The sequence below is a fragment of the Methylomonas sp. MED-D genome (assembly GCF_050276835.1).
Taxonomy (GTDB): Bacteria; Pseudomonadota; Gammaproteobacteria; order Methylococcales; family Methylomonadaceae; genus Methylomonas; species Methylomonas koyamae_A.
Window position 1 is genome coordinate 1,486,886 of sequence record NZ_CP189965.1, and the last position, 57,671, is coordinate 1,544,556.

Sequence of the window (57,671 nt, forward strand, 5' to 3'; positions counted from 1 at the left end):
TTCTGCATGATTAACGGTAAGTCGATTAGAGCATTATGTATACCGCTCAATACCGAGATAGACGCGATATTCGTAAAAGATGGCGAAGAATGGGAAACGTTACAGCGCTATCGATGCATTGCGCCGGCCGATTTATGGGGTGAATCGGTCATTGTCGGCCTGCAAAAAAGCTCGCGCTTCTCTTCGATGCTCGGGACGGTGCTCAACATCGACGGTGATGATGAATTTGTTGTTTTTCTCGCTAGTCCTAAATTAGCCGCTGAACTAAAAAAGATTAAGGATCGCAATGCTTGAACTCTACCTATTCGCCGGCATCGCCGCCGCGATCCTGGGCCTGATCGGCTTGGTCAAATTCAAAGCCGCTCAAGCTAAAGCTGCTCAAGTGCAAGCCCAATCCGCCGAGCAGCGCGCCGCCGCCGCTGAAACCGTTGTCGAACAGCATCAACAGCTGGACGAAGACTTGCAACAACTCCACCAGGAGCATCGCCGTGAAACCATCATCGAACGCTCGCAACTTGATCGGCGCTTGGATTTTGATAACGACTGGTCTAACGGCGTGCTCGGCTCCGGCGCCGGTGACAATTACCAAAATCATCCCGCTCACCCGACCGACCCGGCCGGTTCTGCCGGCCATCACAGCCCCAGAGCTGACCTGTCTGACGGATGACGCCTACGCCAAGCTCGCCGAGCGCAACCGCTTGCAGCGCCAGTACGCCGAAGAGCTGGAAACCATCATCGACAGCACCCGCTTGAAAGATGACAACCCGTAGCGTCCAAGGCCTGGACAAAGTCGCCGCCGCCATGCGCCAACTGCCGGACAAACTGGCCGAGCAACTCACCCGCAGCGTGTTGCGCCAGGGCGCTAACGACATGGCCCGCAAGATACGCGCCGCCGCGCCGGTCGATACCGGCCGCCTGCGCCGGGCCATCCGGGTGCGCACGTCCAAGATTCACCGCTTGCGCAAGAACGGCCATGTCGGCGTGTATGTCACGGTCTATCCCGGCAAGAATCGTAAAGACCTCAAAGGCGCATGGTATGGCCGGTTTGTCGAAAATGGCTACAACCGGGGCAGCAAAGCCGTGACCGGCGGCCAAGCCGTCCGGCTGGGCGTGGTCAGTCGCCAGCAATTGGCCGCTAAAAAGCGCGAAGTCGCGCTCAAGCGCCGCTTTGGCAAAGCCAAGCAAGGCATCCGCTATCGCGCCGGCGGCCGGCGTGTGGAGGGACAACACTTTGTCCGCGATACCTTCAACGCCAATGCCGAGCAAGCCGCCGCGCGGATTGTCGCGGCCGGCGAGGTCGCGGCGCTGGCCGTCGCTAAACGCTTAGGACTCGAGGTGAAATAATGCAAGGCGTGACTATCGATTTTACGGCCAATATGGTCAAGCTCCAGGGCCAGATTGATAAGAGCCTGGAAAAGCTGGATAGCTTCCGCGCCCGCGCCGAAACTGTCAGCGCCCGGGTGGAGAAATCCCTGTCCGCGGTCGGCGTGGGGTTGTCGGTCACTGGGCTGGCGGCGTTTGTGAAAAGCGGGATTGATGCGGTTGACGCGCTCAACGACCTCAGCGACCGCACTAACATCGCCATTAAAGACCTGGCCGGCTTCAGTTACGCCGCCAAGCTGGGCGATACCGACGTCGAATCGATGGCCAAGTCGATCAATAAGCTGTCGGTAAACATCGGCAAAAACGGCGAGGACTTTAAGAAACTGGGCATTGATTCCAAAGACCCCCTGGAAAACTTCCTGAAATTATCGGATGTTTACCGCGCCATCGAAGACCCGCAAACCAAGGCCGCGTTCGGCGCGGCGGCGCTGGGCAAGGCTTACGCGGAAATGGCGCCGCTGCTGGAGCGCGGCAGCGCCGACTTGCGGCAATTGATCGACGTGGGTCGGTCGATGAGCGGCGTCACCGAAGAGCAGGCCAAGGCGGCGGGGGAGTTTAACGATAAATTGGATGAGTTGTCTAACCGCTCGTTGGGGTTTCGCTCGGCATTCGCAATCGGTGTATTAGAGCCGCTGGTAGCCATCGGCGAGGCGATCGATGCGGACATTAAAAAATCCGGCGTGCTGATCGGTACCCTGGCCGGCATTGCCGACGGCTACAAGAATTTTGCGTTATCCGGTACCGGCGGCGGTTTGTCCAAAGAACTGGACGACATCAATCGCAAGATTGCCGAGCAAAAAGAACTGCTGTCCAATGTGCGGCGCGGCGATGTGTACGGCGGCGCGGCGCGGGAAATTGCAGAGCAGAAGCAGCTTAATCAGTTAATCGAGCAGCGCGGCCAGATAGAGCGGTCGTTGAGCGAGCAGCGCCGGTCTAGTTCTCAAGAATCTAACGATACTAAGGTTTCGTTGGAAAATGTGCAATACATAATTGACAAAAACAACGAATTAGAAACCGCGAGAAAAAAAGCGGCAAAAGCTGCAGAATTGGCGGCAAAAAAAGAGGTTGAGCGAGCTGCTGAAATCGCCAAGACAATTGAAAATCTACAATTCGAGATCGTGATTAGTGGGGAGCTGGAGAGCCAGCAAAGGCGGCTGATGGAATGGCACTCTCTTAGTGCAAAAGCCACGCAAAATGAATCGGAGCATATAGCTGAACTAGTATGGAAAAAGCACGACTTAATCGAGGCAAATCAGCGGCAAATGGCTTCTTGGAATCAGCTGGTTTCAGATGCCAATGCTTATTTTGATCTGAGTAAGTCTGTAGATAATTTTAGCCGTCTTAATTCCATTTCTTTAGACCAATTCAATTCAATAATTGAAAAAATTCGGGAGGTTGGGCGGGAAACTGATCTCAGTGAAAAACAAGTGTCTTATCTACTGGACAAGGCCGGCAGAGCCTATAACGAAGTCGGCGAGAATGGCAAGACTGCGTTTGATACGATCGATCAATATGCCGTCCGAGCTGCTGGCAACATGGAATCCGCCTTTGCCGATTTCGTGGTCGATGCGGATGGCAGTTTCGGCGACCTGGAAAGTAGCTTTTTAAAGACCGTTGCGCGGATGCTGGCCGAGGCCGGCAGTGCGCAATTGCTGGAAACCCTGCTAGGCAAGACCGGCGCTAACGGCAAGATCGACTATTCCAGTGGCTTGATCGGTACCGGGTTCACCGCGCTGGCCAGCTTTTTCCACGACGGCGGCATCGTCGGCGCCGGCGGGCGGGCCATGGCGGTCAATCCGGCGGTGTTCGCCGGGGCGCCGCGCTTGCATGGCGGCGCGTATATCAAACCGGACGAAGTGCCGGCCATCCTGCAAAAAGGCGAGCTGGTGCTGAGTCGCCGGCAAGTCGCCGGCATGGCCGGCGGCGGTAGCGGCGGCGACATTCAAATCAATACCAGCGTCACCGTCACCAACAGCGGCAGCAATATGGACGCCGCACGCGGCCAAGCCCTGGGCAACGCCATTGAAGCCAAGTTTCGGGAGTTGATAGTGGACGAAAAACGACCCGGAGGCTTGCTGGCATGACCGCGTTACCATTTCCGGATAAAGTCTCGATCGCATCCAGCGCGGACATCAAAGACAGCGTCGTCAGCGTCAAATACGGCGACAATTACGAGCAAGTCGCCAACGACGGCATCAACGCCGAGTATGAGCTGTGGACCATCATCTGGCCCTATCTCGATGATACCGAGTTCGACGCGGCCATGGCCACGCTGCAGACGGTCGGCTGCCATACGCCGATGACCTGGCAATCGCCGATCGACGGCACGACCAAGTATTACCGGATGCAGCCCAACACCCGCCAGCCGCGCGCTATCGTGTCCGGCGCCTGGTCGCTGTCCATCCAGATTAAAGAGGTCGCGTATTCGGCATGAGCCTAGCCTACGACATCCACACGCTGGACCCTGGCGCCAAGGTCGATCAGTTCATTGTCGACCTCAACCCGATAGGCGTCGGCCAAACCTATTACTTTTACCCCGGCTTGGGTTTAGACAGCGCCCCGGTCGAATATCTGGGCCAGACCTATCTGCCGTGGATCGTGCAAGTTACCGGGCTGGATAAGCGCGGCACCGGCGCCGCCCCGCGCCCCAGCGCTACCATCGCCAACATCGACGGCTTTGTGACTGATCTATGCCGGCAATATCAAGACCTGGTCGGCGCGGTGGTGATCCGCCGCCGCAATCTGGCGCAATACGTGCTAGCCAATGTCGCCAATTACCGAGACGAGAAGTATTTCATCGAGCAGCGCGCGTCCGAGTTGCGCGAAGCCGTCAAGTTCGTGCTAGCCAGCCCGCTGGACTTTAACGACTTTCAATTGCCGGCCATGATCGCCGTAGCGACTTCCTGCCCGCACCGCTACAAATCCACCGCCAACGGCTCCGGCTGCTCTTGGCCGGGGACCGACTCCAGCAAATGGTTCGACCGCGACGGCAACCCGGTCGGCAGCGCCGGCCTGGACGTCTGCGGCAAGCGCTTGAGTGATTGCAAATTGCGCTTCGGCGCCAACAATCCCCTGGATTTCGGCGCCGAGCCGGCGCTGGGGCGGAGTGGGGCGTGATTTAAACCTGCACCAGCCTCAGGAAAAAGGCTGATTTTTTTTGGAGTAGTTATGCATTATAGAAACGGTCGAGAAGCGCAAAATGGCGATAAAATTGTAAAGTTACAGGAAGGGAAGATTATTGCATTCGGCGTTCTGCATAGTGCAGTTCCCGGAAATGATTACTGCAACGGAAACATTGCGGTAATCCAATCATCGACAGAAATGGCTTGTATGTGTGATTGTCTGCATGTTGATGATGTTGCAGGAATTCTGGCAAGCAATGGGCTGGATATTCGCCCGTATGGGAAATAGCCCTGAGTGAACGACACCATCCTGACTCAAATCCTCGCCCACGCCGCCCGCGCCTTCCCGCGCGAAGCCTGCGGCCTGTTGCTGCGCGACGGCGGCGGGGTGCGGGTGTTGGAGTGCGACAACCGGGCTGCCGATCCGGAGCGCTCGTTTCTGATCGATCCGGCCGTCTACGCCGTACACGCGCACAGGATTGAGGCGGTTTATCACAGCCACCCCAACCGCGATCCGGCCCCCAGCGCCGCCGACATCGCCAGCGCCGAGCGCTGCGCGGTGCGGTTTGTAATCGTATCTTACCCGTCCGGCCAGGTCGCGCAATACACGCCCACGGGCTTGCCGCCGGCACCGTACGAAGGCCGGGCCTTTGTCTACGGCGTGATGGACTGCCTCAGCCTGGTCGCCGACTGGTACCGCTTCGAGCGCGGGATCGTACTCAACGACGGCGAGCGCAAAACCTGGGGCTGGTGGGATGATCCGGCCAACGCCAACGCCTTCATCAACGGCTTTCTCGCTCAGGGCTTCGCGCGGGTCGATAGCCCGCAACCCGGCGACGTGGTCATCATGCAACTGCGCGGCGCCTGCCCGCAGCACGCCGCGATCTACCTAGGCGACAACCGCATCCTTCACCACGCCAGCCCGGACGCGCCGAGTCGCGTGGAAATGTATGGGCAGTTTTGGCGGCATAAAACCGTCAATTTCTTGCGCTACGGTGCTCCGGAGTGCAGAACCTAGGTTTTGCCTTTAGTCAGTCCGGGCCGCGCGATTCAGCGCGCCGCGCACCCAGTTCGAAAGTTTTTCGCCCGCCGCCGCATGCACCCAGGCGGCTTTCTCGGCCGGCGTTACCCGGATTTGTAGGGTGCTGGTTGCCGGCTGGTCGCCGGTTTGGGCGTTGGTGTTGCCCGGTTTGGCGCCGGGCTTTGATTTTTTTAACTGAGCCATTCTTTTACGATCCCGATCAAATATTCGCTAGTAATCTCTTCAAACTCTTTTGCTATTTTTGCGTTTTGATGAAAGCTTATAGCAATTTCTTCGGCAATAGCCGGGTCAGCTTGCTTGTCATCACGAATAGCAATCTGGAACTGTAAAGCATCTCGCATTAAAGACAAATCACAGCAAATTTCGTCCGGAAAGTCTTTCGAAGCCTGAACAAATGCATTTTTATAAGCATCCCATAGCTTGTAAATATCTTGATCTTTTAAGTTGTAAATAAAGCGATGGAAAGCTAAAAACCCCGTTCTTTGCCCAAGCATTGACTTCTCATGCTGCGTTGGCATTACGCTTAGGTATGCAGGGTTCATGATTGCAACCTTGCCAACTGAAAGCAGATATTTTGTTTTTTCGATGTGGTTCATTTCATGATCTCAAAGAGTTAATGAAAGCTTGCTTATATTCTTCAACGCTGTTGTATTTTTTACTAAAGTCATCAGCATTAACAGTGAAAACTAGCTCTTTGGATTCAATATCGATATATGCATCATACGGCTGAGCAACGACTGATCTTGATACAACGTAGTGATGATCTTCACTAAAATAAGCTCTTCGGCCTTTTTTATCCCAGATGTTGCCGCCTTTTTTCTCTATAATTTTTGCTAGCCTTTCAATATCTGTGTCTTGATTAAATTGGTATTTAACAATCATTGATTCAGTGTTCATGATGCTTCTCCTTCAAGTTCCCGGTTCCGCCGGGTCGGTCGTTGTCTCTCAACGTGGGTATAGTCTCTCACACTTATATTTGTTTGTCAATACAAACAAATAAATATTTTTACAATTCTTTCATCTAAGCGCTTGCGCTGAGCGGAGTCGAAGCATGAAAACCATCCACCTCCTAGGTGACCTCGCCACCTTCAAACCCACCTGGACCCTAGACGTACGAACCCCAGCCGAAGCGCTGCGGGCGATCGCCGTGCAGCGCCCCGGCTTCCTGGCCGCTTGCGATGCCGGCGATTATGTCGCGCTGCTGGTCGATCCGGACGATGCCGCCAAGTCGCGGCAAGTGACCGACGTGAACGCGGCCGATCCGTGGGGCGATGAAATTCTGATGGTGGTGCCGAGGGTAGGCGGGGAATTGCCGGTTGCCGCCGTCGCGGCGGTGGTATCTACCGTCACCGGCATCACCGTTGCCAATTTCACGTTGATTGCGGCCGTAGTCAACATGGCTCTCTCGATCGGCATCAGCGCCCTGGCTAACGTGCTGACCGGCCCCAAAACCAAGGCCAGCGGCCGCGACTTGGAAAGCTATCAAAACAAACCCAGCTACATCGCCAACGGCGCGGTCAACGTGGTTCGCGCCGGCAATCCTTACCCGCTGCCGGTCGGCCGCTTTCGCTGCGGTACGGTGGTACTCAGTTCAAACGTGTACGTCGAAGACATCCCGGTCAATTCATGAGCAAACCTATTTCGATGGTCGGCGGCGCAATGGGCGGCGGTGGCGGCGGTGGTTCTTCGCGCGCGCCGGTCATTGCCCGCGATACCGCTCGCAGCGAATCCAAACTCGAAATCGTCGAGGCCTTCGGCTGGGGCGAAATCGAAGGCTTCCCGGCCGGCGAAGACCCGCTCAAATACGTATATCTCGACGGGACGGTCGTTAGGAATGCCGACGGCAGCTACAATCATCAGGGCGTGACGTTTGACTGGCGTCCGGGTACTCAAGACCAAACTTACATCCCCGGCACCATCGGCGATGCGGTTGGCACCCCGGAATCGGTGGGCGTCTCGGTAGTGCATGCTACGCCGATTGTCCGCTCGATTACCGATCCGGCCGTGGATGCGGTGCGAATCATCCTGATCTTTGAGGCGCTGTATAAAACCGACACCAGCACCGGCGACCGCAAGGGCGTCACGGTGGACGTGCAGATCGAGGTCAAGCCAGCCGGCGGCAGCTGGCATGTGATCGATCTGCAAGGGCGCGGCACCGTCAAAGACAAGACCGAGTCGCCCTACCAGCGCGGCTTTGACATCAATCTACGTGAGGTGGACAGCTCTGCCACTAGCTGGGACATCCGCGTTAGCCGCAACAGCGCTGATCCGGCGTCGAATGAGCAATCGGCGTTTTCGTGGGATTTGCTCGTCAAGTTGACCTACGCCAAGCTGCGCCGGCCGAACGTCGCTTACTGCCGGATCGCCTTCGACACCAAATATTTCAGCCAAATCCCGTCCCGCTCTTACGACTTGCTCGGCTGGAAGTGCCTAGTCCCGCCGGCCAGCGTCTATAACCCCGTCGCGCGCACCTACACCGGCGCGGACTGGGACGGCACGCTGATCAAAGCGTGGTGCAACAATCCGGCCTGGTTTCTATATACCCTGCTGGTCACCGCCGGCCACGGCCTGGGCGAGCATATCGACGCGGCGTATCAGGATAAGTGGCAAATCTACGCGCTGGCCCAGCGCTGCGATACCTTGGTCGACAACGGCTTCGGTGCGACTGAGCATCTGTACAGCATTGATTACCAATTTATGGCGCAAACCCCGGCGCTGGATATGCTGCAGCAAATCGCCGGTATTTTCGACAGCCAGGCATTGTGGAACGGCACGGCGGTGTATCTGGCCCAAGATGCGCCCAAGACTGCCCGCACTCTGTACTTACCCGCCAACGTGCGCGGAGGCCGCTTCGAGTACGCCGGCACCGGCCGGCAAACCCGCTACACCGCCGCGCTGATTCAATGGAACGACCCGGCCGACGAGTACCGGCTGGCGACCGAATACGTGGAAGATCGCGACGGCCTGGATCGCTACGGCTACCGGCCCAAGACCGAAACCGCCATCGGCTGTGTTTCGCGCGGCCAGGCCCACCGCCACGGCAAGCGCTTGCTCAGCACGGCACGCCGAGAAACCGATACCGTCACGTTTTCGGTCGGTCTAACCGGCCTGCTGGATTCGGTGGGCGACGTGTTCCGCATCGCCGATCCGCTGCGCGACGGCGGTCAGCGCTACGGCGGCCGCATCCTGGCCGGCGCCACCGCCACGGTGATTCCGCTGGATGCACCGGTCACGCTGGCCGACGGCGTGGTCTACCGGCTGGCGGTGATCGGCAACGACGGCACAGTCTGGGACGAAAGCATCGCTACCGCTGCCGGCACTCACAGCACTATCACGCTGTCCGCCCCATTCGCCGAGGCGCCCAGCCCGATGCTGGAATGGATCGTTTACGATCCGGCCGCCGCCGGTAAGCTGTGGCGGCTGCTGTCGATCGCGGAAAACGACGACCCGAGCAACGGCGACGGCTTTTACACGATTTCCGCGACTCAATACGACCCGGACAAATTCGCCGAAATCGCCGCCATCGGCGAGCTGGCGCCGGTGCCTACTAGCCCCTACATCGTCAGCGCGGTGGTGCCGCCGTCGGGGCTGTCCGCTAGCGAAGGCACGTATGTTGGATTGGAAGGGGTCCGCCGCTATCTGGACATCCACTGGTCCGCCAGTACCGACAAGCTGTTGCGCGGCTACCGGTTGGCGGTGCGCCGCGACGGCGTGCCGCTGCTGGATAGCGAGGTCTACGGCCAGGGCTACCGGATCGACAACCCATTGCCCGGCGTTTATGACATCACTATCGCCGCGGTCAATCTGCCGGGTAAATCCTCGGTATCGATTTCAATCAGCCATACCCTCGGCGAGCTGTACGCGATCGAGGCGGTCAGCATCACCAGTTTGCAAATGCCCAGCGGGACCGGCGAGTTTACCGGGCGCTCGGCGCAGTTTGCGTGGAACACCGACGCCGCGACGGTGCTGGGCAATACGGCCTATGCCAGCGGCCAGGGCGGATCGTCGCCGTGGTTCCGCGATTTCGAAGTCCGGGTGTATACCACCGGCGGCGCGCTGTTGCGGACCGACTACGTCACCGAGTATCTGTACACCTACACTTACGACCGCAACGTCGAAGACGGCGGCCCGCGGCGGTCGTTCAAGGTTAACGTCCGTGCCCGCGACTACTTCGGCCGCTACAGCAACGCCGCCGAGCTGACCGCCAGCAATCCGGAGCCAACCGATTTCAGCGGCGTCAGCCTGGAGGCGGGTCTCGGCCAGGTGTTCGTCAAATTCACCGAGCCCAGCGATCCGGATTACGAAACCACCAACGTCTACGCCAGCCAAAGCGCGCATTTCACGCCGGGGCCGAGTAACCTGGTCGCGCCGGGCGTTGGCCGCCTGTCGGCCTTTCCGGCCGCTGCCACTGGCTCTTGGTACGTCAAGCTGCAGGGCGTGGACGCCTTTGGCGCGGCTTCCACATATTCCACCGAGTTTTCGGTGGTAGTGTCGGCGCTGGATGTCACCAGCCTAGTCGACGACGTGCTGGCCGATCCCGGCCGGGCCGGCGATATCATCGTCGAAGCCACTCGCTTTCTGGTGGTACCGCCGTCGGCGACCTCGCCGGCCGTGGCAATGTTCGGAACGGGTTACGTTAACGGCGTCTTTACCGTCGGCGTGCGCGGCGATCTGGCGATCGACGGCAGCATCTACGGCCGGTCGATTGCCGCCGGCACGATTACCGCCGACAAGCTGACCGTCGCGCAATTGTCGGCCATCGTTGCCGATTTGGGCACGGTGACGGCTGGCACCTTGAAAACCTCAAACGGCACTGGGCATCGGGTGGAAATATCCGACAGCGGTCTGTTCCCGCTCTGGTACGGCTCCGGCGCAAAAACCGCAGGCAACGGCCTGTTTTATCTCGACACATCCGGCAACCCGGTATTCAAAGGCCAATTGTCCGGCGCCACCGGCACGTTTTCCGGCGCGCTGAGCAGCGGTACTATCAATTGCGGCAGTGGGCAATTCACCGTCGACGGCTCCGGTAATGCGGTGTCGCATTCGCTGACGGTGTATGACGCCCTCGGCAATATCGTGTTTCAGTCGAGCGCCGGCGGGATCGATTCGGCGAAGGTGCTTAACCAAGCCGGCGACAATTTATTGCCGAATCCGGATTTATACGGCGCGCTAGACGGCGGATTGACCTGCGCCGATTGGACGATCAGCGTTAGCGGGGTGCCGGCGATTGTCGGGTTTTCGGTGGGTGCCGGTTATGGCCCGCTCTGGGATTCCGCGGCGCCGGTGCTGCGCGTTTATCTTAATAGCGCAGACGACGTGGTTAATCTGGCCAGCGCCGGCAAAATTGCGATCGACCCGGCTCAGCCGGTGAACTTGTCGGCCTGGCTGGTTAAAGACGATGGCAGCGGCGCTATTCTGATCCGCTGCTATTGCTACGACAGTAGCGGAACATTAATCGACGCGACTGATGTTACGGTGTCGCCCACGTCGTCCTGGTCGCGAATATCGGCAATATTCGGGCCGGGCGGGGCGGCGTATCGCGCCGGTACTCGATCTGTTTCGTTCGGGCTACGGCTGACGACGGCGTCCGGGCTGGTGGCTCGCGCGACGCGGTTCACGTTGAACGTCGGCATCAATCCGTGCGTCGGTGTAGGTCCGTACAACCAAACCACCGTCAGCAATGTCAACCGCATCACCGCCGGCAATCGCTCGACTTACATCGCCAGCGCGGCTATCGGCAACGCCGAGATGGACCGGGCCACGGCGAATAAGCTGCAAGTGGTCGAGGCCGACATCGTCGATCTCAACGTCACGACGATTAAAATCGAAAACGAAGCGGTGATCGTGCCGCGCTACGGATTCGGCGATGACCTGGTCACGCTGAGCGTGACGCTGCCGATTGGCACCACGGTGAATTTGATCGCCACTTGCCAAGCGACAGTTTGGGATTTGGATTCCAGCCAAACGCTCTATCTGTTCCTGGACTCTACCAGCGGCACCGAGCTGGCGAAAAACAAATTTGAGGCCTACGCCGGCGGGCGGTTCTCGACGACTATCGCCGTAACGACGCAATACGTCACGACTGCCGCGACGACCACCTTTGTAGCATATGCCAACGGCGGCAGCCGGACAAAGGACACAACTCTACTATTGATCGGGACCAAACGATGACGGATTTACTCTACTCCCGGCCCTATGCGGTCTACGAAATAACCAGTGGTAGTATCGTCCAGACCGGCACCGCTCTTGAAACCGAGCTGGATATGCAGGCTATCGGCTGGGGCGAGGCTTACGCCGTTTATGCCGGCGAGGCCGATCGGGCGATGCAATACATCCTCGCTGGCGAGCCGGTATCTAGGCCAGCGCAAGCCACGGCCATCGACAAAACCATCATCAACGCCGACGGCGTGGACGTGGCGACGATAACCGGCGCGCCAACGGATGCGATATTTACCGCTGTCAATCTAACCACTGGTGACGGTGCCAGCGGGTCGATCGGCGAAACCGACGGCTTTAGTTCAGCCGTGGCCGGCACTATCGTTCTCACCATTTCCAAATGGCCCTATCTCGACTGGTCCGTCGCCGTGGAGGCTATCTAATGCCGTTGGTATTAACCAAGCCCCTGGCCGATCTGAAAGCCGCCGCCGGCGCCGAGGTAGACCGCCTGGCCGGCGAGATTCGCGCCCGATACATCACCGTTTCGCCGGGTCAAGAGGTGACTTACGCGCTCAAGCGCGCCGAAGCCGCCGCCTACATTGCTGCCGCTTACCCAGCGGACGCCACGGCGTATCCCTGGATCGCCGCCGAGGCCACCGCCACCGGCAAAACCCCAGCCCAAGCCGCCGACCGGATTGCCGAGAAGGCCGCCGAGTGGGTCGCGATCGGCTCGCAAATTGAAGGCGCGCGGCAAGCCGCTAAAGCCGCCATCTCGGCCGCCAGCAGCGCCGCCGACATCTGGGCAGCCAAAGCCGCATTCGTGGCGGCGGTCGAAGGGCTGTAGCGGGTGGGCTATCACCTGCGGCCCATCGGCGATCGGCCGCACGTGCTGTATTTTTATCCGCCGGGCAAATCGTTTGAAGCGGGTGACGACTACGACGGCACGGTCGTTATTGAGTGGCCGGCAACTGATACCGCCCGCCTGCTCGCCGCCAGCGGCCGACGTGGTGCAGCCGGACTAGCGGAAGCCGTCGAGGTATGCAAAAGCCTCGGCGCCCGCCGCATCCTCGCCGACCGGGCCAATGGTCACGCCATGCCGCCGCCGTGGCGGCTGGTTGAGGTTGGTCGGGTTTTCAGTGAGTGGGAGCTGGTTATTGAGTAGGCGAGGTTTAACATCCGACGCAATACGCTTCGCTATTGCGCCCTACGCGGGCTATGCGGGCTGGCTAGTTATGCCTCGCGGCGAGCCGCTTGAATTCGTCCAACACATCGCGGCCCGTGGCGATCAGACTCAGCGCAGGCCGCAATTCTTTGCGTAGCGCGGCAATTTCATCGCGCAAGCTGGCAATCTCTGCTGCGAGTTCATATGGCTGCCGCTCAGGCCCGAGCATTCGCCGAATTATCTCGGTCTGGTGCTGGGTCGGCTGCGGAGCTTCTTTCGTGTTCGGCATCTTCAATTCTCCGTGTTGGGTCATGTCATAACCATGGCCATGGCCATAGGGCGCAATAGGCGAAGCCGATTGCGCCGGATGGCTTTGTTATGCACCGCCAAGGGTGCAACTATTTTGCAACTCTGCCTATTTGTTCATCCGCATAATCAGGCGCTTTTACACGCTATATTGTAATTAATGCAGAATGCAAGCGATTGATTTTATTAAAAATCCTGTAATTCTCTAGGATTCATAACCCCGAGGTTCCAGGTTCGATTCCCGGTGTCGCCACCATTTCTCGATTCAGAGAAACTCAAGGAAGATCAGAAACCCGCAAGCTGTAAGGCTTGGCGGGTTTTTTATTGCGTTATCGGAAAATTACCGGCCAGTCCCAGAACTGCACCAATGGCGCGGACGGTGTATGCGCTGTTGCTAATGGGCAGATATATAAGCTCCTGTAATCTCTACCCTTGGCGCTTAAACGGTGACGATGCCGCGCACCAAGATCATTCACTGTAAGTTTGAGCGTTAACCTGAAGGAAGCGATCAAAACCGACGTCAGTTCGAAAGGGCCTTACGCCATGTCGCGGACACCAATTACGCAGATGGCAATGAATAACGCGTGGTTAATGTCGGAGGGATTAGTGTCGATCAAAGACCAGTGGGTACGTTGTCATTACCGTGTTTCATCTACTTGCACAGCGGACCCGCATAGGTCGTGTGGGGAGGATCCGAGAGAAACTCGCCCTGACTCGTTTGGGCATGGAATTACCAGCTTTCATACCAATACCACCATCGTCCATAAATATGTTTATAAGAATCTTCGCCCAGCTTCAGTGGTGGATTATTTGGTGAATTAGCAAAACCAGCTTTATCCATAACCGAATGTGAAGATGTAATCATTCTTACCGTTCCATCAGCCAGTAAATCTGTGACCGTCACCGTGTATAAGCCGACTTGACGCGGCGGGTGCTGAAACTCAAAAGCAAGATCAACTTTTCCGGCACGAACATGCTCCGCATAGTTTGTAAGAGCCTGTTCGCTTGCCATAAATCGAATATAAGAAAAAACGCCAAAATTCGATAAAACCAAAGACACTATTAGCGTGGCTGGTTCTAATGCCCAATAAATCCAAGTATATTTTGTGCTGATATTTTTATTTTTAGCCTGGTATTGGCGGGACCGATAAATCATTAATCGCACGAACCAAACCATCCACCATATACCGGCAATTGGTAAAGCAATAAGAAAAAAAATATTAAAGCCCGCATTGCTAAATGCAACAGCGCAAAGTGCAAACCAAAGTATGCAGGCTATGGCGGTTTTCTTTGAAGTACTCAAGTCTTTATCCATTTTAGCGCATGCCTAACGAATGAAATGGACTTTCCTAACCCTGCTAGAGGGAAATATGTTAGATCGAAGGTAAGTAACTCGTTCAATCAACAAACAACTCGCTAGGGAACCTCTGATTAATTCAGTTTTTCAAAACATTATAATACATAAGTCGTTGATATAATTGGTTATAGAATTCTAGGTTGCGGATTAATCAGAGGTTCCCTAGATGAAAGTCGGCTACACTGCGGATAAAACTTCGGACCTCGCGAAATTGATTGAACTGACCCCAGTGGGTATTGGGGTCCCAGATCAGCGGTTGGCCGATGTTGTTGTAGAGGATACCGTCTATGGGGATGTTAGTTTGGATTCCAATTTTTTGATTTTGGTAGGCTTGATATGTATCTATTAACTCCGGCGTATAGGCTGAATCGATATGCTGGTTGATTTGATATTCCAAGCGGAGTTGCAGGCGTTGGGCTTCGAAGAAAGCTGGTGAGTCACCACCACCCGCATCGAGATAGGAACTTATTTTCTGGTTAATGATTTTTAAATTTTGGTCTAACCGATTGTATTCATCTGTCCATTGTTGCATGGTGGTTTGGCTTGCCATTTCTAGCTCCTTATATAAATATTTAATCAGTCAGTTTGGTTTCGCACCATTGTTCCGGATCATATTGTTCCGATACCTTTACGCCTTTTTGCTGTGCTCGTCGGATCGCTCTATTTAGAGTTGCTGTCTCAATTGAAGCCTCCCCGGTATCAACTTGTTTTGCTAGCGCAAGCCAACATTTAGCTTTGCCGATGTCCAACGGGTAGCCTTGTGCCATCCGTCTGCATATCCATTCATCAGATACAACCGTGCCCTTTCCACGCCCATCTTTGCGGCCAACAGTTTTAGTTCTCGACCCTTGCTGTCATTCTTGGGTACAGTTTGCCAATAAGGTGCTTGCACGGAACCCAGGTCTATATGGATTGTTAACAACCCACTCAATATATTGGTGCAATAAGGCTGCCCAGCATTCGCCGCCTGCACGACATAACGCTCGTAATTCCGCATATCCAACCCCCAGCGGGCAATCACCAAGGCCGCCAGACATTGCGCCGAGGGGTCGCCGGCATCGGCCAGCCTGCGCAAATGGTGGTAAGCCGAGCGCTCCCACGGCATCAGCCAATGCCGGCGGGAATTGACGGTGGGGCCGATATTCAACAGTTGATACGCCAGATCGGCTACTTCGAAGCCTTGCTTGGCCATGTCCAGGATCAGTTGCCGGCGCCTTTCGACCGTGTAATGCGGCGGCCTTGAACCGTTGACCGCCAGTTCGTTGAACAACTGCAAATCCATGCGTTGCCGATCGGCTTCCGCTAGCGGCGGATACTCGCGCGGTGAATGGTAAGGCGGCGTGTAGATGTACCAACCCAGTACCGACAGGGCCATAACGCTAAGAACGAGCAGTATTTTTTCGAGGGGCATGTTGGCGCGAATAAGCGAACCGAATGAAGATGTGCAAAAGAGCGTATTTTATAAAAATGACAAATCAATGACATCGGCTGAAGTCAGCTGATTCAGACATTGATCTATTCGCTAGTCGTTGATTTATAAGTCTTTTACGTCAGTGCTCGTCCCGGGGCGAATAGGATTAAATCCTTCCTGCTTACCCACGGCCGTGGCGTGAACCGAATGGTCGTGGGTATCGACGAAATGGGCGCTTTGATTGCCGATTAAATCGGGATGGTTCAAATCAGCGGCTTGCCGGCCGACGGCGAATTGGCCGCTGGGCTCCAGTACCAAGACATTGACGCCTTGTCCGCGATTGCCGTTTATTCCAATACGCAACTGCCCGTCGGCGTCAGGATCGCGTCGTTGGGGTCCAGGTCCAGGAAGGTGGGCAGCGGGTGGTGGGAGCCGCTCGCGCCGACCGCGCCGATTCTCGCCAGCGGTTGGTAGGGGCGGCCGTCGATCGGCAGACGCAGTTCCGGATGGTCGAACGGCGCTTTTTGGTAGCGCACGCGTTGGTCGGTCAACGACACCAGAAAGGCGACCAGTTCTTCCTCTTGCAGGTCGGTCAAGCCCAACGGTTTGATGTTGGGGGCGAGATCCGGCGCGTTGAAGTGGCAAAAGTTGCCGCCGCGATTGTAAAACTGCACCACCTGCCGTAACGTCGCGACGCCGCCGTTGTGAAAGTAGGGGCCGGTCAATTGGCTGTTGCGCAGGCCGGGGGTTTTGAAAGCGCCATCGACCGCCGCCCGTTTAAAGTCCCGGTTGAGGATTTCGTCGGGATCGCAGATCTGATTATGGTTGGCATCCGTGCAGACCGCGCTGTTGCCGTCTTCGCTCAGCGCTGGAATCGCATCGTTGCCCAGAATTGGGAACGGAATCGGGTCGGGTTTTCGCGGCTCGTCGGCCGGCAAGGCTTGATTGGCTTCGAAATTCCGGCGCTGCATCAGCGCCTGCCGAGCAAAGGCCAGCGGCAGATTGGCATTGTCCGAGCCGCCTCGGCCCAAGTCGTCGGTGGTTGGCGTCACCGCGATATTGTAGAAGCCGCTATCGTAAAGGGCGCTGCCGTCGGCCATAGTCATCGGCCGAATCAGGTTTTTACCCTGGTTGGCGGCGCGGATGGAGGCTTTGGTCAGTTCCGGACCGGCGTGGCATTGCACGCACTGGCCCTGGTTGACGAACAGATTCAAGCCGGCCAGTTCCTTGTCGCCGAAGCCTGCGTTAAAGCGGCCGGTTTCCATCCAGACGTCGAAATAACTGCGGTCGGCGACCAACGTCGATTCGTACAGCGACACCGCCAGCCCGAAAAACAGGCTGAAGTTGTATTCCATTTGGTTGAAGACGATGCCGGGCGCTTCGATGGCTTCGTCGGATTCCCAATATTGGTCGTTAAACGCGGCCTTGATCAAATCGGCGTAACTCGTATCCAGGCCGCGATAGGGCGCCTTGGCGAGGCCGCCCAGCACCGAATCCTCGGGATGCACGACTTGCTGTCCCAGCGGCGTTAAGGGTTTGCCGGTCGCGGCGGATGCCGCCAACAGTTTTTTGCCGATTTCCGGAAAGCTGCGGCCGTTAGGCAGGCTGGGGTCGGTGGTTGATTTTTGACGCGGGTCGCCGAACGACATTTCCGCGAAGCTGACGGTCGGGTCCATCGCCTGCGACGCCAAACTGGCCTGGGCTAGGGAGATTTGTTCCAGGGCCAATCCGTCCGGAGTGTTGACGACGATCGCGGCGTTGGGATTTTGGTCGCCGAAACCGTCCTGGCCGTTGAAATGCGGATTGGCGCGGCCGTCCCAGAAGTTGCTGAAGTTGAACACCGCGTTGATCACCGACGGCGCGTTGCGTGGTACCGAGCGGCGCACGTTCTTCTTGCCGAACAGGTTCCAGACCGGGTCCTGGACCGGCGTGCCGCTATCGACGGCGAGGCCGGGGTTTACGTGGTCGAAAAAGGTGTACAACATGCCCATCGAGCCGGCGATGTCGTTGCTGTTACCGGTGCTGGGATCGATGGCGCTATTGGCGCCTTGGACCACGCTGTCGATGGTCTTGACGAACGGGAAGTCCTGGCGGGTTAACCTGGCGTTCGGGCCCTTGATTTCGAAATCGGCGGCATTGATTTTGTTTGCGTTAGCAAAACCGTCGATCGGATTGGTTTTGGCATTGGCTACCGCGAGAAAGCCGGGGTTGAGTTGATTTTTAGCGCGACTGTCGGCACCGGCGTGAAAATGGCAACTGGCGCAAGCCTGCACGCCGTCGCTGCCGATTTGGCTGTCCCAGAACAGCGCCTTGCCCAGTTGCAGGGCCGCTTCGCGGTTCTTGACGAAGCGGTCCAGTCCTTCCGGCAGCGGCGCGCCGCCGTCTTGTCGCACGGCCAGACGCAAGGATTCCAAGCCAAAGGAGCGAGCGTCGGCCGGCGCTTGCACGATGGTGGTATTGGCGGAGACGCCGGCACCGGCCAGCAGGCCTGTTATCAAGGCGGTGTTCAGAAAAATCCTGGCGGCTCGGGAATGGGCGGCCGGTTCGATGGTGCGTGCGCTAAACAGGTGGCGGTACATGACAGTCCTCTTGATGTTTATTCGATCATGTCCCGGAATGCTTGGATCGCAACCCCTGCGAGACCGGGTTGCCGTGACGAAGGATGGCTTGCAATCTCGCCGTTGATTCCGCGGTTTGGGTTTGGAGAAACCGGTCCGGGCGTTATTAGTTTTTCAAAATAAGATTGGCGCGGCGGGCTTGGTGGCCGGCCGAGCCAAGAAGCGAGGGACGTCCTTTTCCCTCTAGGGTTTTGGCTTAGGCCAGTACGATGCCGCCGCTGCAACGGCCGCCGACTGAACTGCCCAATTTGACAGCCAAACCAGCACGAATGTTGGATTTTACTTTCATGACACTCTCCTCTTTATACCCGTGCCCATCGCACGTCGATTCGCCGGCCCCATGCCGACTGATCCGGTTCGAGTTTGACCGCCCGCAATCCGCTGCGCAGGCGCGGTCCGACTATCCTCTAAATTCAAAATCGCTGGCGCCACGCCGGAATAGGGTTGACGCCCCGTTAAACCATTCGGCCAGATCGTCCGGCCGCTCCGCCCGCGCGTCCGGCCCCAACGCGATAGGCCGACCCGAAAGGCTATGTTCGCGTTAATAGTCGCCGTCGCCCCGGTATCGATCGCTCAGGCCCGGTAGCCGCGGATGGCGATGGCTAAGCGTCCTGCCAGCCGAGTCCTGGCTAAGCGATGCCAGAGGCGACGGTCGCGCATCCTTGTCATGATTAACGCGAACATAATCGTTAGAGGCGCTCGGCCATCCCTAGCCGAGGCCGCGTGCCGGGCTAGCCGTGCTCGCGAATGTCGATGTTGCTCTTGGTCACCCGTATCTCAACGTGGAACAATTGCTCGAAGACTTCGCCGATGTGCGGAATACGCTGGACTTCGCCGAGCAGCAGGTTGTAGATATTCAAATCCGCCGCCGAGAATTCGCGCTCGGGTTGCGGGCGGCCGAGCAGCCGATTGATCGCTTGCTGGGTTTGTTCGGCGGCGGCCAAAATGCCTTGCTCGCGGCGGAAATATTTCATCAAGCAGCGAATCAAGCGCTCGAACGCCGCCGCTTCGTAGGCCGGTCGGCCGAATTGCGTACTCAAGATGCCGCGCAATTGCGCCTCGGCGATCCGGTGATAGGCGCTAAGCGCCGGCGGCGCGATGCGTTCGGCCAAGCTGTCGGCATTCGCCGTCAGTCCCAGACCTTCGCAGGTTTTTTGATACATGTCGGCGTAGACCTTTTCCCGATCGGCCCGCCATGCTTCGCTGGCGATCAGTGATTTGGATTGCAACTGCTTGATCTGAGTTTGCACTAGCGCCTTGAACGCGTTAAATCGCTCGGAATCGACGTTCGGCCAGGTATCCAAAATCGTCCACAGCTCTTCGTAGTGGCGGCTCATCAGCGGCCATACCGAGAAAGCGATGGCGTGGGCCTGCAAGCCGTACAGGCCGTAATCCAACGCCGCCGGCAATGCGTCCAGCGCGGCCGCGACCTCCGGGGCTTGCGGAACGTCGTCCATGCCGGCCAGCGTCGTGCCGTCGACCAGCACGCCCAAAAATTCTTCGATCATCTTGCGCGGTCCGGCGCAAACGCCGTGCGCGGACTGAAACACGTAGTTGCGTTCGGCGTAGTCGTAAATGCCTTGGGCTGTCATCGGCGCGTCCGGGGCGAGCGTGGTTTCGACGACCGGCAGGAACAGCATTTGATGGGTGGTCATCCGCACACCGTCGGTGACGCGGTACATCGATGACAACACCGGATGCAACTCGCCGTTCGCGACGCGGGGCGCGGTTTTCATTAGTTGGTAGGCCGGAACCGCCAGCACCAGCGCCGATAATCGCTCCAAATGACCGACGGTCCAGCCGGCGCGGGCTTCCGGAAAACGCCGCAGATAGGCTTCGCGGATTTGCAGCAAGGCGGCCATCGCCGGCAACCAATGCTGGCCCATGCTTTTCAGCGCGGTCAAATTCATCGGCCGCTCGTTTTGGTAGCGGCTGCCGGGGTAGGGGCAGGTCGTCCATTCGGTCGACACTTCGACACGCAACGGTTTCGGGAAGACGTTGGATTCGCCGACTTGGCGGCCTTCGTTATCCATCGCGATATGAGCCACCCGAAATACCGGGATCATCAATTCCAGATAGCCCAATTCCACCGGCCGGCCGGTCAGTTCGGCCATGATGGCCTCGCATTCGAACCAAGTGCGCGGCGATTGACCGGGAGCCGTTGGTAGTAGGTGGTTGGCGCCGGTTTGCGCCATTTTAGGGGCGGGTGCCGGGTTGGTGGTTTGCAGGATGCCTTGTAGAATCAACTCTTCGAGCAGATCCTTAACCACCGGCCAATCGTAGCCCTGGCCCCAACCGGTGGCGCTTATGGCTGGAAAGCTGGCTTGCTTGGCCAGGTTTTCGCCGAATGCGAACAACTCGGGTTCGTCGAAGCTGATTTCCTTGTCTTCGTAATACAGGCGTAGTTCGGTGGCGCCGGTCTCGTTGGTGACGTATTGGGCGATCGTGCGTTTATGCATCGGCAGAAACAGCCAATCGTCCTGGCTCAGTTCCGCCAGTTCCGGCGTTTCGGTCAAGTCGGCGTGAAACGGGCAGCCGCCGCTGTGTTGGGTGTCGTCGGTCCGAGACCTTTCCAAAATCGGCTGGCTCATCGCGCATGTCTCCGGAATGGGTTGAGTTCGAATGGCACGCTTGGCAACGACGCGCCGGCTCTAAGGACTGGAATCCCGTGCCGCCGGTCATTTCTACTGATATCCGCAACCGTGTCGGCGTGATGAAACAATAAATCCAGCGCCGGTTGGTGTCTGTGAATAACGGCATCGGCGCGTTGCGAGATAACTCACTTGACACCGGAAAGTGGGCGTACAGTGTTCGTCAGACCGTGTGGCGTAAGTCGTTCCGCTGCTTTGCGTAGCTCGAGGGGGAGGCGACTGCTTGGGTGTGGTGAAACTGGTTCGGATCAACCAATTGCGCCGGTTGAAATCAACCAAAAGTTTCGCTGGAGCGTCGATTAAGCGCACGACGATGATGCGGTCGCTTGTTTTGTAAGGGTGTTGGCGCGATTGGCTCGGGTATTGCCTGAGCGCATCTGTCGTAACACAAGATCGGCGAGGTGTGGCAATGAGCGATTCGGTAGCGAATCCGGCTGAAAACGGAGAGATAGCCTCATGGTGTTGATATTGGCCTATGCCGCGGTGCTGTTGAGTTTTGCGTCCGGGCTGCTGGCGCTGCTGGTCAACCGCCGCGCCGGTTTGCTTCGGCTAGGCCACGCCGCGTTCCGGCGTTGGCCGGCCGGCAGGCGATGTTGGACTAGCGCCGATGCCTGGCTGGAAGAAAGCCGATACGCGGCGTTACTGAAAACCACGGTATTCAGGTTGCTGGGTGCGGCGGGCGTCGCCGCGATTCTGGCCGGTTTGTGGGTGCTGTTGGGTCAAACCTCGGTGGTCACCGACCGAATTGGCTTGGGCTTGCCGTGGTTGCCTTGGCATGTACGTTTCGACGGTCTGTCCGGTTTCTTCTACTTGATAATCGGCATCGCCGTTGGCGCGGTCAGCCTGTACGGGCCGGGTTATGTGGCGGCCTATCAAGAAGAAAAACATCCGTTCGCGGTGTTGGGCTTGTTCACCGGTCTGTTCGTTGCCGGTATGTTGTTGGTTCTACTGGCGGACGACGCCTTCTTTTTCATGATCGCCTGGGAGCTGATGTCGGTCGCCAGTTATTTCCTGGTGGCGTTTCAGCACGAACACCCGGCCAACCGCCGCGCCGCTTTTCTGTATTTGCTGATGGCCGAGGTCGGCGCGCTCGCCATCATTCTGGGATTTGGGGTGTTGGCGGCCTTTACCGACGGCTTTACCTTCGACGCCTTGCGTCAAGCGCAACTGTCCTCGAATTGGGCGACCTTGGCTTTCGTGCTGGCCTTGTTGGGTTTCGGCATGAAGGCCGGCATCGTGCCGATTCATGTTTGGTTGCCGGAAGCGCATCCGGTCGCGCCGTCGCATATTTCCGCGCTGATGAGCGGCGTCATGCTGAAGGTGGCCGTCTACGGACTGATCCGGTTTTGCTTCGATTTGCTGGGCGACGTGCATTGGCAATGGGGCGTCGTGCTGTTGGTGCTGGGCACGTTCTCGGCCTTGGGCGGCATTCTGTACGCGATGATGCAGCCTAACCTGAAACGCCTGCTGGCGTACAGTTCGGTGGAAAACATCGGCATTATCTTCATGGTGCTGGGCTTGGCGGTGATCTTCATGGCCAACGGCTTTCCGCAGCTGGCGGCCTTGGGCTTATTGGCGGCCTTATTTCACGCCTTCAATCACGCCTTGTTCAAAAACCTGCTGTTTTTAGGGGCCGGCATACTGCAGCATCAGGTTCACGATTTGAATATCGATACGATGGGTGGGCTGATCCAACGCTTGCCCAAGACCAGTTTCCTGTTCCTGATTGGCTGCATGAGTATCTCGTCGTTGCCGCTGTTCAACGGCTTTGTGTCGGAGTGGCTGGCGTTCCAGACCGCACTGCAGGTGGACGCGCTGGAAAACGGCGTGCTGCGCAGTCTGATACCGGTGTCGGCGGCGGCCCTGGCGTTGACCGCGGCCTTGGCGGCGGCTTGCTTCGTCAAAGTGTTCGGCATGATTTTCCTGGGGTTGCCGCGTTCGCGCAACGCCGAAAAAGCCCAGGAAGTGGACGATCGCGGCATGCTGTTGGCCTTGAAATTGTTGGCTGGCTTGTGTTTTTTCATCGGGATTTTTCCGGCTTTCATCATTGACTTACTCAATCAGGTGGCCAGGCAATTGTTGGGTCAAGCCTTGCCCAACGACACCGCGCTGAGCTGGTTGCGGCTGGCGCCGGTGTCGCATCAACAGGCATCCTACGCGCCGCTGTTGGTGTTGATCAGCGTTTTGTTGGCGTCCGGCGCGGCGTTCTGGTATCTGCGCCGCAACCCGGAAACTAAAACCATGCGCCGCGCGCCGGCTTGGGATTGCGGCTTCGGCGGTTTGAACGCGCGCATGCAATACAGTTGCAGCGCGTTTACGATGCCGTTCCGGCGCATTTTCGCCAAGGTCTGGTTGATCGACGAGCAAATCGATAAAGACCTGCACGGTGCCGGGGACATCGAGGTCGCGGCGATTCATTACCGCCTGCAAGTGCAGGATCACAGCTGGCCCAGGCTCTATCTACCCATTGCCCATGGCATCAATCAACTGGCCAGGCTGGTTGGCCGCATCCAGACCGGTAATATCCGGGTTTATCTCGGTTACTCGTTTGCTACGTTAATTTTGATGTTGTGGGTGGTCAGCCTATGAACTGGTTCGTTGCCGTGATTCAAACCACGCTGTTCGTGGCCTTGGCGCCGCTACTGAGCGGTTGGTTGAAATGGTGCAAATGCCATTTGCAAAATCGCCGGGCGCCGTCCTTGCTGCAACCCTATCGCGATTTGCTTAAGTTAACCCGTAAACAGCCGGTTGTGGCCGAACATGCTTCGTGGCTATTCATCTACACGCCGTATATCGTGTTTTCGGCGATGGTGCTGGCCGCATCGGTGGTGCCGTTGATAGCGGTGGACTTGCCGACCTCGGCCAGCGCCGACGTGATTGTGTTGGTCGGATTTTTTGCGTTTGCCCGGTTTTTTCTGGCGCTGGCCGCGTTGGACATAGGGACCGCGTTCGGCGGCATGGGCGCGTCGCGGGAAATGACGATTTCGTCGCTGGCCGAACCGGCAATGCTGATGGCGGTGTTTACGCTGACGATGACCGCATCGACCACCAATCTGTCGCTGGCGATCGAACATGTACTCTACGAAGGCTTGGTGTTAAGGCCGTCCTTCGTGTTCGCGATGTTCGCGCTGATGCTGGTGGCGATTGCCGAGACCGGCCGGATTCCGGTCGACAACCCGACCACTCACCTGGAGCTGACGATGATCCACGAAGCGATGATCCTGGAATACAGCGGCCGCCATTTGGCGTTGATCGAGTGGGCCAGTCAGTTGAAGTTGGCGTTGTACGGGGTGTTGCTCGCCAATATCTTCGCGCCTTGGGGTATCGCGCGGGAATTGACGTTGCCGGCGCTTGGCTACGGCTTGCTGGCGATTGCGGGCAAGTTGGCGGTGTTGGCGGTGTGCTTGGCGATTTCGGAAACCCTGGTGGCGAAGATGCGCTTGTTTCGGGTGCAGGAATATCTCAGCTTCGCCTACCTGCTGGGTTTGTTGGGCATGTTGAGTCACATCATCTTGGAGGCGGCGCGCTGATGAATCTCGAACAACAGGATTTTTACACCCAGGCGATTTTGTCGATGGCCGCGCTGGTCGGTTTGACTTCGTTTCTGATGCTGGGGCAGGGCCGTTTGTTGCGGCTGATCTTCGTGTTCGCGCTGCAAGGTTTGCTGTTGACGCTGACCACGGCCTTGGCGGCCTACAGCCTGGATAGCCATCATCTCTACATTTCCGCGCTGTTGACCTTGGTACTGAAGGTGTTGTTCATTCCGTGGATGCTGCGGCGGCAGGTGCTGTTGCTGAATTTGCACCGCGACGTGGAGGCTTTGAAGAATAACACCTTCGTGATGCTGGGCGGCGCGGCGCTGATGGTGTTCAGCTATTACGTGCTGCATCCCATCGTGCAGACCTCGTCGGCGGTGATGTTGAATGCGTTGGCGGTCAGCCTGTCGGTGGTGCTGCTGGGGATGTTGTTGATGATTTCGCATCGCCAGGCGATTGCCCACGTGGTCGGCTTCATGTCCATCGAAAACGGATTGTTTTTCGCCGCCATCGTGGCCACGCGCGGCATGCCGATGGTCGTCGAATTGGGGATAGCCTTCGACGTGCTGGTCGCGGCGGTGTTGTTCGGGATCTTTTTCTTTCATATCAGCACCAGCATCGACTCGCTGGATGTCGATCGCATGAACCGTTTGCACGAGGTGGACCGATGATCGCCGCTTATCTGGTCATGCTGATTCCGCTGATCGGCATCCTGTTTTTCGCGTTTGTCGGCCACCAGCGCGAAACCGGCCAACTCAACGTGCGCTTCAACGCCGTTACGTTGCTGGCGACGATTTGGCTGGCGGTCAATGTGTTGAACAACGGCACCATCCTGTCGGCCGGCAAGGCCTTCATCGTCGATTCGTTCAACGTGTATCTGATCGTGTTGACCGCCTTTGTCGGCTTGACCACCTCGATTTTTTCCGCGCCTTACATGGAGCACGAAAAGCACCGGGGTAAATTGACCGAGAAGCGGCTGAAGCTTTACTACTCGATGTATCAAGGCTTTATGCTGGCAATGTATCTGGTATTGACGACCAACAACATGGGGGTGATGTGGGTGGCGATGGAGGGGGCGACGCTGGCGACCGTATTATTGGTCAGCCTTTACCGCACACCGGAATCGATAGAAGCCGCCTGGAAATATTTCATTCTGTGCGGGGTCGGTATCGCTCAGGCCTTGTTCGGCACGATCTTGCTGTATTACGCGGCGGTGCAGATCGGCGACGGCGATAACGCCTTGCTGTGGTCGGTGCTGTTCGACAACGCCGCGCGTTTGAATCCGGAAATTTTGGAGTTGGCCTTCGTGTTCATGTTGATCGGTTACGGCACCAAGATTGGTTTGGTGCCCTTGCACAACTGGTTGCCGGACGCCCATTCCGAAGGCCCGACGCCGATGTCGGCGGTGTTGTCCGGATTGTTGCTCAACGACGCCTTGTACGCGGTGGTGCGCAATAAGATGCTGGTGGACGGCGCCACCCACACCAACATGGCCGGTTTGTTGATGATGGGATTCGGCTTGCTGTCGTTTTTGGTGGCCGCCTTGTTTTTGCACCGGCAAAAAGACATCAAGCGCTTGTTCAGTTACTCGTCGATAGAGCACATGGGCGTGATGACCTTTGCCTTCGGCATGGGCGGCGCATCGGCGACCTTCGCGGCGCTGCTGCACATGACGGTGCATTCGTTGACCAAATCGGCGATCTTCGTGACAGTGGGCCATGCCGCGCAACTGGCGGGCACCCAGCAGATGGAGAAAATCCGCGGGTTGATCAAAACTCAACCCGAGATCGGTTGGGGGCTGTTGATCGGTACCGTGGCGATTGCCGGCTTTCCGCCGTTCGGCGTGTTTACCAGCGAATTTTTGGTATTGGTGGCGACGATGCATAGTTATCCGTGGCTGGCGCCGGTATTGTTGCTGGGAATAGGCGTCGCCTTCGCCGGGCTGTTTCGGCACATTCAACCCATCGTCTACGGCGAGCGCCCCGAGGGCCAGCAGCCGATTAAAGCCAATCTGTGGCCGGTGATGATTCATCTGGCGCTGGTATTGTGGTTGGGTCTGGCAATTCCCGATTTTCTGGCGAATTGGTTTTCGCAAGCCACGCAGTTGATTTCCGGGAGCGTGCCGCTATGAGCAATCCGAATTGGACCGAAGCCTTGCGCTCATCCCTCTCGGCGGCCGGCGTCGCCGTCGAATCGGATGCCGCCGGCGACGCCATTTTCCGTTGGCGGGTGGCTTCCGAACATTGGCGCATGTTGGCCGAGCTGGCGCTAGCCGATAGCGTGCGCTGGTCGGCCGGCTGGGCCGAACAACGCGCGGCCAGTTTTGTCGTGCATGTATTGCTGGAAAAACACGGCGTTTATCTTTGGGCGCAAACCGAGCTGGGTCCGGCAAAGCCGGAAGTGCCCAGTCAGGCCGGCGTGTATCCGGCCGCCAATCGCAGTGAGCGCAACACCCAGGATATGTTCGGCATCCAGTTCGTCGGCCATCCGGATAACCGGCCGTGGACGCGCCACAAGGCGTGGGACAAACACCAACATCCGTTGCGCAAGGATTTTCCAGTCGAGGGCCGCCCGGAAAGCGTGACGCCGCCGGACATGGATTATGCCTTCGTGAAATCGCACGGCGCCGGCACCTACGAAATCCCGGTCGGTCCGGTCCATGCCGGCATCATCGAACCCGGCCATTTTCGGTTTCAGGCGGTCGGCGAATTGATACTGAATTTGGAAGAACGCCTGGGTTACGTGCATAAAGGCATCGAAAAAATCGCCGAGGGCCGCGATCCGCTTAGCTTGGCCAGGTTGGCCGGCCGGGTGTCCGGCGATACGACCGTCGGACACGCCTGGGCCGCCTGCATGGCGATGGAGCGGGCGGCCGGTGTTGACATTCCGCCGCGCGCGGCGCTGATACGCGGCATTCTGGCCGAACGCGAGCGGGTCGCCAATCATCTTGGCGACATCGGCGCGATCTGCAACGACGTGGCGTTTACGTTCGCGCAAATCCAATTTACCCGATTGCGCGAAGACTGGTTGCGCACCCAGGCCGCGATGTTCGGGCATCGGCTGATGATGGATTGCGTCGTTCCTGGCGGCGTGACATCGGACTTGTCGGCTGAGCAATGCCAAGCCATGCGCGTCGGTATCGTCAAGCTCAGAGACGAATTGGCCGACCTAATGACCACGCTGGATTTGAATTCGTCGCTGGAAGACCGGCTATATACCGCCGGGTTTTTGTCCGAGGACATCGCCGCCGCCTACGGCGTGGTCGGCTACGTCGGTCGGGCCAGCGGTCAGGATTTCGATGTCCGCCGCGACGCAGCCTATCCGCCCTACGACGCGGTCGGGTTCAAGGTGGCGTTGGAAAATCAGGGCGATATCGCCTCGCGCTTTTGGGTGCGTTACAAGGAAATCATCGCCTCGATGAAGCTGATCGAACAGTTTATCGACCGGCTGGCGCCGGGCGCGCTGGTCGGCGAGTGGCTCATCCCGGCCGCCGGCAGCCGGGGCCTGGGCATCGTCGACGGCTGGCGCGGCGAGATCGTCAGCTTCGTGGCTTTCGAAGCCGGCAACCGCATCGCCCGGTTCTATCCGCGCGATCCCAGTCAGTTGAACTGGCCGGCACTGGAAAGATTGGTGTTGAACAACATCGTGCCGGATTTTCCGGTGTGCAACAAATCCGTGAACGGCTCCTATTCCGGCAACGACTTATAGGTAGCGGCCATGCTGAAACAGTTTAAGAAAATCCTGACCACCGGCATCGTCACCGAGCGGGTGAGCGTGCCCAAGGACGCGGAGTTGGAGGCCCTGGGCATTGAAATCAAGCGGCACGTCGACCGCAAGTTTTCCGGCAGCATCGCGATTCGTCAGGTGGATGCCGGTTCCTGCAACGGCTGCGAGTTGGAAATTCACGCGCTGAACAACCCGTATTACGACATCGAGCGCTTCGGGATTCACTTCGTCGCTTCGCCGCGCCACGCCGATGTGTTGTTGGTGACCGGGCCGGTATCGCGGCACATGCAGACCGCGTTGATCCGGACCTACCAGGCCACGCCGGATCCTAAGTGGGTAGTGGCGGTCGGCGATTGCGCGACTTGCGGCGGCGAGTTCGGCGTGTCCTACGCCAGTTGCGGCGCGGTGGCGAATGTAATTCCGGTCGATGCGACGATTCCCGGCTGTCCGCCGACGCCGTTGGCGTTGATGCAAGGCTTGTTGGCGTTGATGACGCGCTAGTCCCGGCCTTGCAATGCCGGCCCGACCAGGGCTGTTCGCGCGGCACGGCGAAGTCCGCTCTTCGTGGCCTAACCGTCGCCCGACTTCTCGTAGCCGATCAAAATCGGCGCCGTTCAATGCCAAACTCGGGAAAATCGCCGCCTGAATAATTGACCCGGCCCGCGCCGGATGGGTTAAGCTTAACCGGTTGCCGTCCGAGTCGTCGCGGCCGTTTGGCCGCTGCTACGTCGCCGGGCAACGTTGAAGTTTGGTTAGCCATATTCCTCCCTATAACAACGACAGGAGACAACATGAGAATCGGCGTACCCAAAGAAATTCACGACGGCGAAAAACGCGTCGCTACCACGCCGGAAGCGGCGGAAAAAATTATTAAGCTGGGCTTCGAAGTCGGCGTGGAATCCGGCGCCGGCGCGGCGGCGAACATCAGCGACGAAGCCTACCAGGAAGTCGGCGTCAAGATTCTGCCGGACGCCAAGGCAGTCTGGCAGGAGTCCGATATCGTTATGAAAGTCCGGGCGCCGGAACGTCACCCGGAACTGGCGATAGACGAAGCGGAATTGCTGAAAGACGGCCAGACCCTGATCAGCTTTATTTGGCCGGCCCAAAACGACGCGCTGATGCAGCAATTGGCGGCTAAAAACGCCACAGTGTTGGCGATGGATAGCGTGCCGCGCATGTCGCGAGCCCAGAAAATGGACGCGCTCAGCTCGATGGCCAATATCGCCGGCTATCGGGCGGTGATCGAAGCCGCCCAGCATTTCGGTCGTTTTTTCACCGGTCAGATCACCGCCGCTGGCAAGATACCGCCGGCCAAGGTCTTGGTCATCGGTGCCGGCGTGGCCGGTTTGGCGGCGATCGGCGCGGCCAAGGGCATGGGCGCCATCGTCCGCGCCTTCGACACTCGCCCAGAGGTCAAGGAACAAATCGAAAGCATGGACGCCGAATTTCTGATGCTGGATTTTCATGAAGACGGTTCCGGCAGCGGCGGTTACGCCAAAACCATGTCCAAGGAGTTTATCGAAGCCGAGATGGCGCTGTTCGCCCGTCAGGCGATGGAAGTGGACATCATCATCACCACCGCGCTGATTCCCGGCAAACCCGCGCCGGAACTGATTACCGCCGGCATGGTGAAATCGATGAAGCCCGGCAGCGTCATCGTCGATTTGGCCGCCGAGCAAGGCGGCAACTGCGCGCTGACCGAAAAAGACCGGGTGGTGGTCAAGCACGACGTCACCATCATCGGCTACACCAATCTGCCCAGTAGGCTGGCCAACCAGTCCAGCCAACTGTATGCCACTAACTTGCGCCACTTGCTGACCGACTTGTGTCCGACCAAGGACGGCACGCTCAACGTCAATTTCGACGACGAAGTGATCCGTGGCGCCACCGTGATCAAGGAAGGCAAGATCACCTGGCCGCCGCCGCCGCCGAAACTCTCCGCCAGCCCGAAACCGCTGACCGAAGCGCCGGCGGTCGAGCCCAAAGTGGAGAAACCCCAATCGGCGCTGGCGCAACTGCTGCCGATTCTGCTGGCGGGCGCCGCCTTGTTCGGCATGGGCGCGGTCGCGCCGGCGTCGTTCCTGTCGCATTTCACCGTGTTCGTGCTGGCTTGCTTTGTCGGTTATCAAGTGATCTGGAACGTCACCGCTTCGCTGCATACGCCGTTGATGAGCGTGACCAACGCGATCAGCGGCATCATCGTCATCGGTGCCTTGCTGCAAGTGTCGACGCCGAATAATTTAGTGATTACGGTATTGTCCGGCGTGGCCATCTTGATCGCGTCCATCAACATCGCCGGCGGCTTTCTGGTCACCCGGCGCATGCTCGAAATGTTCAGAAAATAAGGAGTAGGCAACATGGCACAAGGTTTAGTTACGATGTCTTACATCTCGGCATCGATTCTGTTCATTTTAAGCTTGAGCGGTCTCAGCCGGCAGGACACTTCCCGGCGCGGCAACTATTTCGGCATGCTGGGCATGGCGATCGCGATTGTCGCGACGGTGTTCGGCGGTCACGTTACAGCGTTCGGCATTCTGGCCGGCGCGCTGTTGATCGGCGGCTCGATCGGCGCCTTCGCGGCGGCGCGGGTGGAAATGACGCAAATGCCGGAACTGGTCGCGCTGATGCACAGCCTGGTCGGTATGGCGGCGGTGTTGGTCGGTTACGCCAGTTTCCTCGATCATAATTCCACGTTGGTCGGCGTCGAAAAAACCATACACGAGCTGGAAATCTACATCGGCGTGTTCATCGGCGCGGTGACCTTCTCCGGTTCGGTAATCGCGTTCGGCAAACTGTGCGGCAAGGTCACCGGCAAACCGGTATTGCTGCCGGCCCGGCATTGGTTGAATCTGGCGCTGTTCGTCGCCACCTTCATTCTGGGCCGTCAGTTCTTGGCTAACGCCGAAGCCGGCGACGCGTTGACGCCGCTGCTGATCATGACCGGCATCGCGCTGGTGTTCGGCGTGCACATGGTGATGGCGATCGGCGGTGCCGACATGCCGGTGGTGGTGTCGATGCTGAACAGCTACTCGGGCTGGGCGGCGGCGGCGACCGGTTTCATGCTCAGCAACGACTTGCTGATCGTCACCGGCGCGCTGGTGGGTTCCAGCGGCGCGATTCTGAGTTACATCATGTGCCGGGCGATGAACCGCCATTTCCTCAGCGTCATCGCGGGCGGTTTCGGTACCGCCGGCGGCGGAGAGGCGGCGGAAATCGAAGGCGAAGTTCAGCCGATCGAAGCCGAGGAAACCGCGCAACTGCTGAGCGAATCCAAGAACATCGTCATCATTCCCGGTTACGGCATGGCGGTCGCTCAAGCCCAGCATACCGTCAACGAAATCACCAAGTTGCTGGTCGGACAGGGCAAGAAGGTACGCTTCGCGATCCACCCGGTCGCCGGCCGGATGCCCGGCCACATGAACGTGTTGCTGGCCGAAGCCAAGGTGCCTTACGACATCGTGCTGGAAATGGACGAAATCAACGACGACTTTCCGGACGTCGATGTGTCTATCGTGATCGGCGCCAACGACATCGTCAATCCGTCGGCCTTGAACGACCCCAACAGCCCCATCGCCGGCATGCCGGTGCTGGAATGCTGGAAGGGCGGCACCACCATCGTCATGAAACGCAGTATGGCCTCGGGCTACGCCGGCGTCGGCAATCCGTTGTTCGTGCTGGAGAACACCCGCATGCTGTTCGGCGATGCCAACGACAGGTTACAAGCCTTGTTGAAAGCCTTGCAGGCTTAATCTGAACGGCCGCTGTCCGGACCGCGCTGATTGGCGGGCGGGCGCGACATTCGGTAGTAGCCCCGACCGGCACCGTTACCGATGCCGGTCGGGGCTATCGTCATTCCGTCTCTTCAATACGAGCCGCAATCCGTGCCAAATACGGTCTGCGGCTTACTCCCGCCTTAGTCGGTAGGCGCTGCCCCAGTCGAATGGGTTGATTTAGGGCGCGGCGGCGAGCTGTTGGTGCGGCGCGCAGGCCGGACAACTGACTTCCGCCAATTGGCCGCTATGGCGATGGCGCAAGGGTCGGGCAAGACCATCTTCTTGGTTCATGGACCGGTACAACCGGTTTTCCTCGGCTATGACTTCCCGCTCGTGTTCGAAAGGGTAAAGATTTTGCGCCATGCCGCCGCCGGCGATGAAATGGCCGCTATCCAACAGCATCAGCTTGGCGTGCAGCAGTTCGTGCAGCAGCGCGTCGGCCGGCGATACGCCGCAGGCCGGGTTGGCGTCGCAGCCCGGTTCGGCCAGTAGTTGCGCGCCTAGTCGGGTATCGAAATAAATCGTCACGCTATCGACCCGGTATTGGTTGCCCCAGGCTTGCGCCTGCCAGGTGTTCTTGCGGTATTTCAGCAGCACTTTTTGTTGGTCCAGATCCCTGATTAGTGCCGCGACCGCCGGATAACGGGCGTAGTATGCCGCGATGCTCTCGAAATCGGCGGCGACGGTGGCCGGTTCGCCAAGCTCGGGCCGATAGGCGTTTTTCAGAAAGTCGAGTATCGTTGCTTCCGCGTCGGCCGGCGCCGGTTGCGGGTTCGCGACTTGTTGATAGGCGTTGGCGATGTCGGCGGCGCTCGGCGGTTGGGTTCTTCGCAACTTGATCAACGTATGGTTGGCTTCGTCTCGACTGGCGATTGCCTGCATCGCGCCGGCCGGCGGCGCCACCAACCGCGCGGCGGGACTTGGCGGAGGCGCGAGCAAGTCGTCGGCGCTGACCGCCCGCGACCAACCCAGCAAGCCGATGCAAAACGTCAATACCAAGCCGACCTCGCGGCGGCGGTTGCCGTGCGCCGGAGGACAGTCCGACGAACGCCGGTCTTGTCTCAGGAGTACGCCGTGCGCCTCGGCGATTGCCAGCAGTTCGCGATAAGCGTCCGCCGCCGAGACGCTCAAGTCGGCTCGACAAACCAGGGCGGCCTTGCCGTCGATGACGCAGGGATGCAGAAAATTGTGCGTCGGCCAGCGCTGGTACCAGTCGTTGAGTGCTTGGGCCAGGCGCTCAGGGTCGCGCGGCGGCCGGACGGCGGTTTGGTAGGCTTGTTGCAGCGTGCGGGTTTCGCTCATCGTGACCGTGGCATTGCTCGAATATTCAAGGGACAGCGCATTATAAAAATTTCCATAGAATCGCCACAAAATAAATGACCGTGAACGACGGCGCGGATTTGCCGTCGTTTGGCGGAGTCGTGCTTAAGGATTGCAAGTATCCGATTCGAGCCACTGCTCAGTGCCGACTTGCCAAACCCGAAAAAATATTTAGACTATACAATAATTATTGAATAGTTAAACCGATGGATAAGGAATCAGCCGCTAAATTGTTCGAATCTCTGGCTTCCGGTGTGCGTTTGGACGTGTTCCGGTTGCTGGTCAAACACGCGCCGCAAGGTTTGGTTGCCGGCGAAATCGCTGCGGAACTGGGTTTGCCGCCGACCAATCTATCGTTTCATTTAAAAGCCCTGACCCATGCCGGGCTGGTTGACGCCACCCAGGAAGGCCGCTTTCAACGCTATCGGGCTGATTTGAACCTGATCCGCGAGTTGATCGGGTATCTGACCGAGGAATGTTGCGCCGGCAGCCCGACGGCCTGCTTCGGACCGGAGCAAATGGCGTGCGGCGACGGCGAGTCTTGAATCAAACCCATAACATGGTCATCTGTATGAACGTTTTATTTCTATGCACCGGCAACTCCTGCCGCTCGCTGATGGGCGAAGCGATCTTCAATCACTTGGCGCCCGAGGGCTGGCACGCGATCAGCGCCGGCAGCCGGCCGATCGGCCGGTTGAACGACGGTGCGGTGGCGATACTCGAAGAAAAAGGGATATCCACGGCCGGCTATTACAGCAAGTCCTGGAACGATTTGCCGCTTACCCCGGATATCGTGATCAGCGTCTGCGCCAATGCCGCCAACGAAACTTGTCCTGCTTATCTCGGCCCGGCCTTGCGTAGCCATTGGGGCGTGGACGATCCGGCGCATGCCGAGGGCAGCCCGGAACAAATCAAAGCGGCTTTCGAAACCGCTTACGGCATCGTGCGTTACCGAATCGAGCGCTTTCTGGAGCTGCCGTTGGATGAGTTGAAAAACGATCCCGAGCGCTTCAAGGCCGAGCTGGATCGCATCGGCGCCTTGTTACCTTAACCCCTCTCGCGGAGAAAACAGCCTTATGAAACGTTTCCATATTCACCTTGCCGTCGACGATCTACAACGGAACATTGCGTTCTACAGTGAGCTGTTTCAGGCCGAGCCCAGTGTGGTGCATGACGATTACGCCAAATGGATGCTGGACGATCCGCGCATCAACTTCGCGATCTCCAACCGGAGCCGAGCAGCGGGCGTGGATCATCTCGGCATTCAAGTCGAATCGGAGCAGGCCTTGACCGAAATTCAGCAGGTGCTACAACAGGCGGCGATGCCCGTCATCGAGCAAAAACAGGCGGCCTGTTGCTACGCCGAGTCGGACAAATACTGGACGGTCGATCCGCAAGGCATCCCCTGGGAAGCCTTTCATTCGTTGAAAAGCATTCCGATATTCGGTAAAGACGCCGATTTGCCGACCGATAGCGCCGCGAGTTGCTGCGGTCCTTCGTCGAATTGCAGCCCTATCTGATCGAACAGTTCGAGGTTTTCCACGATGAATTTGCCAATCTGCCCGCAGCCGCGCTTGTCGTTTTTGGACCGCTTCCTAACCTTGTGGATATTTCTCGCGATGTTGCTGGGTGTGGGCATCGGCTTTGCGTTTCCGGAACAGGTGAATCGCCTGAACGCCCAGGCTTCGGTCGGTACCACCAACGTCCCGATCGCGATCGGTCTGATTCTGATGATGTATCCGCCGCTGGCGAAAGTGCGTTACGAGGAACTCGGCGACGTGTTTCGTAACGGCCGGGTGTTGGCGCTGTCGCTGGTGCAAAACTGGCTGATCGGTCCGCTGTTGATGTTCGGCTTGGCGGTCGGATTTTTAGCCGACTATCCGGAATACATGACCGGCTTGATCCTGATTGGCCTGGCCCGGTGCATTGCGATGGTGATCGTCTGGAATGACCTGGCGCGCGGCGATAACGACTACTGCGCCGGGCTGGTGGCCTTTAACAGTGTGTTTCAAGTGCTGTTTTTCGGGGTTTATGCCTGGTTGTTCGTCACCGTGTTGCCGCCGCTGTTCGGTTTGCCGGGCAGTTTGGTGGCGGTGACGATCGCCGATATTGCCCAAAGCGTGTTTATTTATCTGGGGATTCCGTTTATCGGCGGCTTCGCGACGCGTTGGCTGTTGGTAAGAGCCAAGGGCAAGGACTGGTACCAGCAGCGCTTCGTACCCAAAATCAGCCCGCTGACGCTGATCGCGTTACTGTTTACGATCGTGACGATGTTCTCGTTGAAGGGCGAATTGATCGTGCAATTGCCGCTCGACGTGTTGCGCATCGCGCTACCGTTGCTGATTTATTTCGTTGGGATGTTTCTGGTCAGTTTCGCGATGGGCAAACTGATCGGCGCCGACTACGGCCAAACCACGACCTTGGCCTTTACCGCCGCCAGCAACAACTTCGAATTGGCGATCGCGGTGGCGGTGGCTGTGTTCGGCATCGACAGCGGCGCGGCTTTCGCGGCGGTGATTGGGCCGCTGATCGAAGTGCCGGTCATGGTCGGCTTGGTGAACGTCGCGTTCGCGATTCAAAAGCGCTGGTTTGTCGGGCGCTAGTCCCGGCAGGTTTCGGCGTTCTCGCCAGCACCGGCTTTTTCGAACGATCGATCCCCCTGGAACCTCGGTTTCGGTCAATTTCTCGCAATTCGGCGTCAGCCGCCGCATGCCCTCTACATCCGGCCCTATTTATCACTGGTGATTCTCGGGCTGAGCTGGTCTAAGCCCGGACCGGCGTGCCCTTCGACAGGGCGAACGGTATTATAGGAGCCGTGTTAATAGGCCCCGCGCCGGCGGGGAAGCAAAAACACGCCATTCCCAATGCCACGGGCATCCTGACTTTGCAAGCTATAGTTTTCCCGTTTGGGAAACTCCGGTAGGCGGCGTTTTAGCGGCGACCGAGTGTTTAGCCGCGAATCGCCGATAACTGCGGTTAGCGCGTTTGCAACGCCGGGCAAAGTCAGTCCATCAGTTCTTGGTCCCCGCGACAGCGTCTAACGATTAGTACAGTTGCCCTCTCGCCGATATTCGTTTCCGGCCAATGTTAAGTCCTCCAATCGTTGAGCGGGCGGCCGATGCCGCGCGCCAAATTCGACAGTCCATGTCGGATGCGCCCAATTTAGCCTGTTAGGTACGCGGTCCGTGGCGGCAACGATTCGCCCTTAAAAAACAACGTGCTGCGGCATTCGGCGATGTTTCGGCGTATCACGCATGTAATACATTTCACGATTCTTTAACAGAGCTGTAACGGAAACTTATTGATTTGTTTGGAATAATTCGCCGCAACTGAGATGGCAGGGAGCCGCGGGATCTTGGTTGATGCGGAATTACAGGGAACAGGGAAGACCAGCGAAGGGAGCGGCAAGAGGAAGAAGGTAGGGAGTAGGTTGCAATACGGACACATGGTAGCGGGGATAGCGACACCACTCGAGGTGTTAGAAGTTTAGTGAGCAGGTAAGCGTGTAAAAGCCAAACTCGCCGCGAGGCGGGGACGGAAAGTTTCAGGTCTTGGCTTGGGTCGGTCGCCGGGGATGGCGGCGGGCGGTAGGAAGCCGACAAGCCAAGACGGCTGGGCTGTCACCTTATGTATTTTTTAAATCTTAAACATAAGGAAACCATTATGAAATCTTTAAACAAAGCCTTGTTGGCGGCGGCGATGTTCGCTGCCACCGGCGCGGCGAATGCGGCGATCAACAATACTAGCGCCGCCACAGCCGAGGCCTATTTGTCGGTTTACGACAAAAGCCAAACCTTGACGTTCACGCTGGATTTGGGGTTGTTGATGAGCGATCTGATCGCCAACGTCAACAACGACAGTTATACGCTGAGCTACGATTTGAGCCTCAATGACAACTGGAATACCTTCGCCAGCGGCATGGATGCCTCTCAGACCAAGTTCGCGATTGCCGTCGGTTACGGTTCCAAGCAGTTGATCACCGGCATGACCGAGATCGCTAAATACAACAGCTTGCAACAATCCACAGTCCCTGGTACTGCGATCAAAAACCATGCAAACCAGATCACTACCGGTCAAGTCAAAGCTACCCCTGGTGCTTCCGCCAGCGACTATGCCGCGAATCTGAGTTCACTGGTGTCTGACGCAGACACCCCGAATACCGGACAACACAATGACTTCAACAGCATCTTCGGTACGGTCAGCTTGGCCCAAGCCAATATCGCCTACGGTACCTCCGGCGACTTCTGGTACTACAACGGCACTCAAGCCCATACCCTGGCCGCCGGTAAATGGACCCTGGCCGGCAATCTGCTGAGCTTCGGTCCGGCCCCGGCCAACGTGCCGCTGCCGGCCGCGGTTTGGATGTTCGGCGCCGGCCTGATGGGCATGTTGCGCGCGACTCGCCGCAAATACGCCGCCGCATAAGCGGTATTCGGAGCGGCGTTGGCGCCGCTCCGGTTTTCACGATTGATAACTCGAGGAACTACCCATGAAAAACTTAGTATTAGGCACCGCGATCAGCGCTCTGTTGGCCGCATCAGGTGTGCAAGCCGCGACCGTCAACGATCCGATTCCGGTCGACGGCAACAACCTGCCCATCATTGATGCCAGTCAAACCAACGTGTTGTATCTGTCCGGCGCCTCCGCGGCGGTCAACTTCATCGAAAAACTGATCACCGATTCATCGGTACCGGCCGCCGATAAAGTCTGCGACACCACTAAAAAAGTCTGGAAATACAAAGATAGCCTGACCGGTTCCGACCAAAACGCTTATTTGTGCACTCGCGCTACTACCAACAGCAATGTGCCGACCAACAAGCCTTACATCTTGGTCTACAAACGTAGCGCCGGCGGTTCCGCGTTCGGCGTCAGCCCTATCATCGCCGAAGCCAACGGCGACACCGCCGCCGCCACGATCGAGTATTTGAAAATCAGCTCGGCTTGCACCTCCAATACCTTGCCGGTCGCCGGTTCGACGCTGGGTTTGATCACCTGCCCTTACGACTTGGCCGACGCCAGCAAATACAGCACCCACATCTCCGACTTCGGCATTTCCGACGTCGACCCGGGGCAATTTATCGGTAACAACGCTCCGGTCGGTTATTCGGATGTAACATCCGACGATGTCGCTAAAATGACCGTGAAAAGCGCTTCGGCGGTGACCTTCGGCGTGCCCGTCACCAAAAAACTGTATTTTGCATTGCAAGCCGCCCAAATCGCCAACGGTTCCTTGGCGGGCTGCGCGGTTGGTGCCGAAACCGAGGCCTGCATGCCTAGCCTGAGCTCGGCTCAAATCGCATCGATTCATGCGGGCAGCTGGGCGGACTGGAACCAATTGAAAGTGACCGGTTCCACCGGTTTGTACGATTGGGTCCAAGCCAATGCCGCCGCTTACTTGCCGGGTTCCTCGTTGTTGCATACCTGCCGCCGCGAAAACGGTTCCGGTACCCAAGCTCAATCCAATATCAAGTTCCTGCATGATCCTTGTACTTCGGCTGCTTCCGCGACGGCTCCGGCTTCCGACGCACTGGCCTTGGGTTTCGGCGAAGGCGACGGCTATCCGATGATCCACGAGAACAACACCTCGGGTTCGGTCGGCAACTGCTTGGACGAGCTGAACGACGGCAGCAACGCCGCCAACGGTTTCGATAACACCTACGGTGTGCGCTGGGCGGTCGGTATCCAGTCTCTGGAGAAAAAGACCGCCGTATCCAGCAACTTCCGTTTTGTTAAAGTCGATGGCGTAGCGCCGACCCTGGCTAACGTAGTCAACGGCAAATACAAGGACTGGGCGGAAAACACTTTCCAATATTGGACCGACCACTTTTCCGACGCTAACCTGAAAAAACTGACCAACGCGATCATTACTTCAGCCGGCGCGCCGGAAGTGATGGCGGCGCTGAACGCCGGTTTCACCCACACCTTTACCGCTACTCCAGGTGCATTCTTGGCCGTACCGACCAGCTTCGCTCCCGAAGCCAACGGTGCGTTTAACGCCAGCCGTCCGGTCAATCCATACAGTCATGCGACAGCAGCCGCATCGACTAATGCCTGCCGCGCACCAACCATTTACAACAACGGCGATGCCAAACTGTAAGGGTTGATTAGGGGCAATCCCGAACCAGGTCAGGGACGACCGCCTTAAAAAGTGACCGGGGCAGTCGCGGCAACGCGGCTGACCCGGCCGCTTTTTCGGTTTTAACGCGATTGCCGTTTTCGGGGCGACGCGGCCGATTCGTAGTAGGCCGGTTGCCGGTGCGAATGCCCGCCGCGCGTCACCGGTTTGTCATAAAAGCTTAACCTGGGCTACCTAAAATGGCGGCTCGCAGGCCTTCATAACGAAGGCCGTTTAGGTTTCATCGGAATTCAATGAGTTTGAACACTGTCCGCTTCCGCCGGGTTTGGCGCGAAGTATTGATGGCTGCATTGCTGGCTAGCGGCTCGCTGTCCGCGCTCGCGGCCGACCAGGCCTCTACGCCTTCAAACGGCAGCCAGACCGACCAAGCCGGCGCGCCGGCCAAGTTCGATTTGCTGGAATTGCGGGTCAAGGGCAATACGCTGTTGGACAAAAAGCAGCTCGAGCGCACGGTGTATCGGTTTTTGGGGCCGGACAAAAGCATCGATAACGTCGAATTGGCCAGGGCCGCGCTGGAAAGTCTGTATCAAGCCAACGGTTTTCAAACCGTCTCGGTGGATATTCCCGAACAGGACGTTAAAAACGGCGTGGTTTATCTGCAGGTCGTCGAAGGCAAGGTGTCCAAGCTGCGGGTCAAGGATTCGCGCTATTTCGCATTGGGCAAAATCAAGGCCGGTGTGCCCGAGTTGGCCGAAGGCAACGTTCCCAACATGCCGAAAATGCAGCAGCAACTGGCCGAGTTGGCCGGCCAATCGCCGGACCGCCAGATTCAGCCGATTCTGCGGGCCGGCGAAACGCCCGGCACCTTGGAAGTGGATTTAAAGGTCAAGGACGAAATGCCTTTGCACGGCCGCGTCGAACTCAACGGCCGCAACACCTCGACCACCTCGCGGTTGCGGCTGATTTCGTCTTTGCGTTACGACAACCTATGGCAGGCCTTTCACAGTGCGTCGTTGATGTATCAAGTGTCGCCGGAAAACAACGCCGAAGTGGACGTTTGGGCCGGCACCTATGCGATGCCGCTGTTCGACTCGCCGACTCGGTTGGCTGTTTATGCGGTCAGTTCGTCGTCGAATGCCCAGATTGCCAGTGCCGGCGCCTTGTCGGTGATCGGTATCGGTAACATTTACGGCGCCCGGTTGGTGCATCCGTTTAAATCCCTACCCGACTACTACCACAGCGGTACCTTGGGCGTGGACTACAAGGACTTTAAGGAAGATTTGAATTTGATCGGCGCCGACTCGATCAAGACTCCGATCAGTTACACGCCGTTCCTGGCTCAGTACAGCGGTACGCTGAACGGCGATGGCCGTCAGACCAGCTTCGATTTGGGCGCGCACTGGTCGTTTCGCGGCTTGGGCAACAGCCAACGCGAGTTCGAGAACAAGCGCTATTTGGCCAAGGCCAGCTATCTGTATTTGACCGGCGATTTAAAACATCGGCACGATTTGCCATGGGGCATGAGCTTGGTCGGCCATTTCGCCGGTCAGGCGGCCGATAGTCCCCTGATCAGTAACGAGCAATTCTCGTTGGGCGGCGCGCAAAGCGTGCGCGGCTATTTCGAAACCCAGGCCTTGGCCGACGACGCGGTGTTCGGTTCGTTGGAATTGCATAGCCCGCATTTAGGTTTGGCCGATTGGGAAGCCGTCGATGAGTTGAAGCTGTTGGCGTTTCTCGACGCCGGCAAGGGCTGGGTCAAGAACCCTTTGAAAGGCAACGCCAAGGGCAATTTCTTGAGCAGCGCCGGCGTCGGTTTACGCTTTCAGGTGTGGAAGCATTTGAGCGGGGCTTTCGACGTAGGCATACCGTTCAGCGGGTTGGCGCCGGTCAGTAGCGGCGATCCGCGCGTGCATTTCAATATCGCCACCGATTTTTAAATGCTGTTCCGTGTTCCGCTATGCGAAGCGCGACGCTCTATTTGACGAGTCGCGGAGAAACTCGCGGATTTTTTCGATTGTTGAAGGGAGTACAAACCTAGGTTTGTACTCCGGCTGGTTTCTGGAGTCGATAAATAGATGCGTTTAAACGGTATTTAAAACATCGGCTTGAACGTATGGAAATTCGGCGTATTTATAGATTTTTTTGAACGGCGGCGCGCGAACGACGAAATCGGCAATGTTGGTTGTTACGATAATATGACCTAATTTTTATACTATTAATTTTCAAGATTATCCCGGCGATTTATTTGCTATAAACAATTAATTAATAAGGTATTTAATTGGATGTTTTTTGTTCGGCGATGAGTTTGGATTTTGGGTGTAATAGACTCGTCATGTTCCGAATGGCTAAACAATTTGATTGCTACTTTAGTACAGTTTTTGGCGACCGTTAGTCGGATAGATTAATAAATAGTCACTATTCGCCGGGCATTTGGAAAAGGGTGGTTTATTCCTTCTCCGCGGGAAAGAAATTCGTGCCGCGCGCTGAATGGTTGCAATCAATAGAACATTAATTCGGCGAAGTCGCTGTTTGCGCTAATCTGTTTGCGCTTATTTGGTTAATTCCCCGCCGGCGCGTAATTTTATTTGAAGGGCTAATTCCATGACCAACAAACCATCGGCTAAATCCCAGGACGTTCAATTTCGATTGAAACCGCTCGCGGCTCGCGTGAGCTACGCATTGGCCGGCGGCCTGTTGGTGGGTAACGGCGCCGCGTTGGCCGAATTACCGATACCGGCGGCCGCTTGGATCAGTAGCGGTAGTGCGCAAGCACCGGTCGTGGACGGGAATACGATGGTGATCAAGCAGCTTTCGGACAAAGCAGTCTTGAATTGGCAAAAATTCAACGTCGGCAAGGAAAATACCGTCAAGTTCGAGCAGCCCGGCACCTCGTCGATCGCATTGAACAAGATAAACGATCCAGATCAAGATCCCAGCAGGATCATGGGTCAGATCGTCGCCAACGGCCAAATCTATCTGTACAACAAAAACGGCTTTATCTTCGACAAAGACTCGGTGGTGAACGTCAACAGCTTCATCGCCACCACGTTGAAAGTTACCGACGAAGCCTGGGCGCGCGGCATCACCCGCGTCTACGACGAAAGCAAGGGCGCGGCCTTGGTCATCGAACCCAAATCGCCTGACGATAAGCTCGATCCGAAAACCGCCGAAATACTGATTAACGCCGGCGCCAAGATCACCACCGACAAGGCCGGCCGCATCATCATCGCCGCGCCGAAAATTACTAACGAGGGGACCGTGAGCGCCGGCGCTCAAGGCCAAATCATCATGGCGGCCAGTGAAGACAAGGTGTATCTGCAGGCCGCCGACGATAAAAGTCCGTTCGCCGGCTTGCTGGTCGAAGTCGGTACCGGCGGCAAGGTGACCAATCGCGGCGACATTTCGGTGCGGCAGGGCAATGTGACCTTGGCCGGTTTCGCGGTCAACCAGGAAGGCCGAGTCAGCGCGACGACGTCTGTCAACGTTAACGGTTCCATTCGTTTGATCGCCAGGGAGAAAATCAAGGAGAACAATCCGGTATTGCTCGCTACGCAGACCGTCCGCGACAATGCCGGCGACGGGGCCGAAACCAAGGCCAAGGTTCGCTTGGGTGACGGCAGCGTCACCGAAGTGGTGGCCGATAGCGACGGCGGTAGCGCGATCGACGAACAGACGCAACCGGCGTCTTATATCGAGATTGGTGCCCACACGGTGGCCTTGGAGTCGGGTTCGACGATACACGCGCCCGGCGCGACCGTTGCCGTTAACGCGACCGACACTCCGGAAAACGCCGGCCTTGGCAAGTCCGGCCGAATATTGATTGATAAAAACGCCAAAATCGACGTGGCCGGCTATAAAAACGTCAAGGTAGCGATGGAGCGCAATGTCGGCGAGATTTCGGTGCAGAGTTACGACTTGCGCGATTCGCCGCTGCAGCGCGGCGGGATTCTAAAAGGCAAAACAGTGTATGTCGATTTGCGCAAGGGTACCGAGCTGGTCGATGACGACGGCGCCTTGGCCAGGATCAGCCGAACGGTGGAAGAGCGATTGGGCACGGGCGGTAAAATCACGTTGACGTCCGGTGGCGACGTGATCGCCAACGACGGCTCGCAATTCGATATTTCCGGCGGCTCGCTGCAATATCAGGATGGTTACATCAAGACCACCAAGCTGCTGACCAGCTACGGTGAGGTTGTCGATATTAGCGATGCCGATCCTACGGCACAGTATGCCGGCGTTTTCGGTAGCGTCGAGGAAAATCATGCCAAATGGGGGGCCAGTAAAACGTGGAACTTGCTGGGGTCGTTCGGCAAAGGCGTTTTTGAAAAAGGCTATACCGAGGGTCTGGCCGCCGGCAGCTTGAATATCTCGGCACCTCGGCTGGCGTGGGGCGGCACTCTGACCGCTGGTTCCGAGGTCGGTGTTTACCAGCGAGCTTCGGCGAGTGCCGCCGCGAACGGCAGCTTTGAGATCGATTTGGCGACGTTTCAGGACGCTCAAAAAACTCTGCAGAACGTTCAATTCGTCGATCGCGCCGGCGCGTTGGCCTTGGCGTTGAACGACGAATTCCCCAAGAACGGCGAGACCGATATCGATTTGAAAATCGCGGCCGCCACGCTAACCCGCTCCGGCGTCGGCAACGTGTCGGTGAAGACCCGCGGCGACGCTTCCCTAGACACCGACTTGGCGATGGGGCCGGGCGGCAAATTGAGCGTCGAGGCGACCAACATCGCCGTCAACGGCGATTTCAAAGCGGCCGGCGGCGCTCTAAATTTGCAAACCGATATTTCAGCGGTGGCGGATGGCGTCGATCTAGCGCAACAGGGGCGGATAGTCGTGGCGTCCGGAGTCAAAGTGGATGTATCCGGCGCATGGGTCAACGATTTGCGTAGTGGTCTGCATGGAACCCCGACCGATCCGTTGCTGATCGACGGCGGTAAAGTGGTGTTTCGCGCCAACGGCGACGTGCTTGTAAACAAGGGTGCCAAAATTTTGGCCGACGGTGGCGCATGGTTACCGGTCAACGGCAACCTGCGGTCCGGTCGCGGCGGCGAGATTACGTTGGCGGCCGAAGGCAGCACCGGCGACTTGATTTCGACGCTGACCTTGGCTGGCGAAATCTCCGCCTACGGTTTGGAACAAAACGGCGTGCTCAATCTGACGAGCGGCAAAATCCTGGTGGGATTGCCCGACGCCGCCGCCGACGTGACCGATACGCTAGTGCTGGGTACTTCAGCCGGATCGTTCGACCTATCCAAGCAGTTGGCCTTTCGCGAAATCAATCTGAGCGCCGACTTCGGCGGATTGACGGTAAAACGCAACGTGGACTTGAACTTGAGCCAGCGCAATCTGGTATTGACTGCCGGTTACCAGAACGCGGCGACCGGCAGTTCGATACGCCGGTTTAGCCGGACCGTCGAATTGGCCGACCATTTGCGCCAGTCGGTCACGCTAACTTTAAAAGGCTATGCCGGCGTCGTGATGGAAACCGGCAGCCGCATCGTCGCCGATACCGGTTCTACGATCGGACTGACCGCGACGGCCGGCAGCGTCTTTATCGATGGTGCGTTGAAGGCGGCGGCCGGAAAAATCAATTTGATCATCGACCCGGCCGCTGGCTTGCAATACGATCCCACTCAAACCATTTGGCTGGGCAACCATGCCAGCTTGGACGCGCGCGGCGTCGCGGTGAAGGAACTGGCGGACGCTTACGGGAACCGGGGCGGTCAAGTGCTGGACGGGGGCACGATCGCTTTCGATGCCAAACGCGGCGCCGTGGTGATCGCCGAAGGGGCGGTCCTGGATGTTTCCGGTACCGTGGCGACCGTCGATGTCGAGCGTTCCGATACGGTTTCGGCGGCGGCCTTCGTCAAGCGAACCTTCGCCTCCAATGCCGGCAACATATCGATCAAAGCGGCCGACGGTATCGTTATCGATGGTGAAATGCGAGCCTATGCCGGTTCGGCCAGCATGCACGGCGGGCGATTGTCGCTGCGCCTCGATCGTTCGGAATTAAACCGTCCGGAAATTCCGGTCGTGCCGTTTCCCGACGGACCGTTGGTCATTAACGTCAGTCAGAGCGGCAAGCGCCAATCCGAAGAGGATCTGAAGTTCGGCGACGCCTACCCGGAAGACGGCATCGGCTTCGCAAGTATCGGCGCGGATCAGATTAGTGCCGGCGGTTTCACCGACCTGAGTCTGGCCGTGAACGGGACGTTAGGCGACGCGGCGGTGGCCTTCGTCGGCGACGTCAATCTGACCGCGGCGGAACGCATCCACATCGATGCCGCCGAGCTGCGCGCGGTCGGATCGAACGGCGCCGACGCCGGCTCGGTTGTGTTGAATACCACTTTTCTAGAGCTCGGTTCCGATAAGCTACGCACTATTGCCGACAGCGCCGAAACCGGTAGCGGACAGTTCGCCGGCAATGCGCAATGGATACAACTGACCGGCGCTAGTCTCTGGAACGGCTTCCAGAAGGTCACGCTAAACAGCGCCCACGATATACGCACGATAGGCGTCCGCGAGGAAAGCGACGAGCAACGCGATTATGTCGGTGCCCTGGTGACGGCCGGCGATTTGTATTTGCACGCCAGCCAAGTATATCCCAGCACACTGACCGACTTCACGTTCGCGGTGCGCGGCAATCCGGACGGAAAAATCGTTATCTCCGGCACTAACACCGATGCGACGCCGTTGTCGGCGGCCGGTTCGTTGACTTTCGAGGCGCCCTTAATTAGCCAGCAAGGCGTGGTCAAGGCGCCGCTCGGGAAGATTACGTTCCAGGCCGGCGATACGCTAACGCTGGCCTCCGGTAGCGTGACTTCAGTCTCGGGTATCGATCGGCTGACCGCTACGGAGCTATTGATTCCATTCGGTGTTGTTCAGGGCGGAACCGACTGGTTATATACCTTGGATAATGTTCGAAATCTGGTTTGGGGCGCCGCGCCGGAAAAACGCATCGTCATGGACGCGCCGGAGATCGATGTCGCCAGCGGCAGTCTTGTGGATTTGGCTGGCGGAGGCGATTTGCTGGCCTACGAATTCATACCGGGTGCCGGCGGCTCCTACGATTATTTAACGTCCGGTAGCGGCAGCTATCAGGGCGGCTTCGCGATTTTGCCGACCTTGGGGTCGTTGCTGAGTCCGTACGACCACTACCAAAGTAGTAGCTTCGATTATTCGCTCGGCGCTACGATTCATTTGGAAGCGAGCGGCGATCTGCCGGCCGGCGACTACGCGATTTTGCCGGCGCATTATGCATTGCTGCCGGGCGCCTATCTGATCACACCGGTCGCCGACACTCAGGACCAAGTCGTCACCCAATACACGCCTGACGGTAGAACCATCGTGTCGGGTTATTTCGCCCAGGCCGGCGGCAGTATTCGCGATGCGCGTTCCAGCGGTTTTCTAATCGAAACCGGCGCCGACGTTCGTAAGTACTCGGAATATCAAACCTACACCGCCAACAGCTTTTACCAGGAGCGAGCTAAAACCAACGAAACCGCAACACCCAATTTACCGATGGACGGCGGCCAGGTTTCGTTGATCGCGCAAACCCGGTTGGTGATGGAAGGGGAGTTCATGCTGCAAGCCTTGCAAGGCGGCCGCGGCGCTCGAATGGATATCGCCGCCAATAACATCCGCATCGTCGCCGACCGCTCCGGCGAGGCTGCCGGCACCGGCGTCTTGGAAATTCTGGCCGACGACTTGAGCGCGCTGAATGTGGAAAGCCTGTTGCTCGGCGGCGCGCGAGACCGCGATGTCGAGACTGGCGAGACTGCGGTTGATGTCAGTGCCGATAGCGTGGTGTTCGCCGAGGGCGTCAATCTGCGCGGCGGCGAGATTATCGCGGCGGCCAAAAACCTGGTCGAAGTGCGTACCAATGTGAGCTTGGATGCCGATCGCCGTGTGGTCGGCGGGGACAGTGTGTTCAATCTGGTCGGTAACGGGGCCTTGCTACGCTTGTCCGGCGGCGATCAAATCGAACTGAACCGTACCGAAACCGACGGTTCGGCGGGCGATTTGTTGGTCGCCAAGGATGCGTTGTTGCACGCCGCCGCTTCGATGTTATTGGATGCTTCGCACTCGACCGAGTTGCAGGGCGATATTCGGATGGAGGGGGGGTCGTTGAATCTGGCGGCCAATAGCGTCAATCTCGGTGCCGTGGACGGCTTGGCCGGCGGCGCATTGAATCTGACCAACGCCAAATTGGCCCAGTTAAACGTGGACGAATTGGTGCTGACCGCGCGTGATAGCCTCGGCTTTTACGGCAATGTGGATTGGCGGGGCGAGCGTTTGGCGATTAACGCCGCGGGTATGACCGGTCACGGCGCGGCCGGCGACGTGGCGTCGATCAGCGCCGGAACGCTGGTCTTGGCGAACAGCGGAGCGGCGGAAAATCTACAGACTGTTGACGGCGGCGGTCGATTGGCTATCGTTGCCGATAGACTGGAAACCGGTGCCGGCCGGTTTTCGATACTGGGTTTCGACGCGGTCGATGTCAACGCGAGCGAGCAAGTCCGCGCCACCGGTGACGGCGAATTGCGCGTCGCGGCCGATTTGCGGCTGGCGACCGGCGGTTTCGGCGCCGACGGCGGCGCCAGCTTGAACATTGACGCGAGCGGGCATGCGGCGGAATTCGCCGGTCTAACCGGTAACGCGGCTATCGTCAGCGGATACGGCGCCGAATTGGCCGTTACCGCCGACAATATCGACTTCGATAGTCGGGTGGTGTTGCCGTCCGGCGCGTTGAGCCTGCACGCGTTGAGCGGTGACGTGAGCTTGGGCGAACATGCCCAGCTCGATTTGGCGGGGCGGGCCGTTAAATTCGGCGACGTCGAGCAATACAGCCAGGGCGGTCGCTTCTCGGCGGTGGCGGATCACGGCGGCATCGCCGCCAAGGCCGGGTCATTGATCGACGTGGATAGCGGCGGTGGCGATGCCGAGGGCGGAAATGTCGAAATCCGGGCTCTGGAAAAATCGGCTTCGTTGCAAGGCGAACTGCAAGCCAAGTCCGGCAGCGCGACGGTCGAGGTCGGCGAGTTCGCCGCCGGCCAGGGTTTCGACGCGTTAACGCAAAAATTGAACGGCGCCGGTATCGATCGTTCGATATACATCCGAGTCGGACAAGCCGATATCGTGCAAAGCCAGTCCGGCTCGGTCCGCGCCGAACAAGTGACGCTGGTCGCCGATACCGGTTCGATCGAACTGGCCGGCACCGTGAACGCCGACGCCGCCGACGCCGGCGGTAGCATCAAATTGTATGCCGGCGACGATGTGGTTCTGAACGCCGGCGCTACGCTGTCGGCGCGCGGTACCGGTGACGGCGCCAAGGGCGGTTCGGTGTTGTTGTCCAGCGTCGATAGCGACGGCGACGGGATCTCCGGCGTCGCGGTGGGCGAAGGTAGTCAAATCGACGTGCACGGCACCGGCGCGGAAGGCGGCGACGTGACGCTACGGGCCTTGCGGGACGGCAACGGGGTGCGGATACAGCCGGTCGCCGGCTCGGTCAGCGGTTACAAGACGTTTTATGCCGAGGGCGTCGCCAAATATGCCAACGCCGATTTGGGCGACGACGGCCGAATCGACGCCGCCGACATCGCCAAAATCAAGGCCGATACCGCCGCCTACATGACCGAAGCCAACATGGCGGCGGTCGCCGACCGGTTGGGCCAAGGCATCCGGTTGCTGGCCGGCGTCGAGATCGATTACAGCGGCGACCTGACCTTAAAGGACAAGTGGGATCTGGCCGACTGGCGCTACGACGAAAACAGCGACGACAATGTTTGGGACGACGTGCCGGGGCGCTTGGTGATTCGGGCCAGCGGCGATTTCACACTGGATCAGTCGTTGAGCGACGGGTTTAAAAACGTCACGTTTCAATACGACAATTTCGACGGCACTACCAAGTCGGTCTCGATTATCGACAAATTGCAGAGCGGCGCGTCCTGGTCCTACCAACTGACCGCCGGCGGCGATTTGACCAGCGCCGATTCGGACAAAACCTCGGGTGCCGGCGATCTGACGCTAACCAGCAACGTCAAGGTTAGAACCGGCACCGGCGACATTCAGTTGAATGCCGGCGGCGATATAGTGATTTCAGGCGGCGACAGCGCCACCAACCGGCTGGCTTCGACCGCCGCGAAAAGCAGCACGGTTTTGGCGGTCAGCGATGCGTCGGCCTGGAAAGCCGGCGGTTATCTATCGGGTTCGGGGATTGTCGCCGGGACCTATATTACCGATGTAGCCGCGGGCGGAATCGCGCATGCGACGTCCGCTTCGGCAATCAATCGCAGCCTATCGTTACGGCTGGGCGACAGCGACGCGTCCGGGTGGCGGGTTGGCGATTATTTGACTGGTAACGGCATCGCGTCGGGTACCACTATCACCGGTATTAATCCGGCCGGCGTCGCGGCGCAAACCACGGCTTTGGCCGCCAAGAACACCAAGAGTCTGAAAGTCGCCGATGTCGGCGGTTGGGTGGTTGGCGACTACCTGTCCGGCAACGGTGTCGCGGCCGGGACTCAGATTACCGCGATCAACGTCAACACCAAGACAGTCACGATCAACAACGCACTGACTGCGGCGGTTTCGGCCAATTCGACCTTGACGACCCTGCCTTCGGTACATTTAAGCACCGCGACGACCAAAATAATGACCGCCGACACGGCCATTTCGACGTTGCCGACCGTGACGCTTAGCCAAGCCACGTCGTTGCAGATAGCCAATAATACTCAACTAACCGCCACTTACACGCCGGCATCCATCTACAGCGCGGGCACAACGACGCAAGTCGCTCCTTACGGCACGCTCAGCGACCGGGCGGTTGCCCTGTTTGCCTATAGCGAATATCCGGTGGACGGCGGTAATGTCGGTCTGGCGGCGGCTGGTAATATCCAAGGGACGGTCAGCAATAACAACTATAACGATTGGTTGCTACGCATCGGCCAGTGGTCGGATCAGGCTCAGGAAAAACCAACCGCCTGGGGCGTGGCCTTGGGCTATATTCCCGGCGCCGCCAGTAACACCCAACCGGGTAAGGCACCAATGCCGTTGTTCCAGCAAAACGTCGGCGCTTTCGGCGGCGGCGCGGTTAAGGTCACGGCGGGCGGCGATATCAACGATCTGGAAGTGGTCATGCCGACTACCGGCAAGCAGGTCGGCGACGCCAACGGTAGCCCGAACCTGAGCGGATTTAACAGTAACCAAGTCGAGGTCGGCGGCGGCGGTACTCTGGCGATACAGGCCGGCGGTAACGTCAACGGCGGTGTGTTCTATGTGGGTCAAGGCGAAGGCTCGCTGAGCGCTGGCGGAAGCATAGGCGGCGGCAGTCAGTTTGCCGACGGTCCGGTACTGTTGATGGGGGATACCCGTTTCGACATATCGGCTGGAAACGACTTGTCGCTGGCCGGCGTCACCGATCCGATGATAGCGGACGACGGCGAAGTGAATTTTTTCAGCTACGGCGCCGACAGTGGTTTGACCTTGGCCACTCTGGCCGGCGACATTGGCTTATATAGTAGTACCTCGAAATTGATTTCCGTGTTGATTCCCACTGGAACGAATGAGCAACAGTCGTTGGCGGCCTTATATCCCGGCTCCTTGAATGCCACCGCGTTTGGCGGAGACATCGTATTGAACGACGAAATCATCCTGTTTCCGGCGGCGACCGGTAGCTTGAATTTGTTGGCGGAAGGCGACATCAGCGCGGCCGATCTTACCGATCGCCTGGGAGTATCCGATGCCGACCCGGCGTTGGCGCCCGGCGCCACCGCACCGCTGGCGCGGACATCGATGGCGGATTTGGCCGGCGCCTTCAATCCGCTCGGGAATTCGCCGCTGGCGCATGCCGCCACGCCGATCCACGCCGGCGACAAGCAACCGGCGCGCTTGGTGACGCGCAGCGGCGACATCAAGAATATCGAATTGGTGTTGGCGACCAAAGTCTTGGTGGATTCGGGGCACGACATCCTGAATCTAGCGGTGTCGGCGCAACACGCCAACGTCGACGATGCCAGCCTAATCAAGGCCGCCCGCGATATTCGCTTTAGCAGCGCTCGCAATGCGAATGGTTCGCTGTTGGATAACAGCGCTAGTATCGAGATCGGCGGCAGCGGTGAGGTGCTGGTAAAAGCCGGCCGCGACATCGATTTGGGGGCTTCCAACGGGATATCGACGGTCGGCGACGTGACAAATGCCAATCTGCCGGACCAGGGTGCCAATCTGACAGTGATGGCCGGCGTCGGCGGCGAGATCGACTATGCCAATTTCATTGAGGTTTATCTGCAAGGTCCGACGCGTTACATCCAAACCTTGTTGGCGTTCGCCGATTATTACGAGCGATTGAATAATTTAAAAAATGCCGACTTGTTTAGTGACGTATCCGGCGCGGCTGGTCTGGACGCCGCCAAGTACCAGAAGTTGGAAACCTTGATTTCGGCGGTTTACCAAGCCCATGAAAAGGAGCATGCCGACGCCAGGCAGGCGATCGGCGCCTTGGTAACCGACTTTATGCGGACGCGCACCGGCGAGGCTAATTTAAGCGAAGCCGACGCGCTAACGGCGTTCGCTAGCCTGTCCAACGACGATTTGGTTGCGATAGAACCGCAACTGAGCAAAATTCTGATGCCGCTGTATTTCCAACAAATTCAATCCACCAGCGGAGAAGCGGTTATCAAGGTTTTGGGTGAATCCAAAGTGCAGGCATTGTTCCCCGGCGCCACTTGGAAGACCGATCTCGGTAAGGCGCTGAATGTGTTGGGCTACGCGTCCGAAGCCTTTCTGTTCCCCGGTGCCGCGACTCAATCCAAGCTTATCGATGCGACGCGGTCGCTGACGGGCGACACTACGCTAACTTCGGCATCGGCACTGGAAGCTTTTCGCGAGTTGCCGACGCAGCAAGTAGCGGCGGCACGGAAAACCTTCGATCTGATTAAAACGCAGTTTTTCAGCGGCTTGAAGTCGGGCGACGGCGCCTTGGCCGAAAGTGCTTTGCAAGCGCTGTTCCCGGAAGGCGATTGGCTTGGTGCCGACGGTCTTGCGCAGGTCTCGTTTCCGTGGCAGGGTAACTTGCGGATGGTGTTCAGCAAAATGCATACGCTGGATGGCGGAAACATCAATCTGTTGGTGCCGGGCGGCGAAGTCAACGCCGGTCTGGCGGTATCCTTTCAGGGCGCTAAGCCGGCGTCGGACCTGGGTATTGTCGTGCAGCGCGCCGGCAGTGTGAACGCTTTCGTGCGCGATAATTTTCAGGTCAACACGTCCAGGGTGTTCGCGTTGGACGGCGGCGACATTATGCTGTGGTCGTCCAAGGGTAATATCGATGCCGGCCGCGGTGCCAAATCGGCTATTTCCGCGCCGGCGCCGAAAATCAGCTTCGACGAAAAAGGCAACATGGTCATCGAGTTTCCGCCGGTGGTATCCGGCAGCGGTATCCGGACCGCGGGCAGCTCGGAAGGCGTGGTCGGCGGCGACGTGTATTTGTTCGCGCCGCAAGGGGTGGTCGATGCCGGCGAGGCTGGGATCGGCGGTACCAACGTCACCATTTCGGCGACGGCGGTATTGGGCGCGCAAAACATCCAGGTCAGCGGAATTTCCACCGGCGTGCCGGTGGCCTCGGTTGGTAGTGTCGCCGCCGGCTTGACCGGCACCAGCAATTTGACCGCCGGTGTCAGCCAAATGGCCGAAAGCACGGTCGGCGGCGACGTGGCCGGCAAGAACACCGCCGCCGCGATTGCCAAGGCTATCCTCGGCATACTCAGCGTCGAAATCCTCGGTTTCGGCGATTGATAGCGGTACCGGCGGCAAGCTGCCGCTGATTGGCTCGGCGGAGCGCGCCGTCCGAGGCTTTGGCGTCATTCCCAAGGTGTCATAAAAATGTAAGATTTGGCGGGGATAATTCGCGATATGTTTTGATTTGAGAGTAAACATGAAGCGGATAGTCCTGGCAGTATTGACCTTGTTGAGTTTATCGCAGCCGGCCCTGGCGTGGTGGAACGACGATTGGGGTTACCGGAAGAAAATCACCCTGGATGCCAAGCAATTGCAGCAGGAAGGCGTCAAGCCGGTCGGCGAGGCTTTGATACCGGTACGGCTGCATACCGGCAATTTCGGCTTCTTTACCGATCTGGGCGAAAACGGCAAGGATGTGCGCTTTATCGCCGGCGACGACAAAACCCCGCTGAAGTTTTACATCGAGAAAATCGATGCGATCAACGAGATGGCGCTGATCTGGGTGAAATTGCCCAAGGACATCGCCAATGCCGACGAGCCGGCGATCTGGATGTATTACGGCAATCCCAAGGCCGTGGACGGCCAGGACGGCGCCGGCTTGTTCGATGTCGCCCAAGGTCTGGCTTTCCATTTCGAGGCCGATGCGGTCAAGGATGCCACCGCCTACGCCAGCCAACCGAGTAGCGCCGGCTCCAGCCGGATCGAGGGCGGCGCGATCGGCGACGCGGCGGGGTTTAACGGCGGAGCGGTCATCAAGGTGCCGGCCACGCCGGCGATCCAAACCGCGACCGATCCCGGCTGGACGCTGTCGATGTGGGTCAAGATCGATCAGCCGCAGGCCGACGCGGTCATATTTCAACGCGATAAATTGACTTTATCCGTTAGAGGTCAGGCGCCGGTCTTGCAAGTGGCCGGCAAGGAATTCGTCAGTCCGGCCGGCTTGAATCTGGCCGCGTGGCAGTTGTTGGCGGTGACCGGCAACGCTGGCGGTTACACCTTATATGTCGACGGCAAGGCGGTCGGCAACGTACCGGCGACGGTGACTGCGCTGGACGGCGAGTTGGCGATCGGCGCCGCGCTAGACGGTAGCCGCGGCTTCGTCGGCGCGCTCGACGAATTCGGCATTGCCAAAACGGTGCGCGACGGCAACGCCTTGCGCTTCACCGCCTTGTTGCAAGGCCAAAACTCCACGTTGTTGAGTTACGGCGAGGACAGTACGCCGGACAGCGAGGAGGGCGGCGAGTCGTATTTTACCGCGACGCTGAACAACGTGACCGTGGACGGCTGGGTGGTGATCGGCATCCTGATGGTGATGTTCGTGATCAGTTGGCTGGTGATGATTGCCAAGGCCATCGTGCTGGGCCGGACCCAGTCCGAAAACAAAAAGTTCGAAGCGGCCTTCAGCCGGTTAGGTCAGCGCGATATTGCCACGTTGGACCACGCGGACGAAGACGGTCAAAGCGACTTCGACGAGTCGCCGTTGCTGTTGTCGTTGACCGGTCATCACGCCGCGTTCGCCGGGTCGTCGATCTACCGGGTCTATCACGTCGGCGTGCAGGAAATGAACAAGCGTCTGGCCAAGGCGGTCGGCGCCGATGTCGCGGACCGAGCGTTGTCGGCGCAGGCGCTGAACGCGGTCAAGGCCTCGATGGACGGCGCGCTGGTCCGCGAACTGCAAAAACTCAATTCGCAAATGGTGTTGTTGACCATCGCCATCTCCGGCGGACCGTTTCTGGGGCTGCTCGGGACCGTGGTGGGAGTCATGATTACGTTCGCGGCGATCGCGGTCAGCGGCGAAGTCAACGTCAACGCCATCGCGCCGGGTATCGCGGCTGCGTTGACCGCGACAGTCGCCGGGCTGGGCGTCGCGATTCCGGCCTTGTTCGGATACAACTATTTAGGTAGCCAGATTAAGGTGATTACCGCCGATATGCAGGTGTTCGTCGACGAGTTCGTCGCCAAATTGGCCGAACAGCATAGCTGACCACCCATTCGTAGGGTACGCATTGCGTACCTTGCAATTTAGCCGGTACGCAATGCGTACCCTACGAAAACGCGAGAAGTTTCCATGAAAGTTCAAGAAGAAAATGCCGCTTACGACGAGATCAACATCACGCCGATGCTCGATCTGGCTTATGTGCTGTTGGTGGTGTTTATTTTGATGACCACCGCGGCGGTGCAAGGCGTGCAAGTTAACCTGCCTAAGGCCAGTAATACGCCCAGCCTGTCCAAGCCGCAAACTAAAGCGATTACGGTCACCGCCGACGGTACGATTTTCTTGGATACGTTTCCGGTGACGATGGAACAGCTGGAATCGACCTTGTTGCAATACAAGGCCGCCAATCCGGAACTGCCGGTGGTCGTCAAGGGCGATGCCACGGTGCAATATCAAAGTGTTGTGGACATTCTGGCCTTGTTGGGCCGCTTGGAAATCACCCAGGTCGGCTTGGTAACGCAGAGTTTGGTCAAGTAACGTCTTATGTCCGGACACAAACATTGGCGGGTGTATATCCCGCGTCTGATCGGTTTTGCGCTGGCGGCCTTGGCGATCTATTACATCGTCAAGGTGATCGGCGAGTTCATCAACGAAAAGCCGGCGCGCGGCGAAAAGAAGATTCAGCCGATTACCTTGCTGAAACCGCCGCCACCGCCCCCGCCACCGCCCAAGGTCGAAAAGCCGCCCGAGCCGGAAATCAAGGAAAAAATCGAGGAGCCGGAGCCCGAGCCGGAAGCCAAACCCGAGGAAACGCCGCCCGACGAAGCGCCGGCCCGTGATTTGGGTTTGGATGCCGAAGGTTCGGCGGGTTCCGACGGGTTTGGGCTGGCGGCGCGCAAGGGTGGTACCGGCCTGTTCGGCGGAGGCAGTCCCTACGCCTGGTACGGCGGCTTGATCAAGAGCGACATCACCAACTTACTGAGTAGTCACGACGATTTACGGCGCAAGGGTTATACCGCCATCGTCAAAATTTGGCTGAAGTCGGATGGGTCGGTTGAACGTCTGGAATTGGCGAAAGGCAGTAACGACGCGGAGATCGACGAATTGCTGACGCGCTCGCTGGAGAAATTCAAGCGCGTCGCCGAGCCGCCGCCGCCCGGCATGCAGCAACCGATCAAGTTAAAAATTTCATCACGACTATAAATCTAAACAGGTAGATCCATGGCGAACAAAAAACGGCTGATGGCCCTGGCATTGTCCGGGCTGATCGGCACGGCGCAGGCCGGCGAAAAGGAGGAGTTGCTGAAGCTGCGAAACACCACCACCAATTTGATCAAGCAATTGGTCAAGCAGGGCGTGATTACCGATAAGATGGCCAATGAGATGATCAAGCAGGCCGAGGTCGACGCGGAGCAACAGGTGGCGCAAGCCAAGGCGGCCGGCGCCAAGGAAGCTGTGCCGGCCGACGAGGTCAGGGTGGCCTACGTACCCGATTTCGTCAAGGACGAGATTCGCCAGCAGGTGCGTAGCGAGCTGCGTGAAGAAGTCGTCGGCGACGTGATGCAAAAAGCCAAGAACGAACAATGGGGCTTGCCGAACGCATTACCGGAATGGACTAAGCGTTTCAAGCTGTCCGGCGACATTCGCTTGCGTTCGCAGCATGAGTATATGGCCCAGGACAATATCGCCGACTCGTATTTTAACTACCAAGCCTTGAATGACGCTGGCGGCTTCACCAATGCGCAAGATAACTTAACGTTGTTTCAAAACTCGACCAATGATCGCCAGCGTTTCCGCGAGCGCTTGCGCTTGGGTATAGACGCTAGTATTACCGATAGCGTCAAGGCTGGTGTGCGTTTGGCGACCGGTAACCAGCGCGATCCGGTTTCAACCAACCAGACCTTGGCCAATTTTGGTAATCGTTACGAATTCACGGTCGATAGAGCTTATCTGCAGTACGACGGGGTTGACGACAACAAATTCAAGTGGCTGACCTTGAGCGGTGGCCGGATCAAGAACCCTTGGTATACCGGCGGCGGCGAATTCAGCGGTGGTAGCGAGTTGGTATGGGATACCGATTTGTCGTTCGAGGGTTTTGCCGCCACGGTCAGGCAGCGCCTGGGTGGCTCGGACAGCTTACTGGAGAATACCGATCACTCGGATTCGGTGTTTATAACGGCAGGCGCGTTTCCGTTGCAGGAAACCGCGTTCAGCAACGATAAATGGCTGTTCGGCGGTCAGGCCGGTCTCGAATTGGGATTCGACAACCAAGATAGTTTGAAGTTGTCCGGCGCGTATTTCGATTATGTGAACGTCGAGGCGAACCAAAACACCTCGACCACATTTACTTGCGATAACAATA

The 57,671-nt window shown here is 58.2% G+C and carries 46 protein-coding genes and 1 riboswitch (2 of these 47 running past the window's edge); of the genes, 34 read left to right on the top strand and 12 right to left on the bottom strand.

All coding sequences use genetic code 11. The features are described from left to right. A protein-coding gene (locus ACQE3E_RS06670; protein WP_427501379.1) for a hypothetical protein crosses the window boundary here: on the top strand, positions 1-10 show its end. Its footprint begins 263 nt before the window's first position; only the last 10 of its 273 coding nucleotides appear in the window; the start codon falls outside the window, past its left edge; the stop codon is at positions 8-10. Further along, positions 7-294, top strand: a complete 288-nt coding sequence (locus ACQE3E_RS06675) for a hypothetical protein (RefSeq protein ID WP_427501380.1) — start codon at positions 7-9, stop codon at positions 292-294. The genes ACQE3E_RS06670 and ACQE3E_RS06675 overlap by 4 nt, the downstream gene beginning before the upstream one ends. A gap of 7 nt (positions 295-301) precedes the next feature. Here the strand turns inward: ACQE3E_RS06675 and ACQE3E_RS06680 are convergent, their stop codons facing one another. Beyond that, complete coding sequence (locus tag ACQE3E_RS06680; protein ID WP_427501381.1) at positions 302-595, bottom strand: hypothetical protein; 294 nt, start codon at positions 593-595, stop codon at positions 302-304. Between ACQE3E_RS06680 and ACQE3E_RS06685 the strand changes: the two genes are divergently transcribed. From ACQE3E_RS06685 to ACQE3E_RS06715, 7 genes are read left to right on the top strand one after another with little or no spacing between them, the layout of a single operon-like run. Continuing rightward, positions 576-770: a hypothetical protein gene (locus ACQE3E_RS06685; RefSeq protein ID WP_427501382.1), complete on the top strand. Its 195-nt coding sequence runs from the start codon at positions 576-578 to the stop codon at positions 768-770. The genes ACQE3E_RS06680 and ACQE3E_RS06685 overlap by 20 nt on opposite strands. Next, positions 757-1,344, top strand: coding sequence for an HK97-gp10 family putative phage morphogenesis protein (locus ACQE3E_RS06690; RefSeq protein WP_427501383.1), 588 nt, complete (start codon positions 757-759; stop codon positions 1,342-1,344). Before ACQE3E_RS06685 ends, ACQE3E_RS06690 begins: the two co-directional genes overlap by 14 nt. Beyond that, entirely contained in the window at positions 1,344-3,467 is a 2,124-nt protein-coding gene (locus ACQE3E_RS06695) for a hypothetical protein (RefSeq protein WP_427501384.1), read from the top strand. The genes ACQE3E_RS06690 and ACQE3E_RS06695 overlap by 1 nt, the downstream gene beginning before the upstream one ends. Continuing rightward, positions 3,464-3,817 (top strand): phage tail protein, encoded by a 354-nt coding sequence (locus ACQE3E_RS06700; protein WP_427501385.1) that lies wholly within the window; start codon positions 3,464-3,466, stop codon positions 3,815-3,817. The genes ACQE3E_RS06695 and ACQE3E_RS06700 overlap by 4 nt, the downstream gene beginning before the upstream one ends. Next, complete coding sequence (locus tag ACQE3E_RS06705; RefSeq protein ID WP_427501386.1) at positions 3,814-4,500, top strand: phage minor tail protein L; 687 nt, start codon at positions 3,814-3,816, stop codon at positions 4,498-4,500. Before ACQE3E_RS06700 ends, ACQE3E_RS06705 begins: the two co-directional genes overlap by 4 nt. Before the next feature lie 51 nt (positions 4,501-4,551). Then, positions 4,552-4,794, top strand: coding sequence for a hypothetical protein (locus ACQE3E_RS06710; protein WP_427501387.1), 243 nt, complete (start codon positions 4,552-4,554; stop codon positions 4,792-4,794). Positions 4,795-4,800: 6 nt separating this feature from the next. After that, entirely contained in the window at positions 4,801-5,523 is a 723-nt protein-coding gene (locus ACQE3E_RS06715; protein WP_427501388.1) for a C40 family peptidase, read from the top strand. Between the two features lie 9 nt (positions 5,524-5,532). On the opposite strand, the gene ACQE3E_RS06720 is transcribed toward ACQE3E_RS06715, so the two are convergent. From ACQE3E_RS06720 to ACQE3E_RS06730, 3 genes are read right to left on the bottom strand one after another with little or no spacing between them, the layout of a single operon-like run. Continuing rightward, entirely contained in the window at positions 5,533-5,730 is a 198-nt protein-coding gene (locus tag ACQE3E_RS06720; protein WP_427501389.1) for a hypothetical protein, read from the bottom strand. Next, positions 5,718-6,143: a hypothetical protein gene (locus ACQE3E_RS06725; protein WP_427501390.1), complete on the bottom strand. Its 426-nt coding sequence runs from the start codon at positions 6,141-6,143 to the stop codon at positions 5,718-5,720. Before ACQE3E_RS06725 ends, ACQE3E_RS06720 begins: the two co-directional genes overlap by 13 nt. A 1-nt stretch (position 6,144) precedes the next feature. Next, a complete protein-coding gene (locus tag ACQE3E_RS06730; RefSeq protein ID WP_427501391.1) occupies positions 6,145-6,444 on the bottom strand; it encodes a hypothetical protein in 300 nt (99 codons plus the stop codon). A gap of 154 nt (positions 6,445-6,598) precedes the next feature. Here ACQE3E_RS06730 and ACQE3E_RS06735 point away from each other — a divergent pair, with 154 nt between their 5' ends. Genes ACQE3E_RS06735 through ACQE3E_RS06755 form a run of 5 tightly spaced genes read left to right on the top strand, consistent with a single transcriptional unit; the run spans position 6,599 to position 12,865 of the window. Further along, a complete protein-coding gene (locus ACQE3E_RS06735; protein ID WP_427501392.1) occupies positions 6,599-7,177 on the top strand; it encodes a hypothetical protein in 579 nt (192 codons plus the stop codon). Beyond that, entirely contained in the window at positions 7,174-11,718 is a 4,545-nt protein-coding gene (locus ACQE3E_RS06740; RefSeq protein ID WP_427501393.1) for a host specificity protein J, read from the top strand. The genes ACQE3E_RS06735 and ACQE3E_RS06740 overlap by 4 nt, the downstream gene beginning before the upstream one ends. Beyond that, a complete protein-coding gene (locus tag ACQE3E_RS06745; protein WP_427501394.1) occupies positions 11,715-12,146 on the top strand; it encodes a hypothetical protein in 432 nt (143 codons plus the stop codon). The genes ACQE3E_RS06740 and ACQE3E_RS06745 overlap by 4 nt, the downstream gene beginning before the upstream one ends. Continuing rightward, positions 12,146-12,547: a hypothetical protein gene (locus tag ACQE3E_RS06750; RefSeq protein WP_427501395.1), complete on the top strand. Its 402-nt coding sequence runs from the start codon at positions 12,146-12,148 to the stop codon at positions 12,545-12,547. Before ACQE3E_RS06745 ends, ACQE3E_RS06750 begins: the two co-directional genes overlap by 1 nt. A 3-nt stretch (positions 12,548-12,550) precedes the next feature. Then, positions 12,551-12,865 carry a hypothetical protein gene (locus ACQE3E_RS06755; RefSeq protein ID WP_427501396.1) on the top strand — a complete coding sequence of 105 codons (315 nt, stop codon included), beginning with the start codon at positions 12,551-12,553 and terminating at the stop codon, positions 12,863-12,865. 64 nt (positions 12,866-12,929) lie between these two features. Here ACQE3E_RS06755 and ACQE3E_RS06760 read toward each other — a convergent pair whose 3' ends face one another. From ACQE3E_RS06760 to ACQE3E_RS06790, 7 genes are all read right to left on the bottom strand, one after another. Continuing rightward, positions 12,930-13,154, bottom strand: a complete 225-nt coding sequence (locus ACQE3E_RS06760) for a hypothetical protein (RefSeq protein ID WP_427501397.1) — start codon at positions 13,152-13,154, stop codon at positions 12,930-12,932. Between the two features lie 747 nt (positions 13,155-13,901). Then, positions 13,902-14,486 (bottom strand): hypothetical protein, encoded by a 585-nt coding sequence (locus tag ACQE3E_RS06765; protein ID WP_427501398.1) that lies wholly within the window; start codon positions 14,484-14,486, stop codon positions 13,902-13,904. Between the two features lie 193 nt (positions 14,487-14,679). Further along, positions 14,680-15,078: a hypothetical protein gene (locus ACQE3E_RS06770; protein ID WP_427501399.1), complete on the bottom strand. Its 399-nt coding sequence runs from the start codon at positions 15,076-15,078 to the stop codon at positions 14,680-14,682. A 162-nt stretch (positions 15,079-15,240) separates the two neighbouring features. Then, positions 15,241-15,939 carry a hypothetical protein gene (locus ACQE3E_RS06775; protein WP_427501400.1) on the bottom strand — a complete coding sequence of 233 codons (699 nt, stop codon included), beginning with the start codon at positions 15,937-15,939 and terminating at the stop codon, positions 15,241-15,243. A gap of 123 nt (positions 15,940-16,062) precedes the next feature. Beyond that, positions 16,063-16,302: a hypothetical protein gene (locus tag ACQE3E_RS06780; RefSeq protein ID WP_139306084.1), complete on the bottom strand. Its 240-nt coding sequence runs from the start codon at positions 16,300-16,302 to the stop codon at positions 16,063-16,065. Beyond that, entirely contained in the window at positions 16,287-18,518 is a 2,232-nt protein-coding gene (locus ACQE3E_RS06785) for a cytochrome-c peroxidase (RefSeq protein WP_427501401.1), read from the bottom strand. Before ACQE3E_RS06785 ends, ACQE3E_RS06780 begins: the two co-directional genes overlap by 16 nt. 770 nt (positions 18,519-19,288) lie before the next feature. Then, the gene (locus tag ACQE3E_RS06790) at positions 19,289-21,148 is read right to left on the bottom strand and encodes a hypothetical protein (protein WP_427501402.1); all 1,860 of its coding nucleotides are present in this window, start codon (positions 21,146-21,148) and stop codon (positions 19,289-19,291) included. Between the two features lie 516 nt (positions 21,149-21,664). Between ACQE3E_RS06790 and hyfB the strand changes: the two genes are divergently transcribed. The 8 genes from hyfB to pntB all read left to right on the top strand — a co-directional run bounded on the left by hyfB (position 21,665) and on the right by pntB (position 32,219). After that, entirely contained in the window at positions 21,665-23,797 is a 2,133-nt protein-coding gene (hyfB, locus tag ACQE3E_RS06795; protein WP_168033694.1) for a hydrogenase 4 subunit B, read from the top strand. Then, positions 23,794-24,738, top strand: a complete 945-nt coding sequence (locus ACQE3E_RS06800) for a respiratory chain complex I subunit 1 family protein (protein WP_064029005.1) — start codon at positions 23,794-23,796, stop codon at positions 24,736-24,738. Before hyfB ends, ACQE3E_RS06800 begins: the two co-directional genes overlap by 4 nt. Beyond that, positions 24,738-25,415 (top strand): formate hydrogenlyase, encoded by a 678-nt coding sequence (locus ACQE3E_RS06805; RefSeq protein ID WP_313728623.1) that lies wholly within the window; start codon positions 24,738-24,740, stop codon positions 25,413-25,415. The genes ACQE3E_RS06800 and ACQE3E_RS06805 overlap by 1 nt, the downstream gene beginning before the upstream one ends. Then, entirely contained in the window at positions 25,412-26,875 is a 1,464-nt protein-coding gene (locus ACQE3E_RS06810; RefSeq protein WP_071155045.1) for a hydrogenase 4 subunit F, read from the top strand. Before ACQE3E_RS06805 ends, ACQE3E_RS06810 begins: the two co-directional genes overlap by 4 nt. Next, positions 26,872-28,452, top strand: a complete 1,581-nt coding sequence (locus ACQE3E_RS06815; protein ID WP_313728621.1) for an NADH-quinone oxidoreductase subunit C — start codon at positions 26,872-26,874, stop codon at positions 28,450-28,452. Before ACQE3E_RS06810 ends, ACQE3E_RS06815 begins: the two co-directional genes overlap by 4 nt. 9 nt (positions 28,453-28,461) lie before the next feature. After that, the gene (locus tag ACQE3E_RS06820; RefSeq protein WP_168033688.1) at positions 28,462-28,971 is read left to right on the top strand and encodes an NADH-quinone oxidoreductase subunit B family protein; all 510 of its coding nucleotides are present in this window, start codon (positions 28,462-28,464) and stop codon (positions 28,969-28,971) included. 290 nt (positions 28,972-29,261) lie between these two features. Beyond that, the gene (locus ACQE3E_RS06825; protein WP_168033686.1) at positions 29,262-30,815 is read left to right on the top strand and encodes a Re/Si-specific NAD(P)(+) transhydrogenase subunit alpha; all 1,554 of its coding nucleotides are present in this window, start codon (positions 29,262-29,264) and stop codon (positions 30,813-30,815) included. Positions 30,816-30,827: 12 nt separating this feature from the next. After that, on the top strand, positions 30,828-32,219 hold the full coding sequence (gene pntB / locus ACQE3E_RS06830) for a Re/Si-specific NAD(P)(+) transhydrogenase subunit beta (RefSeq protein ID WP_427501403.1): 1,392 nt from the start codon (positions 30,828-30,830) through the stop codon (positions 32,217-32,219). Positions 32,220-32,420: 201 nt separating this feature from the next. On the opposite strand, the gene ACQE3E_RS06835 is transcribed toward pntB, so the two are convergent. After that, positions 32,421-33,545 (bottom strand): hypothetical protein, encoded by a 1,125-nt coding sequence (locus ACQE3E_RS06835; protein WP_427501404.1) that lies wholly within the window; start codon positions 33,543-33,545, stop codon positions 32,421-32,423. 224 nt (positions 33,546-33,769) lie between these two features. Between ACQE3E_RS06835 and ACQE3E_RS06840 the strand changes: the two genes are divergently transcribed. The 12 genes from ACQE3E_RS06840 to ACQE3E_RS06895 form a co-directional block, all read left to right on the top strand. Further along, positions 33,770-34,108: an ArsR/SmtB family transcription factor gene (locus tag ACQE3E_RS06840; RefSeq protein WP_071155051.1), complete on the top strand. Its 339-nt coding sequence runs from the start codon at positions 33,770-33,772 to the stop codon at positions 34,106-34,108. A gap of 26 nt (positions 34,109-34,134) precedes the next feature. Further along, positions 34,135-34,614, top strand: coding sequence for an arsenate reductase ArsC (locus ACQE3E_RS06845; protein WP_427501405.1), 480 nt, complete (start codon positions 34,135-34,137; stop codon positions 34,612-34,614). A gap of 25 nt (positions 34,615-34,639) precedes the next feature. Next, on the top strand, positions 34,640-35,083 hold the full coding sequence (locus tag ACQE3E_RS06850; RefSeq protein WP_427501406.1) for an ArsI/CadI family heavy metal resistance metalloenzyme: 444 nt from the start codon (positions 34,640-34,642) through the stop codon (positions 35,081-35,083). 24 nt (positions 35,084-35,107) lie between these two features. Next, positions 35,108-36,166 (top strand): ACR3 family arsenite efflux transporter, encoded by a 1,059-nt coding sequence (gene arsB, locus ACQE3E_RS06855; RefSeq protein ID WP_427501407.1) that lies wholly within the window; start codon positions 35,108-35,110, stop codon positions 36,164-36,166. An 898-nt stretch (positions 36,167-37,064) separates the two neighbouring features. Further along, positions 37,065-37,188, top strand: a riboswitch (cyclic di-GMP riboswitch). 38 nt (positions 37,189-37,226) lie between these two features. Next, positions 37,227-37,988 (top strand): VPLPA-CTERM sorting domain-containing protein, encoded by a 762-nt coding sequence (locus ACQE3E_RS06860; protein ID WP_281022658.1) that lies wholly within the window; start codon positions 37,227-37,229, stop codon positions 37,986-37,988. 64 nt (positions 37,989-38,052) lie between these two features. Beyond that, positions 38,053-39,660, top strand: a complete 1,608-nt coding sequence (locus ACQE3E_RS06865) for a hypothetical protein (RefSeq protein ID WP_281022659.1) — start codon at positions 38,053-38,055, stop codon at positions 39,658-39,660. Between the two features lie 272 nt (positions 39,661-39,932). Continuing rightward, complete coding sequence (locus ACQE3E_RS06870) at positions 39,933-41,576, top strand: ShlB/FhaC/HecB family hemolysin secretion/activation protein (protein WP_281022660.1); 1,644 nt, start codon at positions 39,933-39,935, stop codon at positions 41,574-41,576. A gap of 664 nt (positions 41,577-42,240) precedes the next feature. Continuing rightward, complete coding sequence (locus ACQE3E_RS06875) at positions 42,241-53,430, top strand: filamentous haemagglutinin family protein (protein WP_313728618.1); 11,190 nt, start codon at positions 42,241-42,243, stop codon at positions 53,428-53,430. Between the two features lie 139 nt (positions 53,431-53,569). Continuing rightward, positions 53,570-55,357 (top strand): DUF2341 domain-containing protein, encoded by a 1,788-nt coding sequence (locus ACQE3E_RS06880; RefSeq protein ID WP_313728617.1) that lies wholly within the window; start codon positions 53,570-53,572, stop codon positions 55,355-55,357. Between the two features lie 84 nt (positions 55,358-55,441). Further along, the gene (locus tag ACQE3E_RS06885; protein WP_071155059.1) at positions 55,442-55,846 is read left to right on the top strand and encodes an ExbD/TolR family protein; all 405 of its coding nucleotides are present in this window, start codon (positions 55,442-55,444) and stop codon (positions 55,844-55,846) included. A gap of 6 nt (positions 55,847-55,852) precedes the next feature. Continuing rightward, entirely contained in the window at positions 55,853-56,512 is a 660-nt protein-coding gene (locus ACQE3E_RS06890) for an energy transducer TonB family protein (RefSeq protein ID WP_313728616.1), read from the top strand. 18 nt (positions 56,513-56,530) lie between these two features. Continuing rightward, positions 56,531-57,671 carry the 5' portion of a putative porin gene (locus ACQE3E_RS06895; protein WP_168033661.1) on the top strand. 569 nt of this gene lie beyond the right edge of the window, so the window shows 1,141 of its 1,710 coding nt (coding positions 1-1,141); its start codon is at positions 56,531-56,533; its stop codon lies beyond the right edge, outside the window.

What these genes read in the sequence shown, in the direction of transcription:
- ACQE3E_RS06785 (WP_427501401.1), bottom strand. Translation starts at nt 18,518, where the DNA reads ATGTACCGCCACCTGTTTAGCGCACGCACCATCGAACCGGCCGCCCAT.
- arsB (WP_427501407.1), top strand. Translation starts at nt 35,108, where the DNA reads ATGAATTTGCCAATCTGCCCGCAGCCGCGCTTGTCGTTTTTGGACCGC.
- ACQE3E_RS06675 (WP_427501380.1), top strand. Translation starts at nt 7, where the DNA reads ATGATTAACGGTAAGTCGATTAGAGCATTATGTATACCGCTCAATACC.
- ACQE3E_RS06810 (WP_071155045.1), top strand. Translation starts at nt 25,412, where the DNA reads ATGATCGCCGCTTATCTGGTCATGCTGATTCCGCTGATCGGCATCCTG.
- ACQE3E_RS06740 (WP_427501393.1), top strand. Translation starts at nt 7,174, where the DNA reads ATGAGCAAACCTATTTCGATGGTCGGCGGCGCAATGGGCGGCGGTGGC.
- ACQE3E_RS06770 (WP_427501399.1), bottom strand. Translation starts at nt 15,078, where the DNA reads ATGGCAAGCCAAACCACCATGCAACAATGGACAGATGAATACAATCGG.
- ACQE3E_RS06760 (WP_427501397.1), bottom strand. Translation starts at nt 13,154, where the DNA reads ATGCCGAACACGAAAGAAGCTCCGCAGCCGACCCAGCACCAGACCGAG.
- ACQE3E_RS06860 (WP_281022658.1), top strand. Translation starts at nt 37,227, where the DNA reads ATGAAATCTTTAAACAAAGCCTTGTTGGCGGCGGCGATGTTCGCTGCC.
- ACQE3E_RS06825 (WP_168033686.1), top strand. Translation starts at nt 29,262, where the DNA reads ATGAGAATCGGCGTACCCAAAGAAATTCACGACGGCGAAAAACGCGTC.
- ACQE3E_RS06730 (WP_427501391.1), bottom strand. Translation starts at nt 6,444, where the DNA reads ATGAACACTGAATCAATGATTGTTAAATACCAATTTAATCAAGACACA.
- ACQE3E_RS06845 (WP_427501405.1), top strand. Translation starts at nt 34,135, where the DNA reads ATGAACGTTTTATTTCTATGCACCGGCAACTCCTGCCGCTCGCTGATG.
- ACQE3E_RS06705 (WP_427501386.1), top strand. Translation starts at nt 3,814, where the DNA reads ATGAGCCTAGCCTACGACATCCACACGCTGGACCCTGGCGCCAAGGTC.
- ACQE3E_RS06720 (WP_427501389.1), bottom strand. Translation starts at nt 5,730, where the DNA reads ATGGCTCAGTTAAAAAAATCAAAGCCCGGCGCCAAACCGGGCAACACC.
- ACQE3E_RS06815 (WP_313728621.1), top strand. Translation starts at nt 26,872, where the DNA reads ATGAGCAATCCGAATTGGACCGAAGCCTTGCGCTCATCCCTCTCGGCG.
- ACQE3E_RS06890 (WP_313728616.1), top strand. Translation starts at nt 55,853, where the DNA reads ATGTCCGGACACAAACATTGGCGGGTGTATATCCCGCGTCTGATCGGT.
- ACQE3E_RS06800 (WP_064029005.1), top strand. Translation starts at nt 23,794, where the DNA reads ATGAACTGGTTCGTTGCCGTGATTCAAACCACGCTGTTCGTGGCCTTG.
- ACQE3E_RS06750 (WP_427501395.1), top strand. Translation starts at nt 12,146, where the DNA reads ATGCCGTTGGTATTAACCAAGCCCCTGGCCGATCTGAAAGCCGCCGCC.
- ACQE3E_RS06680 (WP_427501381.1), bottom strand. Translation starts at nt 595, where the DNA reads ATGATTTTGGTAATTGTCACCGGCGCCGGAGCCGAGCACGCCGTTAGA.
- ACQE3E_RS06775 (WP_427501400.1), bottom strand. Translation starts at nt 15,939, where the DNA reads ATGCCCCTCGAAAAAATACTGCTCGTTCTTAGCGTTATGGCCCTGTCG.
- ACQE3E_RS06875 (WP_313728618.1), top strand. Translation starts at nt 42,241, where the DNA reads ATGACCAACAAACCATCGGCTAAATCCCAGGACGTTCAATTTCGATTG.
- hyfB (WP_168033694.1), top strand. Translation starts at nt 21,665, where the DNA reads ATGGTGTTGATATTGGCCTATGCCGCGGTGCTGTTGAGTTTTGCGTCC.
- ACQE3E_RS06835 (WP_427501404.1), bottom strand. Translation starts at nt 33,545, where the DNA reads ATGAGCGAAACCCGCACGCTGCAACAAGCCTACCAAACCGCCGTCCGG.
- ACQE3E_RS06690 (WP_427501383.1), top strand. Translation starts at nt 757, where the DNA reads ATGACAACCCGTAGCGTCCAAGGCCTGGACAAAGTCGCCGCCGCCATG.
- ACQE3E_RS06745 (WP_427501394.1), top strand. Translation starts at nt 11,715, where the DNA reads ATGACGGATTTACTCTACTCCCGGCCCTATGCGGTCTACGAAATAACC.
- ACQE3E_RS06840 (WP_071155051.1), top strand. Translation starts at nt 33,770, where the DNA reads ATGGATAAGGAATCAGCCGCTAAATTGTTCGAATCTCTGGCTTCCGGT.
- ACQE3E_RS06885 (WP_071155059.1), top strand. Translation starts at nt 55,442, where the DNA reads ATGAAAGTTCAAGAAGAAAATGCCGCTTACGACGAGATCAACATCACG.
- ACQE3E_RS06820 (WP_168033688.1), top strand. Translation starts at nt 28,462, where the DNA reads ATGCTGAAACAGTTTAAGAAAATCCTGACCACCGGCATCGTCACCGAG.
- ACQE3E_RS06790 (WP_427501402.1), bottom strand. Translation starts at nt 21,148, where the DNA reads ATGAGCCAGCCGATTTTGGAAAGGTCTCGGACCGACGACACCCAACAC.
- ACQE3E_RS06880 (WP_313728617.1), top strand. Translation starts at nt 53,570, where the DNA reads ATGAAGCGGATAGTCCTGGCAGTATTGACCTTGTTGAGTTTATCGCAG.
- ACQE3E_RS06805 (WP_313728623.1), top strand. Translation starts at nt 24,738, where the DNA reads ATGAATCTCGAACAACAGGATTTTTACACCCAGGCGATTTTGTCGATG.
- ACQE3E_RS06765 (WP_427501398.1), bottom strand. Translation starts at nt 14,486, where the DNA reads ATGGATAAAGACTTGAGTACTTCAAAGAAAACCGCCATAGCCTGCATA.
- ACQE3E_RS06870 (WP_281022660.1), top strand. Translation starts at nt 39,933, where the DNA reads ATGAGTTTGAACACTGTCCGCTTCCGCCGGGTTTGGCGCGAAGTATTG.
- ACQE3E_RS06725 (WP_427501390.1), bottom strand. Translation starts at nt 6,143, where the DNA reads ATGAACCACATCGAAAAAACAAAATATCTGCTTTCAGTTGGCAAGGTT.
- ACQE3E_RS06850 (WP_427501406.1), top strand. Translation starts at nt 34,640, where the DNA reads ATGAAACGTTTCCATATTCACCTTGCCGTCGACGATCTACAACGGAAC.
- ACQE3E_RS06710 (WP_427501387.1), top strand. Translation starts at nt 4,552, where the DNA reads ATGCATTATAGAAACGGTCGAGAAGCGCAAAATGGCGATAAAATTGTA.
- ACQE3E_RS06695 (WP_427501384.1), top strand. Translation starts at nt 1,344, where the DNA reads ATGCAAGGCGTGACTATCGATTTTACGGCCAATATGGTCAAGCTCCAG.
- ACQE3E_RS06735 (WP_427501392.1), top strand. Translation starts at nt 6,599, where the DNA reads ATGAAAACCATCCACCTCCTAGGTGACCTCGCCACCTTCAAACCCACC.
- ACQE3E_RS06700 (WP_427501385.1), top strand. Translation starts at nt 3,464, where the DNA reads ATGACCGCGTTACCATTTCCGGATAAAGTCTCGATCGCATCCAGCGCG.
- pntB (WP_427501403.1), top strand. Translation starts at nt 30,828, where the DNA reads ATGGCACAAGGTTTAGTTACGATGTCTTACATCTCGGCATCGATTCTG.
- ACQE3E_RS06865 (WP_281022659.1), top strand. Translation starts at nt 38,053, where the DNA reads ATGAAAAACTTAGTATTAGGCACCGCGATCAGCGCTCTGTTGGCCGCA.